Here is a 57,671-nt window from a genome sequence, read left to right as displayed (position 1 = left end):
GGCAAGCTGGCCATTTCAGCCGACGAGACCACCAATGCGCTGGTCATCACCGCCCAGCCGGACGTGATGTCCGAACTGGAGCAGGTGGTGGCCAAGCTCGATATCCGCCGCGCCCAGGTGCTGGTGGAGGCGATCATCGTCGAGATGCAGGATGGCGACGGCCTCAGCCTTGGCGTCCAGTGGGGCAATGCCAACGGCGGTGGCACCCAGTTCACCAACTCAGGTCTGCCGCTCGGCAGCGCCATTGCGGCGGGCAAGGATTACCAGAATGGCAAGACCGACACCGCTGCCGGTCTGCTGAAAGAGTTCAACGGCATGGCCGCCGGTTTCTATCACGGCGACTGGGCCATGCTGGCCACGGCGCTGGCCTCCAATACCAAGAACGATATTCTCTCCACCCCGAGTATCGTCACCATGGATAACAAGGAGGCCTCCTTCAACGTCGGTCAGGAGGTCCCGGTCCAGAGCGGTTCGCAAAGCTCTACCACCAGCGATCAGGTGTTCAACACCATCGAGCGCAAGACGGTGGGTACCAAGCTGGTGGTGACCCCGCAGATCAACGAAGGGGATTCGGTGCTGCTCAATATCGAGCAGGAGGTCTCCAGCGTCGCCCAGACCCAGGCGACCGGTACCGCCAACCTTGGCCCCACCTTCGATACCCGTACCGTCAAGAACGCGGTGCTGGTCAAAAGCGGCGAAACCGTGGTGCTGGGCGGTTTGATGGACGAACAGACCAAGGAGCAGGTCTCCAAGGTGCCGCTGCTTGGCGATATTCCGGTGCTGGGCTATCTGTTCCGCTCCACCTCCAACACCACCTCCAAGCGCAACCTGATGGTCTTTATCCGGCCCACCATCTTGCGTGATGCGGACGTCTATACCGGTGTCTCCAGCAACAAATACAGCCTGTTCCGCGCCGAGCAGCTCAATGCCGCCTCGCAGGAGGGGTATCTCACCTCCCCCGCCCGTCAGGTATTGCCTGCCTATGGCCAGGATGTGATGGTGTCGCCCGAGCTGCAAAAAGAGATCCAGAAGCAGATCAACGAGATGCGGAGCAGACAGCAAAGCACTGCCGAGACCACCACCCCGTTTGTGCAGAGTAAGCCCTGATGAGTGCCTACCATCTGGATGGAAGCGTCGGGCCTGCGCCACTGCCCGAGCTCCCCTTTGTCTTTGCCCGCAATTTCGGGGTGATCCTGATTGAGCGGGACGGCGCCCCCGTGCTGCAGTGCCGCCCTGGCGTCACCCCGCAGGCCCTGCTGGAAGTGCGGCGGGTCGCGGGTTGCAGCTTCGCGGTGGAGCAACTCGACAACGAGGCCTTCGAAGAGCTGCTGATGGCTCACTACCAGCGCGACTCCTCCGAGGCGCGCCAGCTGATGGAAGATCTCGGCAACGAGATGGACTTCTTCGCGCTGGCCGAAGAGCTGCCGCAAAGCGAAGATCTGCTGGATGCCGATGACGACGCCCCCATCATTCGCCTCATCAACGCCATGTTGAGCGAGGCGATCAAGGAAGAGGCCTCCGATATCCATATCGAGACCTTCGAGCGAGCACTGGTGATCCGCTTTCGCATCGACGGGGTGCTGCGGGAGATCCTGCGCCCCCATCGCAAGCTGGCCTCACTGCTGGTGTCGCGCATCAAGGTGATGTCGCGAATGGATATCGCCGAGAAGCGGGTACCGCAGGATGGCCGTATCTCGTTGCGTATCGGCGGTCGCGCCGTCGACGTGCGGGTCTCCACCATGCCGTCCAGCTACGGCGAGCGGGTGGTACTGCGTCTGCTCGACAAGAACAACGTGCGCCTCGAACTCAAGCAGCTGGGGATGACCGCGGCCAACCGCACCATCATCAGCGAGCTCATTCGCAAGCCCCACGGCATTATTCTGGTCACCGGCCCGACCGGTTCCGGTAAATCCACCACCCTCTATGCGGCGCTGTCAGAAATCAACTCGCGGGATCGCAACATTCTGACGGTGGAAGACCCCATCGAATATGACCTCGAAGGGGTGGGCCAGACCCAGGTCAACACCAAGGTGGACATGACCTTCGCCCGCGGCCTGCGCGCCATCCTGCGTCAGGATCCGGATGTGGTGATGGTGGGGGAAATCCGAGATCTGGAAACCGCCCAGATTGCGGTACAGGCGTCGCTGACCGGTCACCTGGTGATGTCGACCCTGCACACCAACACCGCCATCGGCGCCATCACCCGGATGCGGGACATGGGGATCGAGCCCTTCCTGCTCTCCTCGTCCTTGCTGGCGGTGCTGGCCCAGCGGCTGGTGCGCACCCTCTGCCCCGATTGCCGTGCCCCGCGCCCCATCACCGAGCAGGAGCGCCTCGCCATGGGCATCGAGCTGGCCCCCGATCAGCAGGTGTGGCGTCCGGTCGGGTGCGAGCTGTGCAACCACACCGGCTACCGTGGCCGGACCGGCATCCACGAGCTGGTGGTGATCGACGAAACGGTGCGTGAAGCCATTCACAGTGCCAGCGGCGAGCTCGCCATCGAGCGACTGATCCGCGGCCACACCCCAAGCATCCGCCGTGATGGCATCGACAAGGTGCTCAAGGGGCAGACCAGCCTCGAAGAGGTGCTGCGAGTGACCCGGGAAGATTGAGATGGCGGCATTCGAATACAAGGCCCTCGACAACAAGGGGCGCAGCAAGAGCGGCGTAATGGAGGGCGACTCGGCCCGTCAGGTACGCCAGCTGCTGCGCGAACAGGGACTCACCCCCCTCGAGGTGAACGAGACCACCGAGAAGGCGAAACGGGAAGCGACCCGCTTCGCCCTGTTTCGGCGCGGTGCCAGCACTGCCGAGCTGGCCCTGATCACTCGCCAGCTGGCGACCCTGGTGGGGGCCGGTCTCACCATCGAAGAGGCGCTCAAAGCGGTGGCCGAGCAGTGCGAAAAGGCCCACTTGCGCTCTCTGGTGGCGACGGTGCGCAGCAAGGTGGTGGAAGGCTATTCGCTGGCCGACTCGCTGGGGGCTTTTCCCCATGTGTTCGACCAGCTGTTTCGCTCCATGGTGGCGGCCGGTGAAAAATCGGGCCATCTGGAGAAGGTGCTCAACCGCCTCGCCGACTACACCGAACAGCGCCAGCATATGCGCACCAAGCTGCTGCAGGCGATGATCTACCCCATCGTGCTTACCTGCGTGGCTATCGGGGTTATCTCGATCCTGCTTACCGCCGTGGTGCCCAAGGTGGTGGCCCAGTTTGAACACATGGGCCAGCAGTTGCCGGGCACCACCCGCTTTCTCATCGGCACCAGCGAGTTGATGCAGGCCTACGGCCTCTGGTTCCTGCTGCTGATCTTCCTTGGCAGCTTTGTCTGGCGCTGGTGGCTCACCGATGAAAAGCGCCGCCGACGCTGGCATCAGGTGCTGCTCGGCCTGCCGGTGATTGGCAGGGTCAGTCGCGGTCTCAACACCGCCCGCTTCGCCCGCACGTTAAGCATCCTCAACGCCAGTGCGGTACCGCTGCTGGAAGGGATGAAGATCTCCGGCGAAGTGCTCTCCAACGACTTTGCCAGAATGCGCATTCTTGAGGCCGCCGAACGGGTGCGCGAGGGGACCAGTCTGCGCAAGTCGCTGACCGAGACCAAGATTTTCCCGCCCATGATGTTGCACATGATCGCCTCCGGCGAGCAGAGCGGCGAACTCGACAGCATGCTGGAGCGGGCGGCAGACAACCAGGATCGGGAGTTTGAATCCCAGGTCAATATCGCCCTCGGGGTGTTCGAACCCATGCTGGTGGTCTCCATGGCCGGGGTGGTGCTGTTTATCGTGATGTCGATCCTGCAGCCGATCCTCGAGCTCAACAACATGGTGAATATGTAAGTTTCCGGTGTTCGGTGGCGCCGCTGGCGGCCCGTCGAACCCACCCAGTGATCACTCTCTGATGGGCTATCCCATCTCATTCGTTACGGAGCAACTCATGAACAAACGTCGTCAATCCGGTTTTACCCTGCTGGAAGTCATGGTGGTCATCGTGATCCTCGGCATTCTGGCCAGTCTGGTGGTGCCCAACCTGATGGGCAACAAGGAGAAGGCTGACCAGCAGAAAGCGGTCTCCGATATCGTGGCGCTGGAAAACGCCCTCGACATGTACAAGCTGGACAACAACCGCTACCCGACCACCGAACAGGGTCTGGACGCGCTGGTGACCAAGCCTTCTATCGATCCGGCGCCGCGCAGCTACCGCGATGGCGGCTACATCAAGCGCCTGCCGCAAGATCCCTGGGGCAACCCGTACCAGCTGCTGAGCCCGGGCCAGTTCGGCAAGATCGACATCTTCTCCATGGGTCTGGATGGCGAAGCCGGTACCGATGACGACATCGGCAACTGGAACCTTAAGGATTTCCAATAAGTGATGTGCCGCCACCGCACTCCTTGTGAGCTGACTGCATGAAGCGGTCTCTCTCCTTTCATCGCCAATCCGGCTTTACTCTGCTGGAAGTGTTGCTGGTCGCCATGCTGATGGGGCTGGTGGCCACCGCCGTCACTCTCAGCATGGGAGGCGCCAGAGGAGATCGGGAGCTGGATAAGCAGGCGCGTCGCCTGATGGCGACGCTGCAGCTGGCGCAGGAGTATGCGGTGATGGATGGTCGGCTGGTAGGCATTCGCATCGAGGATAACGGCTGGCAGTTTATGCAGCGTCAGGCCAAAGATCGCAAGTGGCTGGCCCTGACTGGCGACAAGCAGCTGGGGCCGGTGCAACTGGCCGAGAACATGACGCTGGCGCTGGAGCTGGAAGGCTTTGGCTGGCAGCCGGACTCCGACGAGAAAACCGAACAGAAGCGCGACGAGAAGGAGCGCACGCCGCAGTTGCTCATCTTCCCAGGCGGCGAGCTGAGCCCGTTCGTGCTCACCTTCACCCAGCAGGATGACGATGCCCGCTACACCCGCATCGTCAAGGGGGACGAGTTCGGCCGCCTCACCCTGCTCACCGGCGATGAAGATGAAGAGGTGAGCGAATGAACGCCCGGGGCATGACACTACTCGAAGTCATGGTCGCACTGGCCGTCTTTGCCATCGCGGGTCTCGCGGTAATGAAAACCGCCAGCGAACACCTCTCGGTCCTCAACTATCTGGAGCAGAAGACACTCGCCACCTGGGTGGTGGAGAACCAGCTGGTGCAACAGAAGCTCGAGAACAAGTGGCCTGGTGACAGCTGGGTGGAAGGGGATGAGCAGATGGCGGGCAGCACCTGGTACTGGCGCTATCGCGGCGTCGCCACCGCCGACAACAACTTCCGGGCGCTCGATATGGAAGTGCGCACCGAGGCCAAGGCCGAGAACCCGGTCGCCATGATGCGGACCTATATCAGCCGATGACCCAGCACGTTGCCCGCACGCCTCGCCCCGTCCGTCACGCCGGTTTCACCCTGCTCGAAATGCTGGTGGCGATCGCCATCTTCGCCACTCTCAGCATGGGCGCCTATCAGGTGCTGCAGGGGGTGCTCACCAGCGACGAGGTGGCCAAGCGCAAGGAGACCCGCCTCAACGAACTGCAGCTCGCCTTCACCCTGCTGGAGCGAGACATCACCCAGATGGTGCCGCGCAGCGGTCGCATCGAGGGGGAGAACAACAAGGTGCTGCTGGCGGCCTCCCGCTTCGGCCAGCAGAGCGATGACTGGGGCATGGCCTTTATGCGCAGCGGCTGGCTCAACCCGGACGGCATGCTGCCCCGCTCCCATCTGCAACGGGTCGGCTGGCGACTCAAGGATCAGAAGCTGGAGCGCCTGAGCTACCTCTATCCGGATCCGGTGATCGGCACCGAGCCGCGCATCCAACCGGTGCTGACAGGGGTCACGGCGTTTCGCCTCTACTTCTTCGACAAGGGCAACTGGAAAGAGGAGTGGAGCCAGCGCAGCGTGCTGCCCCACGGGCTGGCAGTGGAGCTGGATCTGGAAGATTACGGTACCATTCGCCGTCAGTTCCTGATTGGCGCCGGTGGCCAGCGCGCCGAAGAGAACAGCCAGAGCAGCAACCCCGACCAAGGTGGCAACAACAACAACGGGAACAACGGCAATACCAATGGCGGTAATGGTGACAGCCAGAACGGAGGGGGCACCAATGCGGGCTAATCTCGCCGGGCCCGGTCGCCAGCGCGGCATGGCGCTGCTGGTGGTGCTGCTGATCCTCTCGGTGATGGTGATCATCGCCAGCAATATGAGCGGCCGCCTGCAGCTTGAGCTGCGCCGCACCGCCAACATCACCACCGGCAAACAGGCGTGGTGGTATGCCCTCTCGGCGGAAGCGCTGGTGAGCAAGGTGCTGACGCAGGATTTCAAGGACAACCCCGAGGTGGTCAACCTCAGCCAGAACTGGGCCCGCAAGAACACTGTGTTTCCGGTGGACGATGGCCAGCTCAAGGGCGAGGTGACCGACCTGCAATCCTGCTTCAACCTCAACAGCCTGAGCATGGCCTCCAAGGCGGGGAGCGGCGAGGAGCTGGCGCAGCAGCCCTATCCGGTGCAGGTGTTTCGCGAACTGCGCAAACAGCTGGCGATGGATGATTACGAAGCTGCCCAGCTCACCGATGCCATCCGTGACTGGACCGACAAGGATACGGTGCTGGTCTCCAGCCTTGGCGCAGAGGACGCCTATTACGAGGGGCTCAAGCCCCCCTACCTGACCGCCAACCAGTGGATGCTGGGCAAGGACGAGCTGAGGGCGGTGCGCGGGGTGACGGCCAGGGTCTATGCCAAACTGGCCCCCTATGTCTGCACCCTGCCCAGCGACAAGTTGAAGATCAATATCAATACCCTTGCCCCCGAACGCCCCGAGCTGCTGGTTGCCCTCTATCTGGGTACTATCGGGCTGGATGACGCCAAGCGAGTGCTGAACGAGCGGCCACAGAAGGGGTGGAAAGAGAGCAAGCTGATGACGGACATGCTCGCTCCGGTCGATTCGGTGAAAGGACTGAAAGAGGCGCTGGTGGTGAAAAGCGACTTCTTCGAAGCCCGAGTCGTGGCCGAGGTCGGCGACAACCGGGCCTGGCTCGAAACCCTGTTCCAGCGGGGCAAGGACAATAAACTGGTGATGCTGCGCCGCCTCAGCAGTGGCGCCGAATAAACAGCGCACCTGCAGGCCATCGCCCGCGGGTACGAGAGATGTTGGATGCAGCCTGCGGGCTGCGCACCGGTTGCCAAGGCGCACAACGCCCTTTGCAAACCGGTATCGCAGGAGAGAGATGCGTGAGCGAAAGTCTGGTCATCCGACTGGGGACCAATAAACAACAACCCGTGGCCTGGCTGGTCTGGTCCGGTCAGGAGCAGGAGATCATCGCCTCCGGCACCCTGCCTTCGGCCGATGCCCTGGGCGAGCTGCAGGAGCGGGCCGGTGGCCGCCCCGTGGTCACGCTAGTGCCGGGCAGCGATCTGATCTTCCGGCGCGTCACCCTGCCGGGTCGCTACAACCGCCAGTCGGCGGCGGCCCTACCCTACCTGCTGGAGGAGCAGATCGCCTCCGATGTGGACGAGCTCCATCTGGTGGTGCTGGCCCACGAAGGGCAACAGGTCGACCTGATGGCGGTGGATCGGCAGAAGATGGCCGAGTGGCTCGGCTGGCTCGATGCCGCTGGCCTCAAAAGCCTGCAACTGCTGCCCGATGTGCTGGCGCTGCCACAGGCCGCGGATGGCTGGTCAGCCCTGCAACTCGGCAGCGAGTGGCTGGTACGCCAGGGCCCTAGTCAGGGGATCGTAGCCGACGAGCCGCTGCTGGCCATCTTGCTGGCGACTGAAGCGGAGCCGGTCACCATCCACAGCCACACACCGGTGCCCGCCATTGCCGCCGCTAACTGGCAGGCGGCGGAGCCCGAGCTGCCCATGCTGCTACTGGCCAAAGGGGCCCTCACCTGCCGCGCCAACCTGCTGACCGGCCCCTACCGGCCGCAGACCGAATATGCCCGCTACTGGTTGCAGTGGCGCAAGGTAGCCATCACCGCGGGTCTGTTGCTGCTGGTGGCCCTCGGCCAGCGCGGGGTGCAGCTCTATCAGCTCACCGAGCAGGACAAGGCCCTCAAGGCGGAGATCCGTGCCGTCTATACCCGCATCTTCCCGGGTGAGAGCCGCATCGTGAACGTGCGCAGCCAGATGAACCAGCATCTGCAACAGATGGGACAAGCCCCGCAAAACGGCGTGCTGCTGATGCTCACCGAGCTGGCCCCCACCTTTGCCGAAGTACCCGGCCTGAAACCACAGGTGATGCGCTTTGATGCCAGTCGCCGCGAGCTGCGGCTGCAGGTGACCGCCCCCGGCTTTGCCGAGATCGAGCGGTTCCGCGAGCTGGCGGGCAAGCAATTCGAGGTACAGCAAGGCGAGGTGCGCAGCACCGAGGGCAAGGTAGAGGGCGCACTGGTGCTCAAGGGTAAATCATCATGATGGAAAAATTGCAGAGCTGGTGGCACGGCATCACAGCACGGGAACAGCGGCTGGTGGTCACGGGTAGTGCCTTGTTGCTGGTCGGTCTCTTCTACTGGAGCGTCTGGCAGCCCATCGCCAACCGCATCGCAGAGCGGGAGCGGCAGGTGCAGAACCAGCAGCAGACCCTCGCCTGGCTCAAGGAGAAGGGTGAAGATGTGCTGGCCATGCAGGGTGGCTCGGGTCGCCAGATCGACACCAGCGGCACCCTGGAAGGGGTGGTCAACCGCACCGCCTTCAACCACAAGATCAAGATTGCCCGGCTGCAACCCCAGGCGCAGGAGCTGCAAGTGTGGATCGACACGGTCCAGTTCGATGACTTGCTGCTCTGGCTCTCCACTCTGGTGGAGCAGCACGGCATTCAGGTTCAAATCATAGAGATCGCCCGCGAGGATCTGGCCCCGGGTCTGGTCAAGGTCAGACGTTTGCAGTTGAGTCGTCCACAATGACACATCCCATTGTCACACCCCGCCCGCTGCTGATCTCTCACCGCCATGTAGCCGGTGCGCCGGGCCGGGTTTCTCTCTTGCAGTTGAGTCGTTTCCTATGAAAAAACGCATCCTGATTGCCAGCCTGTTTCTGGCCGCCTATCTGGTATTCCTGCTGGCCACCCTGCCCGCGGCACTGGTGGCTCGCCATCTGCCGCTGCCTGCCAACATTACCAACCTGCTGAAACTGGAAGGGGTGAGCGGCACCCTCTGGAGTGGCCAGATTGCCCGACTGCAATATGCCAGCGAATCGGTGAACCAGCTGCGCTGGGATCTCAACGGCTGGTCGCTGCTGCGCTTCGCCCCCGAAGTAGCCATACGCTTTGGCGATCGCAACGGACTCAATGGTCAGGGCGTTGTCGGCTGGAATGGCGCCGCCTTCGGCCGGGATCTGACCCTCAACGCCCCCGCCCCCTGGTTGCTGAGCCGGGTGCCGATGCGCCTGCCAATCCCGCTCACCGTCAGCGGCCAGCTGCAGCTCAAAGTGGAGCAATTTGCCCAGGGCAACCCCTGGTGTGACAACCTCTACGGCAACCTCGACTGGTACAACGCCAGCGCCGATACCCCTGCGGGCAAGCTGGATCTGGCTGACCCCGAGCTGAAACTCACCTGCCTCGACTCCAAACTGGTGGCCGAACTCAAGCAGGGCTCCGATGCGGTGCAGACCATGGGTCGCCTCGAGCTGCAACCCAATGGCCAATACTTGTTCCAGGGCACCCTGAAACCGGGCCCAGAACTGCCACCGCAGATGCAGCAAGGACTCCCCTTCCTCGGCCAGCCCGACAGTCAGGGCCGCTTCCCCCTTCGCTATCAGGGGCGGATCTAAGCCATCATTCAAGGTGAAAATGGCTCAGGGACAACCCGAGCCATTTATATCGTCCATGTGACGTGTCCGTTGAAATACCAGATACGGCAGATACAAAAAAGCCCAAGCGATTGAATCGCTTGGGCTTTCTCTTTGAATATGGCGGAGGAGGTGGGATTTGAACCCACGGATGGTCGCCCATCGCCGGTTTTCAAGACCGGTGCATTCAGCCGCTCTGCCACCCCTCCGAACGGCGTGCATACTACGCTAAGCCCTTGTTCATATGCAATACATATTTCCTGTGGGATAGTGTGCGGGAGCAAAATGGCAGGTGGCTTGAAATTGTTCCTCGTCATCCCTATTTGTTCTACATACAATGCGTAAACATGCAGTAACAAACAGCGATCACGAGGCGGCTGCTCGCCGTCTCACCCGGACATCAAGAGGACACCCAAGATGGATACCCGTTCTATCTACACTGGCACCCAAAGTGCCGTACGCGATACCAACAAGGTGCTGCGTAACACCTATATGCTGCTCTCCCTCACTCTGGGCTTCTCTGCCGTGGTGGCGGGGGTCGCTACCGTGATGAACATGCCGCCGCTGCACTGGGCCGTGTTCCTGATCGGTGTCTACGGTCTGATGTTCCTGACCGAGAAGAATCGCAACAACGGCATGGGGCTGGTCTTCACCTTCGCCCTGACCGGTCTGCTGGGCTATAGCCTGGGCCCCATCATCAACATGTACATGAACAATGGTGGTGGCGAGATCGTGATGACCGCCCTTGGCGGCACCGCGCTCACCTTCTTCGGTCTGTCGGCCTATGCCCTGACCACCAAGCGTGACCTCTCTTTCATCGGCGGCATGCTGTTCGTCGGTTTCTGGGTACTGCTGGTGGCCATGATTGCCAACATTTTCCTGCAGATGAGCGCCCTGAGCCTGGCCCTGTCCGCCATGTTCATGCTCTTCTCCTCCGGTGCCATCCTGCTGACTACCCAGCAGATCGTGCGCGGCGGCGAGACCAACTACATCTCCGCCACCGTCACCCTGTATGTCTCCATCTACAACATCTTCCTGAGCTTGCTGAGCCTGCTTGGCGGCAACCGCAACTAATCAGAAACCCCGCTTCGGCGGGGTTTTTATTGGCTCCTCTTTCTGTCAGGATAAGTTGTAAATCAAGGATATGAAGCGAAGTGGCCCTGATTTGGATCAGGGCCACTTCGCGCTTGGCGAGTTACTATCTCGCTCTCGTTTCGATCAAGGGTTTCACCTGTCTCATGCCGATGGATCTCTCTGGCCTGCTGCGCCGACTGCTGATTGATAGTCACATCGATTTTGCTTCGCTCAAGGGTGGTGCCTAGCATGCCCATGGAATTCTCCGGTTTGTTACGCCGACTGCTGACCGATAGTCACATCTACTTCGCCCTCAAGGTGCTGCTGGCCATTCTCGGTCTGCTCGCCTTCACCCTGGCCACCGGCAATATCCAGCTCACCGTGCTGCTCTCTCTCGGGGTAGTGGCGGGCGCCATCGCCGAAACCGACGACAGCCTGTGGGGACGCCTTAAAAACCTCGCCATGACGCTCATCTGCTTCATGTTTGCGTCCCTCTGTGTGCAGTATCTCTACCCCACCCCCTGGCTGTTTGCCATCGGGCTGGCCAGCTCCACCTTTATCTTCGTGATGGTGGGGGCGCTCGGTGCCCGCTATGCCACCATCAGCTTCGGCTCGCTGCTGATCGCCATCTACACCATGCTGGGCGCCGCCAAGGCGCCGGATCTCTTCTACCAGCCGCTGGCCCTCGGCGCCGGCGCCCTCTGGTACGGGCTGGTCTCGTTTATCTGGCTCTGGCTGCTGCCCTACAAGACCCTGCACGAGCAGCTGGCCCAGAGCTACTTCGCCCTTGGTCGCTACCTGCTGGAAAAGTCCCGCTTCTTCCCGGCGGACGAGCACGGCGCCCAGGCCATTCGCCACAATCTGGCCCAGCTCAACATCAATCTGGTGAGCGCGCTGACCCTCACCAAATCGGCCCTCAACGCCCGCCTGAGCCGCCGCCATCCGGCGAGCCCGGAGCTTGCCAGCCTGCTGCGCCTCTATCTGCTGGCGCTGGAAATTCACGAGCGTGCCACCTCCAGCCACTACCCCTACAGCCGGCTGGAAGCAGAGCTCAAGCAGGGCATCGTACTGGAAGGATTTCAGGAGGTGTTTCTGCAACTCTCCGAGGCGTGCCAGCGGCTCGGTTACGCCATTCTGGTGCACAAGCCCTACGCCCATAACAAGCGCATTCACTGGACGCTGGAGGCCCTTGGCGATCAGCTGGAGTTCACCAATCTCAAGCAGCACTACCCGAAAACCCTGCTGACGCCGATGAAGTTCCTGCGCCGCAATCTGGCCAGCATCAACCAGTTGCTCGGTAGCGCCGAAGTGCTGCAAAACCCCGAACAGCCAGAGCAGGAGCTGCCCGCGCTGGCGCGCCCGCCCCGCCTGCCGCTGCTGGCCCAACTCAAGCAGCACCTCACCTTGCACTCCATGGTGTTTCGCCATGCGCTGCGTTTGTCACTCGGGCTGGTGATCGGCTACGGCATACTGCAAGCCTTTGATCTGGAAAAGGGCTACTGGATTTTGCTGACCGTGCTGTTTGTCTGCCAGCCCAGCTACAGCGCCACCCGCCGCCGACTGGTGCAACGGATGCTCGGCACCTTCGCCGGCATACTGGTGGGTATTCCGGTGCTCTGGCTCTTCCCCGAGCTGCACGTTCAGTTGGTGGTGATGGGACTGGCCGCCTTCCTCTTCTTCACCCAAGTGCGCAACAACTACAGCGCCGCGGTCTGCTTTATCACCCTCTACGTGCTGATGGCGTTCAACCTGCTTGATGGCATCGGCTTTGCCATTCTGGGGCCACGGCTGCTCGATACCCTGCTCGGCTGCCTGATCTCCTACGGGCTGGTGGCCTGGCTCTGGCCGGACTGGCAGTACAAGCGGCTGCCAACGCTGATCGCCAATTCGCTCTCAGCCAACGCCCGCTACCTATCGGCGGTGCTGGCAAGCCTCAAGCAGCAGCGGGACGAGTCCATCGACTATCGGGTGGCGCGCAAGAGCGCCCATCTGGCGGACAGCGAGCTGGCTACCGCCTGGCAAAGCATGCTGGTGGAGCCGCAAAAGCGCCGCCGCTTCCTCGATCTCTGCTTTACCCTCACCTGGCGCAACCACGCCCTGCTCTCCTACATCTCGGCGCTGGGGGCTCATCGCGACAAACTGGAGGCCATCAGCGGGCTGGATGAGGTGCGCCACCATATCTGCCACACCCTGGAGCAGGCCGCTGGCCATCTGGCAGGCAACCCCTCCAGCTCCATCGGCGGTCAGTGCCCCCTTCTTTGCACGGACAGCAGCCCGGACAGCAGCGAGGAGCAGCTGATGCTGACCCAGCAGCTCAACCTGATCAGCGAGCTGGCGGATCAGCTGCTGCATCTGGCCAACGAGAGCCGGTTGCTCACCGGGGATCAAGGCGCTACCATGCCCGCCCAATCCTGATAGCCCCATTAGCGAGGAGCCCCCATGTCTGCGTCCGAAAAACATCAGCTGGAATTCAACGGCCAACTCATCGAGACCGATGCCAAGGGCTACCTGCTCAACAGCAACGACTGGAGCGAGGAGCTGGCGCTGGTGCTGGCTGCGCAGGAGGGGATCACGCTTGAGGAGCCGCACTGGGAAGTGGTGCGCTTTGTGCGCGCCTTCTATCTGGAGTTCAACACCTCCCCCGCCATCCGCGCGCTGGTCAAGGCAATGGAGAAGCAGTACGGCCCCGAGAAAGGCAACAGCCGCTATCTCTACAAGCTGTTCCCGGAAGGGCCAGCCAAGCAGGCGACCAAGATTGGCGGCCTGCCCAAACCGGTGAAGTGCATCTGATCCCATGCATCTCATCCCATAACAACGGGGGGCCGCAACTGCGGCCCCCCGTTGTTTTTGATGCGCTACCTTCGCGCACCTCCCATTCATATATCTCAGGCTGCCAGCCAGCCTTATTCCCGCTTGTCAGCCAGCGCCACCAGCTGCTCCGCCAGCCGATGACCGTGCAGGTAGGAGGCGATCAGCTCGCTATCTGCCTTGCCGATCTCAATCTGCTGATACCAGTGCTCCAGCATGGCGGCAAAGCCGCGCTGGGCCAGCACCGGCTGCCAGTCGCTGGGGCTAAGCATCTGCGCCTGCTTGTCGCGGGCGATGCTGCCGCGGGTGCAGTTCTCAAGGTGCAGGGAGAGGTTGTCGCCGTAGGCATCGATGCGCTCCTCGGTGATCCCGGCGCTGCGGTTCATGCTGCCGCTGATGGCGCGATCGCCGCTCTGCCAGCTGACGCTTACCCCGGCCAACAGGCTGTGGTCCTTCGCATCCGGTCGCAAGACCGCATGAAAGTCGCCGCCCGGCACGCTGCCATAGAAACAGAGGCTGTCGAGCACATGGATAAAGTCGTCGAACATAAAATCCCGCGCCTTGCCCGGCAGGGCGAAGCGGTGTTTCTGCCAGTTGAGCTCGGTAAGCGGCTGGGCCCGCGCCTCGGCCATGGCGGGCAGATAGCGGCGGTTGAAGCCGGTAAAGAGGGGGCAATCTTGCGCGATAGCGAGGTTGGCCAGCGCTTCTGCCTCGGCCAGATTGCCGCACAGGGGCTTGTCGACAAAGGTGGGGAGCCCTGAGCGCAGGCACTGCTCGGCCAACTCGCGGTGAACGGCGGTGGCGGCGTGGATCATCACGGCATCGGGGCGGCTGGCCAGCATGGCCGCCACATCGGTAAAACACTCGGCGATCCGATACTGGCGGGCCAGCTTTTCCAGCACTGCCGGATTGCGGGTGCAGAGCAGCGGGGTGACCCGCTCATCGCTCGCCAGCAGCGGCAGATAGGCTTTTTGGGCGATATCCCCCAGACCAATCATGGCAATGCGCATCTCAACTCCTTTTCACTCGATAACGGGACAAGCGGATAACTGCCCGCACCATCGCAGGATTTGTCCCGCAGATCCAGCCTGCCGTTAGCAAACTGGCTGGCGTGTGCAGTTCTGTGCAAACGGCGACGTTATTTGGGCATGGCAAGATCGCAGACCGACTTGATCACCTCGGCCAGCCACTCGATGGCGAGATTGCCCTGACTTTTGCGGTGTCTGCCAACCACCACCTCGAACTGCTGCGGCGCCCCGGCCAGCTCCAGCATGCGAAAATCGCCGAGGGTGGCGACGGCCGATGGAATGCAGGCCGCCACGTCATTGACCGACATAAAGGCTTGCAGCGAGGTGTAACAGGGGAGCGTCGCCACCGCCGCGCTGGCAACCTGCTGCGGGCTCATCTGCCCTTCGAAATTGCCGACGCTGTTGGCAAACTGCACAAAGGGGATGGCCGCCAGATCCTGCGGAGCGTTGTCCGGCAGATATCGGGAGTCGCGGCGCAGCACGCAGCAGTAGTGATCCCGGCGCAGGGTGGTGCGCAGCAACCCCGGGTCGAGATAGGCATCAAAGCCAATCACCAGATCGACCTCGCCGCTGGCCAGCGCCTCCAGATGCAGCTCGGCCTGAAAGTCCACCACATCGAGCCGGATGGAAGGTGCCTGAGTGCGCAGGGCGCTTGCCAGCCTTGGGATAATGGCGAGCTGGGCATATTCGTTGGCCATCACCCTGAAGGTGCGCTGGCTGCTGGCGGGATCGAAGGGGGCAGCCACAAAGACCCCGTCGATATCGGTCAGGATCTGCTCGAACTTGTCGGCCAGCTGGCAAGCGTAGTCGGTCGGCTGCAACCCGGCGCTCTGGCGGATAAAGAGCTCGGCGGGAAAGAGATCGCGCAGCTTTTTCAGATGGCTGCTCACCCCCTGTTGGGAGATCTCCAGCAGCTCGGCCACCCGCGACACGCTCTTGTATCTGACCAGCAGCACCAGCACCCTCATCTGCCTGATATCGATCTTCTCCACCCTCACCTCACCAATTTCAGTTGTATCACATACAAATCACTCATGATTTACATTGTATCAGTAGCTCTCTAACCTTGCAGCTATTCCAGCAAAGCGAGGTTAACGATGAAAACAGTCATTCTGATTGGTGCTCAGGGGAAAATGGGGCAAGCCGCCCTCAGTGGTCTGGGCAAGCACAAGGTCATTACCGCCAGCCGCTCCGGCGAGGGGTGTGATTTTCAGGTGGATATCACCAGCCGAGAGTCTATCGAACGGCTCTACCAAAACGTGGGTTCCTTCGATGCAGTGGTCAATACCGCCGGCTATTGCGAATACGCCCCCTTTGGCGAGCTGAGCGACGAGCAGTGGCAAACCACCATCCAGAGCAAGCTGATGGGGCAGATCAATCTGGTCAATATCGGCCTCAACTACATCAATCAGGGGGGATCCTTCACTCTGATCTCCGGCATCCTCAATATCAAGCCGATCCCGCTGGCCATTGCCGATGCCACCACCAGCGGCGCCATCGATACCTTTGTCCAGTGCGTGGCCCACGAGCTGCCCCGTGGCATTCGCATCAATGTGGTCAACCCGACCGTACTGGAAGAGGCGTGGGACGTATATGGCGAGATGATGCCGGGCTTCCAGCCGGTGCCGGGCGCCCTGGTCGGCAAGGCGTTTGAGCGCTCCGTCGATGGCTTTATTAGCGGCCAGGTGCTCTATGTCGATGCCTGATCCGGTTCAGGTGTGATCCCAATGCCTTTGTAATTCCTTTTCGATGTTTTTCCTCTTCCCCGAAAGCTCTGCTCTCGGGGCTTTTTCTATAACGGGGGGCAGAACAGCAGCAGAACGGGTTTCGTATTGAGCCCATTTTGGCTACCATGCCGCACTTCACGAAGCGACAAAGGCAAGGACGCGATGAGCAACAAGACACTGCAATCCCTCTTTCACTACAAACGCTGGGCCGATAGCGAGCTGCTGGATGCCATCGCCATGCTCGATGCGCAGCAATATGGCGAGGCCCACCACACCTGCCTCAGGATCTTCAACCATATCCATGTGGTCGATGCCATCTTCAAGGCCAGTCTGCTGGGGGAAAACCATGGTTTTACCGCCACCAATACGCCGGAGACACCGACCCTCACCGCCCTGCGCAGCGCAGTCACCAAGCTGGATAACTGGCTGGTGGATTACGTCGCAGCGCTGAGCCCGCAAGAGGGGGCAACCCCGCTCTCGTTTCACTTTGTCGATGGTGACAAGGGGCAGATGAGCCGCGATGAAATGCTGCTCCATCTGGTAACTCATGGCGGCTATCACAGGGGAGCCATCGGGCGGATTCTGGTGCAGTGTGGCATCACGCCGCCGCGCGATACCCTGACCACCTTTTTGCATCGCAGCGAACCCGGGCGGAGGGGTGATGCGCCTCTGGCAGAGGGCGGGACCCGCCCATGATACGCGCCTGCCTGCGGCTCACACCGCTGCTGCTGATTTGGCTACTAAGCGGCTGTGCCGCCGCCATCGATCACTACGCGGGGCGCTTTCGCAACACCCTTGTATCGGAGGAAACCCGCGCGACCATTCGCGCCGAGCTGGGCGAGCCCCAGCATTGCCAGCAGGCCGCCTTTCTGACCGAGGATAAGGTGCAGGGCTGCGATCGCTTTACCGTGCTCGGCAAGATCCACAAGCGCGCTGACGGCAATGGCCAGGCCACGGCGAGCGCCGTGACATTGGGGCTGGGGGAGCTGATCCTGGTGCCGATGACAGTAGCCGGGGTCGCGGCGGACTACACCCAGCGCCACACCATTACCGTCTATTACGATCGGGACGAACACTACCTGTTTCACACCCTGCAGAACGCCAAGGGGCAAGAAGTCAGGCAGTAGGTTGCCATCGCCCATGATCCGTCTTGACTGTATCTCAAACCAATATGGCCCGAAGAGAGCTGACATTTCACAAACCACATGAGAGCCCCTCCCGTCACTAATAAAAAACAACTTGATAACAGATTTTAAAAGGCGAAGCTTTTCTGATGGTTACATCACTTTTGCTCTCGCTTGCACAGCTTCATTTGGCTTATCATAGCCACTCGATACCTATAAGAACGCATAGATATTGCCTCTTCTGATAATCAGGTCATATAAGACACAGCAATTGAAGTGAATTAATGCATTGAGCGCTGATAATCAAAAGCTGCCAGCGCTAATGCGTCCAAAGTCAATAGCTGTCGATATTTTACCGCCCCCGAAGAAGCTTCGATGCCGACTTTATTGGTATGTCTAAATCTCGCTATTAAATAAAAATGGCAAGGAATAGCTATGGATAAATCGTTTCGTCTTGCGCCTATCAGCTGTGTGCTGATCGTGGCTGTTGGTTGCAGTTCTCAGCAGATGCAGAATTTCAAATCTACTGTCAATGACATTGGCAAAGATTACGGTATGCCGGTTCTTTGTGGGGCTGGCATTATAGCCGGGGGCGCTGCAGGCTACGCGCTCAACGGAAAGAAAGGTGCTGTTGCAGGGGGTGCCATCGGGGGGGCGCTAGGCTGTGCTGCAGGTTATATGTGGCAGTCACGGCTACAAGAGCTTGACCGGATAGCCAAGGAAGAAAATCTCAACATTGCCACCGAGAAACTGACCGTTGCCGAGCCATCTGCAGTTACGGGAGTGCCACAGGATGCAGGACTGGTAGCTCAGATACCCGATTCCGGCATGTTTGCAATTGGCTCTGCTCAATTGACAGAGAGCGGTCTGCGAGTGGTCACAAAACTGGCCCAGCTCTATTCCAAACCCGCCGCCGCTGACGCCTCGAATGCGCGCCGCATTCTCCTCGTTGGCCACAGTGACGCCACCGGCCCTGCAGAACTGAATCTGCGACTGTCCGAGCAACGGGCAAGAGCCGTCGGCAAGATCTTGGTCGCATCGGGTATCCCGGCCTCTTCCATTTATTATCAAGGTGCTGGTTCTTCTCGCCCTATAGCAGACAACAGTGATCCCTTGCTTCGCGGTCAGAATCGCCGGGTCGAAATTGTAGAACTGGCAAACGAGCAGGCCTTGGTCATGCGAGCCCAATCCGAAGAGAGCAATACCCGATATCTGCGTTATGGGACTTCCGAGACCGCCAAACCTCGTGTGGCTGCGACCAGACCTGCGGCTCAGTCCGCAAGCGGTTCAGGCAAGGTGACGACCACGTCGCAAACAGCACCTCGTCACACAACAGCCAAGCAGAGCGCTCCAGACACCAGCATGACCAAGGCCGCCCCCAACGCCAAGGCAGCGGTGGACTTCGGCGGCAAGCCTGCTGAAACCTATCAGTGGAACATGGCTCAGAACATCAAGCCCAAAGCGAGCGGTTTTGCACTCATTAGCAGCGCATACGCAAGCGACATGCCGATGTCGAGCTGTGAGGCAGATAAGCCGCGCAGTGCTGGCCAGGTACTGAGCATGGCGGACGACAAACCTCTCCCACGTCATGCCACCAAGGAGTACATGCCCGGCTATAACAATCGTGTCTGGGCCAATACCGTCAACGGCCACCTGGTGACTGTTTCTCCGGTTTCCATCTTGCGTGACAACGCCAAGGTCGATCGTCAACCGATCCTGCAGGTGGTTCAGGGTTACAAATCTTCGAATCAGAAGAAGCCTCAAACCCTCAAGGCAGTGGCCAACACCTATGAGGGAGAAAGTGAAGTGCTTTACCGCCTCTTCACCAGCGATCCCAAGGCATCTGTGTCCTGCATGGATCTCGTGTTCAGCAAAGGCAACGCCCAGGTAAGCCAGGGAGCCCTGTTCTATCCAGCAGGTTCCGAGGCTTATGTTGCCTCCTACAAGCCCATTCCCGCCACCCATTCCAAATAAGAATACGGAGAAACTTAGTGGAAGACTTTTCTTTGGCAGCGCTCAAAGCGCTGATCCTCGCCAACCAGATGCTGACCGTTGGCCTTGTTTCATTCCTCATCAGTGCCGTTGTGGTATGGCGGCATTGGGAGAATGTCTCCTACTTCCTGATCCGGGTATGGCATAGCCTCCCTCTCATCGGCACCGTTGCTCGCCTAGCGCGCAAACCCGCATCGGTCGATGGAAATGGCTGGATCAACCATGAAGTGACCCTGTCCAATGTGTATTACCGCGAATACAAGAAGCATTTAAAAGGAACAGATGCCTACAACGCCTCCCTCGACTACCTGGCCAAGGCAGGAGAGGCTGGTCGTTCCCCGCGCCCTGCGTGGGTTCTGGCCTTGGTGCTAGTACTGGTACTGGTCGAGGCAATGGGGTTTGCCTACGTGCTCGCAGGTTGGATGAACATGGATGCATCAACCAATGACCGTCACCTGCTGGCGGCCGCGACTGCGCTATTGCTTGCCGTCGCATCCGCATTTCTAGCGGAAGTTGCCGGGCACTCCCTGCATCACAACAGTCTGATAGCCCGTGCGCGCCACTGGTGGCAAGGGGAAGAGCCATCCAAACGCTCTCGTACCCTCAAGGCAAACAAGGCCATCAATCTGGAAGACTCCTTCTCGGATTCTGACAAACCTGACTATGAACAGCTGCTGGCACGCCTGAAGGATGTGAATTCCAATGTTAGCCGCAAGTTTGTCTGGCTGATTGTCTGTGCTTCATTTGTTGCCTGCATGGCTGTTGGCGCCTTCGTGGTACGCTCCGCGACCCTCGATAGCATCGAAACCGAGATGGTCAACAACATGCGTGCAGAAACAACGGCCCAGCATGACAGCAGCATGAGTTCGCCATTTGACCTGCCGGAAGAGTCTCAGGCAATCAACAACGAGGCGGAAGAAGCCACCATCGAAGACAAGATGCAGGCAATCCGTGAGGCCAGCCTGACCACCTACGTCATGCTGTCGCTCATCTACATCGCCATCCAGGGGATCAGCATCTGGCTTGCCAGCAAATACCATTTTGCGGGCACCCATTCCAAAACAGCCTGGCGTCTGACTCACGAGTATGCGACTGCCGAGGAGATGCTGGACGCGATGGACCAGCAACGCACTGCCATTGCCAGCCATGCCGATGACAAACTCCGCCGTTTGCAGACCCTGTTGTCGAGCCGTGACCATACCAACTCTGCTGTGCTAGGTGCGCTGGAAGGGGAGAAATCTGCCCGTCGTAACTTCCTGGCCTTTATTGAAAGGCCGAGCACTGTACCATCCAAGGTTGCCCCTCAGGCAACTCCGGCAGCGCAAGCCGAGGTTGCACCGGCCGTACAACCTGCGGTTGCTCAAGCAGAAACGGAGGTCCTATCAACCACTGATGCCCCCAGCCAAGCCGGACCTAGCGTCAAGGCCGCCGATTTCCATGATGTCACTGGCCTGCCCGAAGAGAGCCTGGCCGCGGCCAGCCGCGCACTGGGTGTTGATGAAGCTCAGTTGCGTGATATCCGTGAGCAGCAGATGGCCCTCAAGACCCTGGGCCTCTTTCCCGCCAAGCAGAGTGCCTAATCGTGAAGATCACCCATATATTGCTACTGGCGTTGACGCTGCCTTGTGCAGCGTTGGCGGCCGAGCGTAACGACATACAGAGCTGCTATGAGCGTAATGGCCTGGCCGACATGAAACCTGCGGGCACCGGCCGCGAGCTGGTAGTCATCATCGACCAGACCATTCCGATGCCTGAAGACCTGCAACGAAGCAGTTGGGGGCAGATCGAACGGTTCGTCCAAGCCGGTGATCGCGTCAAGCTCTATACCTTCTCCGCCTTCTTGCCTGGTGAATACCTTCGCCTGACTTATGCGGGGCAACTGGATATGCCGCTGGAAGGGGAAGTCCGGGACGATGTCAGCATGCGTAAATTGCGCGGTCTGGACACCTGCCTGACGACGCAGACCAAGGTCTTTCGTAACGGCTTTGGCAAACAGTTCGTGAAAGCACTGCGTGATGCCCGCCAAGACATCCCCAAGAGCGAAATCATGAACTCGCTGCGAAAAGTGGGTGAGGATATGAAGGCCGAGCAAGGCGTCAGTGACCGCGTCGTGTTCCTCATTTCGGACATGCTGGAGCACTCCGATTACACCAGTTTCTATGCCACCAACAAGATCAAGCAGCTCAATGTCGGCAACGAGCTCAAGCAGGCCAAGAGCAAGGGGCTGTTTGCCGATCTGCAAGGCGCTCGAGTCTACGTCACGGGCGCCGGTCTGGTGACAGACGCGGTGAAGCATGCCTATCGTTCCGGCAAGACCATGGATGCACTTGGTGACTTCTGGTCACAGTACTTCGAGCACTCCGATGCCACTCTGGTGAACTTCGGAGCCCCCAGCCTGAGCACGGATTTGCAGTAACCGTCACATCCACAGGCAGAGCTCCACGCTTCAACCCCATCACACAAGGGCGACCAACCGGTTGCCCTTGTTATTTTCATTGCTGCCCACCTTCTCCCTGCGGGATCGCGTTTTTATTGCCATCTGATTGCTCCTGCCAAACACGTCATGAACGGGCCCCAAGCCCATCTATCGGGCAGGCCAAGATAACAGAAGCGCTCCCTGATGGGCATGCTCGCCACGCCTGTCATCCTGCTAATGGCATTCACAACAGTCATCAGCCTGTCATCTGGCTGACATCCCGCGGTCATTTTCAAGCCATAGAGTTTTTCACTTATTTTTCATATGGATAGATAAGGAACATCATGACTTTCCCGCGCTCTTCTTATGTGGCTTTGGCCGTCTCGCTGGTCTTGCTTGGCGGCTGCCAGTCAGAGAACGAATCGTCTGCCGACAGCCAGGGCAAAACCGCCTATCAATACAGCACCAAAGCGGTCTACAGCCCGCAGCAGCAGGCGGAGAGCTACGAGCCAGCGCCCCAGGGGTTCAGCCCGGTCTTTACCGAGATGGTAGCGCGCCACGGCTCGCGCTCCCTCTCCAGCCCGAAATATGACGTGCTGACCAAGCTGGTCTGGGAAGAGGCGCAGCGTCAGGGGGCGCTCACCACCCTCGGGCAGGGGCTGGGAGGCAAGGTCGATCTGGTGACGGCCGCCAACCAGAAACTGGGCTATGGCCTGCTCTCGGCGCTGGGCAAGGAGGAGCACGCCAATCTCGCCACCCGGCTGGCGGCGCGGCTGCCGACCCTGCTCAACAGCAGCGAACCCCACTGCATCAAGGTGGTCACCTCGGGCAAGGACAGGGCCAACGAAAGCGCCTTCTACTTTATGGAGAGCCTCAAGCGCAACGTGAGCTATGTCAGCGACTCGGCGCAGTGCTACCTCACGCAGGATGACCCCTCGAAGATCGACAAAAAGCTGGTCAACAAGTTCGAGCTCTACTTCCACAAGACCACGCCCGAGGGGGATTACGCCCGCTACCTGCCCGCCTATGAGAGTTATCAGCGCTTTATCGGCGACGAGGATGCAGGAATCGCCCCGGCCCCCGAACTGGCCAGAGCGCTGGATCAGCTTAAAAACCTGAGCAAGACCAGAGAGATGGCCCGCAGCATGCTGGAACGTATCTACAGCAAGGGGTTTGTCGACTATCTGGCGGGCGGCGTCGAGTTTGTCGCCGTCAATCCGGAAGATGGCGGCATGACCTATGTACGCGACGAAGTGGATGCCGCCCTGATGCTCTACAACCTCTTTATCATCGGCCCCGGCATGATCCGCGAAGCGCAGGCACAGGGCAGCGCCCCCTGGGCGCTGGAGCAGTTCCTCACCCCGGAGGAGTCTGCCTGGTTCTCCTACCTCTCCGATGCGGAAGATTTCTACGAGAAGGGGCCGAGCTTTGCCAACCAGAGCGCCCCCTACGCCATTGCCCAGCCGCTGCTCGACGGCCTGTTTGGCGAGGTGCAACGTCAGGTAGTGGAAGGCGAGCAGAGCCGACGGGCCACCCTGCGCTTTGCCCACGCCGAAGCCATTATCCCCCTCGCCGCCCTGATGAAGCTGGAAGGGAGCCGTCAGGGGGCCAGCCCGGATCAGCTATTCAGCCAGCAGAACAACGAGTGGCGCGGCGGCTGGGTCTCCCCCTATACCGCCAATATTCAGTGGGATATCTACCAGAACGGGCAGCGGCAGGTGCTGGTCAAGATGCTCTACAACGAAAAGGAGATCGCCTTTAAAACCGGCTGCCAGCCCTACCAAAGCGGCAGCCACTACTACGACTTCGAGGAGCTCAAGCGCTGCTACGGCTATAACGGCTAACCGCGCCGGATATGGCAATCACCAGGGGCGACCAGCAGGTCGCCCCAATCCACTCCCCTTCCCTGCTTGCCAAAGCGGGATATGGCTATAAAGCCGCCTTCCGGCTCCATTTGCTGATCAAGCGCAAAAAATGATTAATTTCTGATGGTTATATCACTTAAAGGCTCACCTCGGCAGTTTCGTTTGGCTTACCATAGCCATCCAGAACCTGTTGAACTGAGGTGGGTTGCTGCCAGCGTTGATTAAGGGAGCATATTGGAAGCTATCATCCACTACCGGTCGCGTGGAATTTAGTGGTGATACGCCTCATACAAAACTGTGGTGCCAAAAAAGTTGGGTATCCCAGATTTCTCTACCAGATTTATCTTTTTCCAAGACGACAACTTGCCGTTACAGAATCACGGTCATTAACAAACCTCAAGATAATAAACAAGAAAGACTGAAATAATGCACAAAAACACTTCCGAAATAACCGAATGGTCCGTCGACGGACTGCTGGATGAGATCCGCCACTTAAATAGCAACATGAAAGATCGTTCACTGGCCTTCATTCTTGGTGCTGGAGCATCCATCAGCTCAGGCATCCCTGCTGGTGGTGCTTTAGCAACGAAATGGCTAGAAGATCTATACCTACGGGAAAACTTTAAGACAGATGAAAAAATTGAATCATGGGCCTCTAAAAAACTAGGTATTGATGAATTTCAGCTACATGATGCAGCCACACATTATGCAAAAATATTCGAATTACGCTTTGGTTGTGACCCACAATCTGGTTATGCAGCTTTAGAAGCCGTAATGGAGGAAGCCGAACCCAGTATTGGCTATGCTATCCTCGCCAAAATTCTTGATAAAACACGTAACAAGGTGGTTGTAACCACCAATTTTGATAATCTAGTTGCTGATGCACTGGCTCTGCAAGCTCTACGCGCACCACTGATAGTTGGCCATGAATCACTTACTAGCTTTATAAATCCTCGCCTTTCACGCCCTCTGGTAGCCAAGATACATCGCGACTTACATCTTCATCCAAAAAATGATCAAAATGGAGTTCAATGCCTTGAACAAGGATGGAAAGATGCATTGTTGAAGTTATTCCAACATTACACACCAGTAATTATTGGTTATGGTGGTAATGATGAAAGCCTAATGGGTTTCCTCTCAACCCTCCCCCATAAACATATTCCAGGCCGCCTATTCTGGTGCTATCGCGAAAGTGATTATCCTCAGCAACGAATTCTAGATGTTGTTTCATATCATCAGGGCGTATTAGTTGCAATTGCTGGATTTGATGAATTTATGGTTCAACTTGCTCAAGCACTTTTCCCTGGCTTTATGCTTGATAGCATCGCTAATGAAATTGCAACCATAGGTGATGAGCGCGCCAAAAAATATGAGACACTAGCAAATAAATTAATGGAAAGTGTGGCCAAACATGATTTACGCACAAATTCAGTAATCTCTAAACAAGCAAGACAGTCAATATCTGAAGCTAGCCATACCGAAGATGAGAGTAGATGGTGGTTTTGGGAACTTCGAGCTAACGCCGAACCAGACCTTACGAAGAGAAAAGCCATTTACGAAAAAGCTATCACGCGTTTACCGGATAGTATTGAGTTACACGGTAACTACGCAATATTTCTGACTGAGCAGCTAAGAGACTATGATACCGCAAAAAAAATATATGAACGAGCTCTGGCGATTGCACCAGATAATGCCAATAGCATTGGCAATTATGCCCTTTTCCTATCAAACAATTCTGATGATAATAACAAAACTAAAGCCATGTTTAAACGTGCCATTGAACTTGACCCCAACCACGTGAATAACATTGGAAACTACGCCATATTTTTAACTAATAGATGTGAAGACTATGATGCCGCCGAATCAATGTTTAAGCGTGCTCTTTCACTTGACCCTCATGATGCCCGTCTAACTTGTTTATATGCTGAATTTATAGCATGCCAACGTAAGGATTACGATGCTGCCGAGGTAATATATAAACGAGCTATTGAATTAGCACCCAATGATGCAGATAATGTTGGTCTTTACGCAAGTTTCCTTGCAAATCTGCGCAGGGATTATGACTACTCAGAGGAATCATATAGACATGCTATAGACCTCGATCCTCAGAACGTTAATAACCTTGCAAATTATTCAGCTCTATTGTTAACTCGTGGAAACTCTGCAGATCTAATACAGGCTGATACGCTCATCCGAAAAGTTATCAATATATCCAAACAAAAACCCTCCCCTGCATTGGCAGAGGTTTTACTATATAAATGCCTGCTTGACGAACTCCATTACAAAGAGCCAAGCCGAAGCATTGGTCGTTTAAAAAAGCTGTTCGAGATAGGATACGAACGAGGACAGTGGGACTTTTCACAATTACTTGATTCTTGTTTACCTAAAGTTACATCGGAGCGCCACAATTTTTATCGTGCTATTGCAGCTGCAATTCTGGACGAAAATAAAGTGGTTACGCTAGATGAGTTCCCACTGTGGCATAATGCGGAAAGAGATGATCCATATACACTTACAGAGTAATTTTTTAGTTTTTAACTCATCAACATTGAATAAAAAGGCGACCATCTGGTCGCCTTTTTATTTTTATCGTTTTCCAATCAGGAAAACTTACCTTGCCGGTCGCTTGGCACCATTTCCTTTTGCCGCAGGCTTGCCGCCTTGAGCGGCGGGTTTGGCCCCTGGCTTGGCAGAGCCTACGCGGGTCGGGGTTTTACCCTTATGGGCGGGTTTTCCGGCAGGTTTGCTTTTACCAGCATTCTTGCCTTCGCCCTGTGCGGCCGGTTTGCCATTAGCCGCCCCTTTCTGCAGCTGGGAGCCCACCGGTTTGCCGCCCGTCGGTTTGTTGCCTGTGCCGTTGCCGCGCTGATGGGCAATGTTACTGTGGCGAGTCAGGGCCGGTTTCATCCCCTTGCCAGTGGCGGCACGCTCGTTGCGACCTTCCGCTGGCACCAGACAACCGGGGCCACTGCCAATCAGGTGGCCCTTGCCCATGGCGAGCAGGGCTTCGCGGATCATCGGCCAGCCAGCGGGGTCGTGGTAGCGCAGCAGCGCCTTGTGCAGGCGGCGACGGCGCTCGCCCTTGGCAACAAACACATCGCCACCGGTACGGCTCACCTTGTTTAACGGGTTTTTCTCCGTGTAATACATGGTGGTGGCGTTGGCGAGCGGCGACGGGTAGAAGTTCTGCACCTGATCGAGCTTGAAGCGGTTCTCTTTGACCCAGAGCGCCAGATTGATCATGTCTTCATCCGTGGTGCCCGGGTGGGCGGAGATGAAGTAGGGGATCAGGTACTGCTGCTTGCCCGCCTCTTTCGAGTATTTGTCGAACAGCTCCTTGAACTGGTAGTAGCTGCCCATGCCCGGCTTCATCATCTTGGAGAGCGGTCCCTCCTCGGTGTGTTCCGGCGCGATCTTCAAGTAGCCGCCGACGTGGTACTTGGCCAGCTCCTTGATATAGCGGGGATCTTCCACCGCGATGTCGTAACGCACGCCGGAGGCGATGAGGATCTTCTTGATGCCCTTGAGGTCGCGCGCCTTGCGATAGAGGTTGATGGTCGGGCTGTGGTCGGTGTCCATGTGCGGGCAGATGGTGGGCCAGACACAGGAGGCGCGACGGCAGGTCTGCTCGGCCTTGGGGCTCTTGCAGCGCAGCTTGTACATGTTGGCGGTGGGGCCGCCGAGATCCGAGATGACCCCGGTAAAGCCCGGCACCTTGTCGCGGATATCTTCGATTTCTTTGAGGATCGACTCTTCCGAGCGGCTCTGGATGATGCGCCCTTCGTGCTCGGTGATGGAGCAGAAGGAGCAGCCGCCAAAGCAGCCGCGCATGATGTTGACCGAGGTCTTGATCATCTCGAACGCCGGGATCTTCTCGTTGCCATAGGCCGGGTGCGGCACCCGCTGGTAGGGCAGGCCGAAGACGCCGTCCATCTCCTCGGTTTCGAGCGGGAAGGCGGGCGGGTTGACCCAGACGATGCGATCGCCGTGAGCCTGCGACAGGGCGCGGGCACAGCCGGGGTTGGTCTCGTGGTGCAGAATGCGCGAGGCGTGGGCGTAGAGCACCTTGTCCTCTTTGACCCGCTCGAACGCCGGCAGCTTCACATAGGTTTTTTCCCACGGCTTGGGCTTGGGCGGCTGCACCAGCACGGGTTGGGCTTCCTGCGCGGCAGGGGCCGCGTCGGTGGCATCATCCGAGCATGGGGCCCCTTCCATATAGGGGTTCATGATGGGATCGATGCGGCCAATCTGGTCGAGCTTGCTCGAATCCACCCCTTTCCAACCCGGCAGCGGCTCCTTGCGGATGACGGCAGTGCCGCGAATATCCTGCATGGTGTCGATGGTCTCCCCCGCCGCGATGCGGTGAGCCACTTCCACCAGCGGCCGCTCGGCGTTGCCGTAGATGAGGATATCGGCCTTGGCATCGAGCAGGATGGAGCGGCGGATGGTCTCGGACCAGTAGTCGTAGTGGGCGATACGGCGTAAGGACGCCTCGATGCCGCCGATAACGACGGGCACCTCCTTGAAGGCCTCTTTGCAGCGCTGGGTATAGACCAGGGTGGCGCGATCCGGCCGCTTGCCGCCCACATCCCCTGGGGTGTAGGCGTCGTCGTGGCGCAGCTTTTTGTCGGAGGTGTAGCGGTTGATCATGGAGTCCATGTTGCCCGCGGTCACCCCGAAGAAGAGGTTCGGTTTGCCCAGACGCATAAAGTCATCCTTCGATGACCAGTCCGGCTGGGCGATGATGCCGACCCGAAAGCCCTGCGCCTCCAGCATGCGGCCGATGACCGCCATGCCGAAGCTCGGGTGATCCACGTAGGCATCCCCCGTCACCAGAATGACGTCGCAGCTGTCCCAACCCAGCTTGTCCATCTCTTTGCGGGACATGGGCAGGAAGGGCGCCGTGCCGTAGCACTCGGCCCAATAGCGGGGATAGGAGAAAAGGTTGGGTACCGGCTGCATTTTGAACACCTGGAAAAATTCGGGTCGCGCATTATACCGGTTGCGGCCAAGGGGGGCGATGGCTTTTTGTCCCTATAGATCCCGCGGAATAGGCCGCCGCCCGCAATAGCAAGGGCGCCCGCAGGCGCCCTTGTGATGATGAGGCTGATAACTGGCCCCCGCTTGAGCGCGCAGGTCAGGGTTCAGACCAGGATTCAGGTCAAGGCGCTGATCAGGGCGCCGGAGGCTGCGACTCCCCAGCCCCCTTGGCGGCCAGCGCTTCGTCTACCTGCTGATCCCGCGCCCCTGTCATGCCGGCGTGGCGGGCGATCAGATGGTAGATGGCGGGCACCACCAGCAGGGTAACCAGGGTCGCCAGCGACAATCCGAAGAAGACCACGGTTCCCACCGCCATCCGGCTCTCGTAGCCTGCCCCCATGGAGAGCATCAGCGGCACAGCGCCGATAATGGCGGTGAGCGAAGTCATCAGGATAGGGCGCAAGCGGCGCACCGAGCCTGCGATGATCGCCTCCTCGAACCCTTCGCCGCGCTGGCGCAACTGGTTGATGAACTCGACGATGAGGATGCCGTTCTTGGTCACCATACCGATCAGCATGATCATCCCGATCTGGCTGTAGATGCTCATCTCCTGCCCCGTCAGCCAGAGGCCGAGCAGGCCACCGAAGATGCCGAGCGGCACCGTCACCATCACCACCGCCGGGGTCAGGGTGCTCTCGAACTGGGCCACCAGCACCAGATAGACCACCAGCAGGGCGAGGCCAAAGACCAGCACCATCTCCCCCTGATTGTCGCGGTAATCCTTGGAATCACCGGCGTAATCCACCGTCATGCCGGTGGGCAGGTTGTCGTTGGCCCAGCCATCGAGGAAATCGAGGGCCTCACCCAGAGTGTGGTCAGGGTGCACATCGGCGGTCAGGGTGATCGCTTTTTGCCGCTGGTAGTGGTTGAGGCGGTTGGCAGTCGCCACCTGCTTGACGGTCGCCAGGGTCGAGAGACTGACCATCTCGCCGTTGGCGGCCTTTAGATAGATTCGACCGAGATCCGAGATGCCGTTGAACTCGGTCTGGTTGCCGCGCAGGTAGACGTCATACTCCTCGCCCCTGTCCACATAGGTGGTCTTGCTCGCCCCGCCCAACAAGGTCTGCAAGCTGTTGGCCACGGTGGAGACCGGAATGCCAAGCTGGCTGGCGCTGTCGCGATTGATGGTCACCTGCAGTTCGGGAGTCTTCTCGGCATAGTCGAGATCCGGGCTCAGCATCAGGCCGCTGCCCTGCGCCGCCTGTTGCAGCGCCAACCCTTGCTGGTAGAGCTCGGCATAGTCGTTACCCTGCAGCACGAACTGCACCGGTGCGGTGGAGCCACCGCGGAATCCGGGCTGGAAGGTGCGGATCATCACATCGGGAATGCCGGAGAGCTTGGCACCCAGCGAGCGGGAGAACTCGGTGGCGGTGACGTCGCGCTCCGCCCAGTCGGTGAGCTGGATGATCACCATACCGGTCTGATCGCCGCCACGGCCAAAGGCGGGGGTACTGAAGCTCAGCGCCTGCACCACCCCTTTGCCCAGCATCGGCATGATGGCGGACTCCACCTGCTGCATGTTACGCTTCATCCGCTCGATGCTGGTCCCCTCTGCCCCCTTGACGAAGACATAGATGACGCCGCGATCCTCGGTCGGGGTAAGGCTGGTCGGCAGCTGGGTAAAGAGGGCACCGATACCGCCCAGACAGAGCAGCAGCACCAGCGGCGTCCAGCGGGAGCGACGCAGCACCCACGCCAGCAGGTGGCGATAGTGCCCCTCCAGCCAGCCGAGCCCGCGATCGAGCCCGGCGGTGAGTCGGTTCGGTTTATCCAGCGGGCGCATCAGCCAGGAGCCCATGGCCGGGGTGAGGGTCAGCGCCACCAGCGAGGAGCAGAGCACCGCGAGCGATAGCAATATCGCAAACTCGGTAAAGAGCCGCCCCACCATGCCATCCATAAAGGCGATGGGGACAAACACCATCACCAGCACGGCGGTGGTGGCGATGACCGCAAAGCCCACCTCGCGGGTGCCGTGCCAGGCGGCCAGCAGCGGCGGTTCCCCCCGCTGCAGATGGTGGTGGATGTTCTCCACCACCACGATGGCATCATCCACCACCAGGCCGATGGCGAGAATAAGGGCCAGCAAGGTGATGAGGTTGATGGAAAAGCCGAAATACCAGGCGCCGATAAAGGCTGATATCAGCGATACCGGCACCGTAATGGCAGGAATGAGCGTGGTGCGCCCCTGCCCGAGGAACAGATAGAGCACCGCCACCACCAGCACGGCGCAGATGGCCAGGGTCTCGTACACCTCGTCGATGGCCTGCTTGATAAAGATGGTGGAGTCGTAATCCACCTCGAGCTTGGCCCCCTCCGGCAGGAAGCGCTGCATCTCGCCGAGTTTCTTCTCGATCCCCTGCGCCACTGCCAGCGGGTTGGCGGTGGACTGGGCGACGATGCCGATACCCAGACTCTCTTTGCCGTTGCGCTGATAGGCGCTGTCTTCGTTCTTGGCTCCCACCTCCACGTCGGCGATATCGGCCAGATAGACGCTCTGGCCGTTGGCGGCAGTGGTGACTTGCAGTTGCTGGAAATCTTCCGCTGTGTGGTAGAGACGAGCGATCTGCACCGCCATGGTCATGGAGTTGTTGCGGATCTCCCCCCCCGGCAGCTCGATATTCTCGCGCTTGAGGGCCTCTTCCACATCGCTCACCGTGATGCCACGGGCGGCCATGTCGGCAGGGCGCAGCCGCACATACATCACCTGGGTGAGATCGCCGGAGAGCGCCACTTCGCTCACCCCGTCCATCAGACTCAGGGGGTCGACCAGCACGCGGTTGGCGTAGTCGGTCATGGCGGTGCGATCCATCTGGCTGCTGCTGAAGTTGAGCCAGATCGCCACATCGCCGTTGCCGCTGTCCTTGGTCACCAGCGGTTCGTCCACATCATCGGGCAACCGTGGCCGGGCTCGGGAGAGGGCATCGCGCACATCGGAGATCCCCTCCACCATGTTCCAGCCGAGCTTGAACTCGACGGTGATCATCGAGCGCCCCTTGCGGGTCATGGAGTTGATGTTCTTGATGCCGCTGATGCCGGAGAGCTGATCCTCGATGGGCTTGGTGACCTGACTCTCCATCACCGAGGGGGCCGCCCCCTCATAGGTGGTGGTGATGGATACCGAGGGGATCTGCACATCGGGCATCTCCCGCACCGTCAACTTGCTGAACGCGACCAGACCAAACACGGTGAGCAGGGCGCTGAGCACCACCGCCACCAGCGGGCGGCGAACTGAGATATCGGAGAGCCACATCAGCCGTTCACCTCGGCCAGGTCACGCACCTGCACCCCATCACGCAGATTGACCAGCCCCTCGACCACGATGCGATCGCCGACCTTCAGCCCCTCGGTGACCCAGACGGTCTCCCCTTCGGTCTCGCCGAGCACCACAGGCACCCGCTTGACCCGGCCATCGGCCTCAAGACGGTAAACAAAGCGCTGCTCACCGGCGTACTCCACCGACTGGGCGGGGATCAGGGTAAGCTGCTGGGCAGGCAGTGCCAGCTCCACATTGAGCAGCATGCCCGGGCGCAACTGGCCGTTGCCATTGGGGATCATCACCCGCGCCTTGATGTTCTGGGTATCGTTGGAGACGCGGCTGTCGAGGGTGGTGAGGGTGCCTTTGAATTGCTGATCCGGCCAAGCAGTACTGGTGGCGGTGACCGCCATGCCCGGGCGCAGCAGGGAGAGGTAACGCTCCGGCACCGCCAGATCGAGGCGCAATTTGTCGAGTTCATCCAGATGCAGCAGGGTGTCGCCGCTGTTGACCAGCGCCCCTTCGCTCAGATCAATCAGGCTCACGGTGCCGGCAAAGGGCGCCTGCAGGGTACGCAGGGAGAGCTCGTAGCGGGCGGCATCGAGGCGTGCCTGCACCTGGGCCACGGTGGCCTCCTGCCCCTCCAGCTCGGATTGGGTCACGGCGCCACGGGCCACCAGCTTGCGCATATCACTCAGCTTGCGGTTCTCGTCGCGCAGGCTGGCGCTCTGCTCGGCCAGCTCCGCCTGCTGCTTGCCCGCATCCAGCGCGATCAGGGTCTCCCCCTTCGCCACGCTCTGACCAGATTGCACCGCAATCTTGACGATGCGACCGGTCACTTCGGGGCTGATGATGACGGAGCGATTGGCCGCCAGCTTGCCCACCAGCTTGAGGGTCGGCTCGGCCAGACTCTGCTTGACGGTTTGAGTGCGGATATTGACCTGTCTGGTCGGTGCTTTGGCGGCGGGTTCGCTGTGACGCAGCGCCCAGACGCCGGCAACCACGATTAGAAGAAGGCCCAAGCCGAGCCAGATACGCATTTTCATCGAACAGTCCATGAAGAGTGAGAGGGTAAATCCAGATTGGGGCCATTTTAGCCCCAGACTATGCCGTGACTATGTATAAATGTGACAAAACGTAACAAGAGCGGGATAAGCTCACTCTGTTTCAGGTCGCGCCGTTTGTTTTCACGCCACATCGCATACACTAACGACAATTTCCTTCGCAACCCGACTGACTGCCTATGCCCAAAATGTCTGACCACCGCTTTCTCACACGCCTGACCTGGCTCCTGTTTGCCGTGGTCATCCTGCTGATTGGTCTGACCTTGCGGCAAAGCCTGAAACAGATAGAACGCCTCTACCAGAGCGATACCCTCAACAGCGCCATCTACCTGCGGGATCGGTTCAAGCAGACCGAAGTGTTTCTGGAGGCGATGCGCGGTCAGGCCGAAGAGCGACTGCGCAGCGACCCCCAGTCGGTGCTCACCCGCCAGCTCTATCGCCATATCGAGGCGCTGCCAGAGGGCCTGGCCCTCGACAAGCTCCCCGGCGATTTACCGGCCGGACTGGCGGGCAACCTCACCGGTGACGGCCCGCTGCCGCCCCCCGGCAGTGCGCGGGAGGCGCAACTTCATTTGGCCCTGAGCCTCTCGCCCTTGCTGGCCACTGCCAGCCAGCGCCTGGGCAGCGAGATCGCCTGGGCCTACTTCACAGGCGTGGACAACTTTATCTACCTCTATCCCTGGATCCCCTCCAGCCAGTTTCGTTTTGCCCGCAGCATCTATGACAAGCACTACTGGCAGGATGCGCTGATGTCACCCAACCCAAGCCGGGACACCATTCTCTCCCGCCCCTACGAAGATTTTGCCGGACTGGGCACCATGGTCACCATGTCCCAGCCTCTCTACAAGGACGGCTCGCTGGTAGGGATGATCAGCATGGACATCCTGCTCTCACGCTTGCAATCGCAGCTCAATCAGCTTACGCCGGCGCTGGGTGAGTATCTGCTGCTCAATCAGTACCATCAGGTGCTGGCCAGCAGCGCACACCAGCCCGTGGTGCCGCAAGACCCCGAGCCGACCGATGAATACCAGTGGCAACAAGGGGCATTGCAGCTGACCATGGCAATCCCCGATACCCCGCTGCGACTGGTGCACAACGTCACCCTGCTGCCGCTGGTGTGGGCCATGCTCTGCCAGTCCACGCCGACCCTGCTCGCTATTCTCTTTATGCTGCTGGCCGCCCTCTCCAACCTGAGATCCCACCGCCTCAACCAGCGGCTCAATTACCTCTCCTGCCACGATGCCCTCACCGGTGCCTTCAACCGCCACTATCTGGTGCTGCTGGAACAGGCGGGCGATCTGGCCCGGCTGCAAGCAGGGATCCTGATGTTCGATGCGGATCACTTCAAACGGGTCAATGACAACTTCGGCCATGCCGTCGGCGATATCGTACTGATCCGGCTGGTGCAGATCTGCCAGCAGCAGCTTAGACCCACAGATCACCTGATCCGCTGGGGTGGCGAGGAGTTTCTGCTGCTAATTGGCCGCAGTAACGCCGCACAGATCGGCGAACTGGCGGAGCGGCTGAGAAAGGCGGTGGCAGATCACGACTGGGCCGCCATCGAGCCCGGGCTGGAGGTCACCATCAGCCTCGGCTATCTGCCCCACCAGGAGAACCTTCCCCTGCACGAAGCGGTGCGCCGCGCCGATGTGGCGCTCTATCAGGCCAAGGCCAACGGTCGCAACCGCAGCGAAAGATGGCAGGGTGACGCCTCCTGACTCTCGGAGTAAGCTGAGCCCTCAACCCCTTTTTTGGAGGACTGTCGTGCCACGTAAACCCCGCGTAGGGCTCGCTCTCGGGAGCGGCGCCGCCAGAGGATGGGCCCATATCGGCGTCATCCGCGCCCTTGAACGTCTCGGCATCAAACCGGATTTGATCGCAGGCTGCTCCATCGGCAGCTTTGTCGGTGCCGCCTATGCCGCCGGTGAACTGGATCGGCTGGAAACCTGGGTGCGCGGCTTTACCCGCCTGCAGGTGGTCAGCCTGCTCGACCCGGCCCTCTCCGGCGGTCTGTTTCGCGGCGAAAAGGTGTTTGGCCTTGCCGCCAGCCATCTGGGGGACCCCGATCTCGAGAATCTGCCCATCCCCTTCGCCTGCATCGCCACCGAACTCGATACCGGCCGCGAAATCTGGCTGCAACAGGGCCCGCTGCGCCAGTCGGTGCGCGCCTCCTGCGGCATGCCGGGGATCCTCACCCCGACCCGGATCAACGACCGCTGGCTGGTCGATGGTGCCGTGGTCAATCCGGTGCCCATCTCGCTGGCCCGCGCCATGGGGGCCGAGGTGGTGATTGCGGTCAACCTCAACACCGATATGCACCAACCCTGGACCGACGAGCCGGATCAACCCGGCAGCGGCGGCCTGCTCAGCCAGTGGCTCAATCGCGGTGAATCCGCGCCAGCCACCCCGGGTCTGTGGAGCGTGATGAGTGGCTCCATCAACATCATGCAGGAGCGGATCACCCGCGCCCGGATGGCCGGTGACCCGCCGGAGATCCAGCTCTGCCCGCGCCTTGGCAGCTTCTCCATCATGGATTTTCATCGTGCCAGCGATGCCATCAACGAGGGGGAAGCTTGCGTCGAGCGCAATCTCGATCAGCTCAAGGATGAACTGGGCCGCCTCGGGTTGCTGGGCAGTTAGTTGTCGACATGCTACGGTTTACACATGAAAAAAGCGCCATTCGGCGCTTTTTTTTCAACTTACTTACCCGGTTACTCCTTACGGTAGAAGAGCAACCCGAGCAGAATCACCCCCACAGAGACCAGCAGATAGAGCCCCAGACTGGGATTGGTGATACCGCCATACAGAATGATGAGCGCGCCCAGAGTGGCGCAGGTCGGGATCACAAACCGCTTTATCCAGCCCAACTCGGTAAAGGTGCGCATGTACCAGACATAGAGGAACAGATAGAGGCCATAAATCAGCACGATCGGCATCTCGTCCAGGGCGATGTAACGACCGAATGTCTCGTTGATGCTGCAGTACCACAACACTGAGTAGATCACCGACAACAACGCTGCCGCGAGGGCCGAGTTGATTGGCATGTGGTGATGCGGTTCGATACGGCTCATCCACTTGGGGGCAGGCCCCTGATTGCGGATCGCCAGCGAGTAGGGAATGCGCATGGTCGCCAACACCAGACCATTGAGGGTGCCGAGGCAGGAGATAATCACAAACACGGTCAAAATGGTCGAGGCAGTCCCGCCAAACAGGCTGGTTGTCGCGAGATTTACCGCGTTATCCCCTTGCGCCACTATCTCGTCCGTCGGCAAGACGCTGGCGATCCCCAGAAAATAGGTGACATAGACCACAAAGACTATCAGGGTGCCAATCACCAGCGCTCTCGGCAGATTCTTCTTGGAATCGCGAATTTCGCTGTTGATGGTCACGGCGGCGATCCACCCCTCATAAGCGAAGGCGGTGGCAACCACGGCCGTGGCCAGAGTGCCTCCGGTGCTTCCTATCCCATCCATTGCCTGCACAAAGTTGGTCACGGTGACACCATTGAGCAAGCCTGAAATGGTGCCCACAATGGCAACCAGGATCAGCGGGATCAACTTGATCAGGGTAGAGCCCACTTGCAGCTTACCCGCCAGGACCGGGGTATAGAAGTTGATCAGATAGGTGACCGTCATATAGACAGCCGCCAGTATCCAGGTCGCACCAGAGTTGGTCGGATTATCACTGCCGAGCAAGATCATGGTGTACAGAGCGGCGACCCAGGCAAGGATGGCGGAAAGAGGGGCGTAATAGAGTACGCCTTTGAACCACCCCACCAGATAACCAAACATTTTGCCGTATGCCGCTTCGGCATAATCGACGATACCGTTGGACTTTTCGATCCGCTGGGCAAACTCGGCAAACACCAGCGCGCCGAAGATCATCGAAAATGCCCCCAGCGCCCATGCCAGCAGCGCAATGGCCAGATTACCGCCAGTCAGACGCAGTACATCATCGGCCTTGAAGAAGACACCGGAGCCGATCACCACGCCGACCACCATCGCAATGGCAGTCATCAGGCCATAGCGTTTATCCAACTCATTACTGCTCATACCCATACTCCATACGATTGCTCATATCATCCTGAATGTAATAGTGTTCAGGTGGCCAGATACCACCAGGGGCCCACTTTTCGGGGCCGCTTATTCTCGTTGGCCTGCATGGATAATTCAAAGCGTGTTAGATCAAAATATCGATCGGCAACCCAAAAAAATACCGCCCGAAGGCGGCATTTCTATTCACATCGATGATCACGCCTTGGCGAGGTCATCCGGGCCAATCTGGCCGATTTCGGCGACTTTCTTGTCTGCCAGCAGCCAGAGGGTGAACTTGTGCAAATCCGGGTGGTGCGCCAGGGCAACCAGGAAGGCGCCCCCAACTTCACGGTAACCCAGCTCGTAGTTTTTCAGCGTGGTGGGAGGAACACCCAGCAAATCTGCAAACTTCGGACGGCTCAAACCGACCGCTTCACGGATCTGACGGATCTTCTTGCCAACAGTGACGATATTTGAATTCATAATGTTCCATACTCCGTTTGGCGGATTTACTCCGCCTTTTATTTTTCGCGACGACTCGTAGTCAAGTGTATCAGTTTTGTTCGGACTCGTTATGGTCGAGCCTCTATCTTATGAGCGCCTTTCGGCGACAACCCTTGCCTTCAAGGGGGGATGGTAATCGCTCAGCCGCCTCAGGTAAACAGTCTCGAAAAGAAACCTTTATTGTGGCCCCCCCAATAACTCGTATAATCCGCCGGATACCCATTAAGAGGAATAAGTATGGCGTTTCCCGGCATTATCTCTCGCCTGCACCCCGTATCCAGCACAGAAGAACTGGCACAACAGCGCCTGCAAGGTGAACAATATCGCGCCGAAGCATTCTGGCTTCCGGCCTTGATGTCCAGCCACGCCAGCGAGCTGCTGGCCGCCCTGCCGGAGAGCTGCAGCCTGTTTCTTGAACAGGCATGCCCGGACCTGGCCCTGCGCAGACACGACGGCACCCTGCATAACAATGAGCAGCTCATCACGGTAAATGGTCAGGCGATTGCTCTGGCAACCACCCCGGGTGATGGTGGTCTGGTGCCCGAATCGGGCATGTGCGAGATGGCCGACTGGCTGGAGGCGGGACACCGCCACTTCATCTGTTCAGCTGCGGTTCAGCCTGTGGCTCGCGCCATCCTCAACATCTGGCCCCTTGACCCCTATCTGGCCCGACATTTCTTGATGACATTTACCCCCCTGCTGCAGAGCGCAACCCAGGCTGATTACCTTGCGGTCTTTGCCGCCAGAGCGAATCCTGCCAGCCCGCATAGCGACTGGGTTCAGGCCTATATGAAGCTGGAGAAGAAACTTCACAGGGCCTATCTGGATCACTAATTAATCAAAATAAACAGCCAGTTAAGGGCACGACACAATTTGCCACAAGGCTCATTTGTGAGCTTGATCATGTTTTAAAATCGGCATAGAGTGCGCCTCGTCATCGGAATGACATCAGTTGCCTGGCAGTGGTTTCTCACGCATTGCGTGCCATGCCAGCGCACTCGACACACCAGGAGAGTGTGCAACCCGGTTATACCGGGTCATCTGCCAGACTCGACGCCAGCCGTACGGCGGAGCCTGCAGCTTACATAAATTACAAAGTGTGAAGCACGTGAATAACGTGCGATCTCAACGAGGATTTTTTTATGATGAAAATGGCTCCTTCCATGATCGCCATCGCCATGGCTGCTCTGGGTGCTACCGCTGCTCACGCCGCTGACGACATCTACTTCGGTGCAGGTGTCGGTGCTGCTCACTTCAATGGTCTGAACAAGATCGATGGCGGCGGTTACGCTGGTACTGAAGATGCAGCTGCAGCCAACGCCTTCGTTGGTTACAACTTCACCGAAAACTTCGGTACCGAATTCGGTTACCAGTATGCCGGTCGTGGCAACACCGAAGGTCTGCGTTACGAAAACCAGGGTGCCACCCTGTCCGGTATCGCTCGTATGCCGGTTGGCAACGACTTCTCCCTGTTCGCTGAAGGCGGCGCCTACTGGGCTCACACCGACGGTCTGGGCATCAGCGACACTAAAGTTTCCCCGCTGGCCGGTGCTGGTGTGACTTACAAAGTAAGTGACGCGCTGGATCTGCAAGCTCGCTACCGCTACATGTGGGACGTGGCTGACCTGAACGTTGACGGCACCCATTACAAGTCCAACCAGAGCGTTGCTACTCTGGAAGCGGTATACCACCCGTTCCGTACTTCCTACGTAGCTCCGGTAGCTGCTCCGGTTGTTGAAGAAGCTCCGGCTCCTGCTCCGCAAGTGGTAGAGAAGAACTTCGCCCTGAACTCAGACGTGCTGTTTGCCTTCGGCAAAGACACCCTGAAGCCGGAAGGCGTTGCAGCCCTGAACGGTCTGTATCAGCAAATCGTTGAATTCCAGCCGAAAGATGGCAACGCTGTTGTTGTTGGTTACACCGACCGTATCGGTTCCGACGCTTACAACCAGAAGCTGTCTGAAGCCCGCGCCCGTACCGTTGCCAACTTCCTGGTGAGCAAAGGTATGGCTGCCAGCAAAGTTGCCATCGAAGGTCGTGGCGAAGCCAACCCGGTTACCGGCACCAAGTGCAACGGCGTAACTGCTAAAGCTCAACTGATCTCCTGCCTGGCTCCGGATCGTCGCGTAGAAGTTCGCGTATCTGGCGTACAAGAAGTTCAGCAATAATCTGACCTCGTTCAGATAGTGCGAAAAAAAAGGGATGCTGCGGCATCCCTTTCTGTTTGTCTCGTTCTCGCTTGCATCCCTCACTCCCGCCTCCCTGCCCTTGCCTGCCCCGTCTCGAAAGCATAAAGTAGTTGCGCCTGTAAGGTATTGGATAAGCACTAAAAAGCGCTTCTTGTCCGGTCTGTTGTCCATGACGCCAATGCATCATGAGAGTCCAAAGCCTTCGCTATCCACTTTGCTGGCGATTTTTCGCAGCAATAAAAACAAGTGCATTGCCCGACATGGGCTAACACAACGAGGATAAACCGATGAAACTCAAAATGGCTCCTACCCTGATTGCACTGGCGCTCGCCGCCGCAGGCACCACAGCTCAGGCTGCCGATGACTGGTACACCGGTGTTGGTGCAGGTTGGGCTTATGCCCACGGTCTGGATGATTTTGGCAAAGACACTGACAAAGATGCCACTGCGCTGAGCCTGTTCGGCGGTTACAACTTCAACGACTACTACGCAGCTGAACTGGGCTACCTCTACGCCGGTAAAGCGGGCGTTGACGGTGCAGATTTCAAAACCCAGGGTGCAACCCTCTCCGGTATCGCCCGCCTGCCGCTGGGCGACATCTTCTCGGTGTTTGCTGAAGGTGGTGCCTACTTCAATCACGTCAACGGCAATGGCAACAGCGACAACGGCACTGCACCGCTGGCGGGTCTGGGTCTGACTGCCAAGCTCTCCGACCTTATCGATGTGCAGGCACGCTACCGCTATCTGTGGAATCTGGGTGACGAGCAGAAAACCTGGGAGAGCGACATGAGCGTCGCGACCCTGGAGCTGGTGATGCACCCGAACCGCACCTCTTATGTTGCCCCGGTTGCCGCCCCTGCGCCTGAGCCGGTTCCCGAGCCGGTACTGGTCGACAAGAACTTCGCCCTGAGCTCTGACGTGCTGTTTGCCTTTGGCAAATCCACCCTCAAGCCAGAAGGTGTCGCAGCGCTGAACACCCTGTATCAGCAGATCGTTGATGTTCAGCCGAAAGATGGCAGCGCCGTGGTCGTCGGTTACACCGACCGTATCGGTTCTGATGCCTACAACCTGAAACTCTCCGAAGCGCGTGCCCGTACCGTAGCCGACTTCCTGGTTGGCAAAGGTCTGCCGGCTGGCAAAGTTGCCATCGAAGGTCGCGGTGAAGCCAATCCGGTCACCGGCACCCAGTGCAACAGCGTCAAGGGCAAGGCTCAGCTGATCTCCTGCCTGGCGCCGGATCGCCGTGTAGAAGTACGCGTCACCGGCGTGCAGCAAGTACAACAATAATCCTGCAGTCCGACATAACAAGGAGGCCACCTGGCCTCCTTTTTCTTGCCGCTTATTTCACCCACCTTGTACCCTCTTTTGCCCCCTTCCTCTTCCCGTCTCGCGCTCTAGTTCACGGCGTGTCGCCCCCCATACCTCTTTGGTGGTTAAAAACAGCCCGTCACCTATACATAAGTGTGGGGTTTGACCAGCAGGCAACCCCACTACACCAAACATCGACGAGGATACGCGATGAACATAAGAGTAAAACCTGTGTGGATTGCACTGGCATTGGCGAGCACAGGCGCACAAGCGGAACCGGTTCACGACTGGTATGCCGGGATTGGCGGTGGCTGGGCCATTGCCCACAATCTGAATGATTTCAGTCAGGATGTCGGCAAGGATGCGACTGCGCTCTCCCTGTTTGGCGGCTACAACTTCACGGAAAATCTGGGGGCAGAGATTGGCTATCTCTCCACCGGTGACTGGGATATCAGCGACCATGACTTCAACAGCAAGGGAGCCACGCTGTCAGTCATTGGCCGCCTGCCGCTCAGCGAGATGTTTTCGATCTTTGCCGAAGGCGGTGGCTATATCTATCACGTCGAATCGGTCAATGGCGGGGACGACAACCTGGCGCCGCTGGCAGGCCTGGGAGTGACGGCCCGGCTCCATGACTGGGTCGATCTGCAGGCACGCTACCGTTACATAGTGCGCGTTGGCGATGATCCGGATAACGGCAAAGCCAACAGCGGTACCCAGCGCTGGGTCAGCGACATCAGCACCGCCACGCTGGAACTGGTGATACACCCGAACCGCAGCCAACCCAAAGAAGCAGCCCCCACGCCCGCCCCGGTCGTGGTCCCCCCGCCACCGGCCGAACCGGAGGTGGTAGATCAGACCTTCAACCTCAGTTCCGATGTGTTGTTCGCCTTTGGCAAAGCGGACTTAAAACCGGAGGGGATGAGCGCGCTGGACGCTCTCTACCAGCAGATCGTCGATGTACAACCCAAGGATGGCAGTGCGGTGGTGATGGGATATACCGACCGTATCGGCTCGGATGCCAGCAATCAGAGGTTGTCAGAAGCTCGGGCCCAAACCGTTGCCGACTTTCTGATCAACAAAGGGCTGCCTGCCGACAAGGTAAGCATTCAGGGCAATGGCGAGAGCAATCCGGTCACCGGCAACCAGTGTGACGACATCAAGGCCAGAGCCGCCCTCATAGACTGCCTTGGGCCGGATCGCCGGGTCGAGGTGCGCGTCACCGGCGTACAGGGCGCCAGCGAGTAGTTAATCTTGAGGCGATAACCATGTCAGACGTGCAGTAAAAAGGGATGCTTTCGCATCCCTTTTGCTTTGCCGTGGCATTCCCTTCTCCCCAATCAGAAGGAGGTGCGGCGGTAGCGGCGATACTCCGGATGCCAGAAGTTGGCTTCGATGGCCTGATCGATCACCTCGTCCGGGGTCTGCACCGCCTTGCCCTGCAGCATGGCGGTCTTGGCCACCATCTTGGCGATGTAGCGGGAGACCTGATGGATATCCGCCAGGTCCGGCAGCAGGGAGCCCTCCTCCCCTTTCACCAGCGGCGAGCACTCCGCCAGCGCGCGGCTGGCCGACATCAACATGGCGTCAGTCACCCGGGTGGCGCCGGAGGCGATGACGCCAAGGCCGATCCCCGGGAAGATGAAGGAGTTGTTACACTGGGCGATGACGTAGCGCTTGCCCTTGTACTCCACCGGTGCAAACGGACTGCCGGTTGCCACCAGCGCCTGACCGTCGGTCCAGCGGATGAGGTCTGCCGGCGTCGCCTCGACCCGGGAGGTGGGGTTGGAGAGCGGGAAGATGATGGGACGGGCACAGTGCTTGTGCATGGTCTTGACCACCTCTTCGGTAAACAGCCCCGGCTGACCGGATACCCCGATCAGGATGTCCGGGCGACCGTGTTCCATCACCTCCAGCAGGGATATGTTGTCCCCCACCGGCCAGTCTTTGATCCGCTCCACCGGCTGGGAGAGACGGCGCTGGAAGTCGAGCTGGTTGGGGATCTTGTCGGTGATAAGACCAAAGCGGTCCACCATAAAGACCCGGCTGCGGGCCTGCGCATCGGTCAGCCCTTCGGCCTTCATCTGCGCCACGATCTGCTCGGCGATGCCGCAACCAGCGCTGCCCGCACCGAGGAAGGCAACCCGCTTCTCGGAGAGCTTGGCACCGGAGGCCTTGCAGGCGGCGATCAGGCTGCCCAGCGTCACAGCCGCGGTACCCTGAATATCGTCGTTGAAGCAGCAGAGCTCGTTCTTGTAGCGGTTGAGCAGCGGCATGGCGTTGTTCTGGGCGAAATCCTCGAACTGCAGCAGAATATCGGGCCAGCGGCGCTTGACCGCCTGAATGAAGGCATCGACAAACTCGGCGTACTCATCCCCCGAGATACGCGGATTGCGCCACCCCATATAGAAGGGGTCATTGAGCAGTTGCTGGTTGTTGGTGCCCACATCCAGCACCACCGGCAGGCAGTAGGCAGGCGAGATGCCGCCACAGGCGGTGTAAAGCGACAGCTTGCCGATGGGAATGCCCATGCCGCCGATCCCCTGATCACCCAGACCCAGGATCCGCTCGCCATCGGTCACCACGATCACCTTGACGTTCTGCTTGGTGGCGTTTTGCAGCATGTCATCGATCCTGTCCTTGTCCGGATAGGAGATAAACAGGCCACGGGCGCGGCGATAGATGTTGGAAAACTCCTCGCACGCCTTGCCCACCGTCGGGGTGTAGATGATGGGCAACATCTCGGTCAGGTGGTTGTGCAGCAGACGGTAGAAAAGCGTCTCGTTGGTATCCTGGATGTTGCGCAGATAGATGTGCTTGTCCATGTCGTTGCCAAACGCCATGAACTGGCGATAGGCGCGCTCGGCCTGCTCTTCGATGGTCTCGATATTCTGGGGCAACAGACCTTCGAGGTTGAAGTTGCTGCGCTCTTCGCTGGTGAAGGCGCTGCCCTTGTTGAGCAAAGGGGTCTCCAGCAGGGCGGGACCGGCGTAGGGAATGTAGAGAGGACGTTTCTGGTTATTATCTTCAAACATGGATCTTGGTACCTAAACGGTTAGCTAGACGCAGGGACCCGCCGATCCTAGGGGCTTGTCTCATTAATTTCAAAGAGTTTGCACATCCGTTGCAAAAGGTTTGCGACCCAGTCGACGAAAGGCGCCGGGGGTCTGACCAGTCAGACGACGAAAGCGGTTGGCAAAGTTGGCCCCATCGCTGTAACCGACCCGAGCCGCCAGCTCGCCAAGTGGCCAGTTGGTATAGAGCAGCAGCTGGCGCGCCTTGTTCATTCTGAGCTCGGTCACCCTCGCCATCGGCCCCATACCGAACGCTTGCTGACAGAGGCGATGCAGATGAGGCACGGAGCAAGCCATCTGTTCGGCCAGCAGGGCGACACTCCAGGGTTCGTCCAGGCGCGCCTCCACCCGGCGAAACAGCGCCTGCAATCTGAGTTCAGGGGTGCCGCGCACCTCCCCTTGCAGGGTACGCTCCAGCAGCGCCAGCAACAGGCTAAGCAGTTGGGGTTGCAGCGAAGAGCGAACCCCCTCCCCCTGCATCAGGCTGAGCAGATGATAGAGCTGATCGCCGCCATCCCCTTGCCAGATACGGTGACCAAGGCGGTGCAGGTGCTGCCAGCGCGGCACGTCATCGAGCAAAATCCAGCTGATCTGCCAGCTTTCGCCAATCAGCTTGAGACCGCCAGGCACGGCGGCGGGCAGGAAAATCAGCGACCCGGCCGGAATGGCTTGCTCCCCCTCGTCGGTGAGCAGCGCGCCACCCTCATCGTGACTCACCATCAGAATATGAAACTCGGGGCGATTGCGACGGATCAGGTAGTGACCCCGCACCCGGGAGAGGCCGGTCAGGAAGATCCCCGCCTCGCCGAGCAGGGGCAGCCCTTCACGTCCCAGCATCTGCTCTTCACAGGCTGGCGCTATCTCCAGACACTCGCTGGCAAATGGCATAACACCTCAACAGGATAGTTTTACACAAGAAAATCGAGAGCTACTCACAGTGAGAAGAGCCTCGTCAGCCCCTATCATACCCCTGACAAACCTTGCTTTTCTCATACCCGGTTAACAACTATGCATTATTGGCAAGCGATTTTAAAACAAACCACCGATCGCGAGTTCATGACCCGATTGTGGCGGCTGGCCCTGCCTGTCTCGCTGCAATCCATGATGTTCTCCCTGCTCGGCCTCATCGATATCATGATGGTGAGCCAGCTTGGCACCACGGCTGTGGCGGCGGTCGGCTTGGGTAACCGGGTCTTCTTTTTCAATCTGCTGGTGATAGCGGGCCTCGCGGGCGGGGTCTCGGTATTGGCAGCACAATACTTCGGGCGCGGGGAGATGGCCGGGGTACGCCGCTCCCTGGCGCTGGCCATAGTGGGCGCCCTGCTGGTCACCCTGCCCTTTGCCTTCATCTATGTGTTATCACCGGGCAGCGTGCTGGGTTTTGCCAGTCAGGAGCCGGCACTGCGGGCACTGTCGGATCAATTCTTGATGATCACCGGCGCCACCATCCTCTGTACCGCCATCGTAGTGCCGCTGGAATCAGCCCTGCGCTCGGTCGGCAATGCCGCCGCGCCGACCCGCATCGGCATTATCGCCATCATCGCCAACGTCATCCTCAACTACGCCCTCATCTTCGGTCACTTCGGCTTCGAGGCGATGGGGGTCGCCGGTTCGGCCTGGGGCACCACCATTTCACGGCTGCTGCAGACAGCCCTGCTGCTGCTCTACGTAAAGCGTTATGAGGCGCGCCTGATCCCGCGCGCACCAGACTGGCTGGCCGCCTTCAAGCGCAAGGAGGTGGTGCGCTTTACCCTGATCGCCCTGCCGCTGCTGTTTCATGACGGCCTCTGGGCCTTCGGCATGCTGATTTACGGCTTTCTCTATGCCCATCTTGGCACCGATTCGCTGGCCATCATGACCACCCTCGGCACCCTGGAGAGCATCCTTATCTCCCTCTTCTTCGGACTGGCGGTAGCCTGCTCCACCCTGCTCGGCCACCGGCTCGGGGCCGAGGAGTACGAGGTCGCCTGGCAGCACTCCCAGCTGTTCCTGCTGCTGGCACCGATTGGCGCGCTGCTGGTGGGGATCATCGTCTGGCTGCTGCAAGCCAACCTGCTGCAGTGGGTCGGCAACCTGCCCCCCGAGCTGATGACGGAGGCGGGACAGGTGCTCGGCATCATGTGCCTCGGGATGCTGCTCAAGGTGTTCAACATGGTGGGGATCATCGGGGTGCTGCGCTCTGGCGGTGATGTGAACTACAGCATCTTCATCGACATCGTCGGCATGTGGTGCATCGGCATCCCGCTCGCCTGGGTGGCGGTCACGCTGCTCGGCTGGCCCCTCTCCTGGGTGGTGGCGGTGGTGCTGCTGGAGGAGCTCAGCAAGGTGTTGCTGGTGCAGCGCCGTATTCGCCAACGCTGCTGGTTGAAGAATCTGGTGATCGGATAAACAGCCACAAATCGGGGTCATATCAATGACAGAAAAACCCTGTTTGCAGTATGCTGGGCGCCTCTTCAATCAGAGACAGGGATCCACGGTTTCCCTGTCCAGTAGTCGTTTAAGGAGACGAGCATGCAACCACAGAAAGAGCTGATCACCGAGACGGCCCTGCTTGAGATGGCCAACAAGATCATCAAAGAGCATGAAGACTTCATCCACGGTATGCGCGCCGATTCGGTGGAGCAGAAGGGGGATATTCTGGTGTTCAAGGGGGAGTATTTCCTGGCCGAAGATGGCACCCCGACCGGCAAGACCATGGCGGTCTTCAACATGTTCAAGCTGCTGGCCCAGCAGCTCTCCGGCAAGTACAAGCTGGCCTGATCGCACCAGCACATTGCCAACAGGATGCCGCCCTCAGGCGGCATCTGTTTTTGCGCGGTTCTGCCCCTCGACCACCACGCAGTTGCGTCCCGCCATCTTGGCCTGATAGAGACACTCGTCGGCACGGTTGATCAGAATATCGATGGTGTCATCGGAACGAGCCATGGCAATCCCGATACTCACCGTCACCTCCAGCAATTCGTCCGAGGTGGGGCTCTTCACCAGCCGCGCCTCGACGGCAATGCGCAGCCGCTCAGCCATTTTGCTCGCCAGCGCCGGATCGGCGCAGTTGTGCATCAGGATGGCAAACTCTTCGCCGCCATAACGCCCCAGCACCATGTCAGGCTCCAGCTGCTCCCCCAGGGTGGTCGCCACCTCCTTGAGCACCGCATCCCCCGCCAGATGGCCGTAGATATCGTTGATCCGCTTGAAGCGATCGAGATCCAGCAGCATCACCGCAAAGGGCTTCTTCTTGAGTTGCAGCCGGATTCTGGCCTGCTCCAGCTGCTTCATCAGCAGGCGGCGGTTCATCATGCCGGTCAGCTCATCAGTGGTCGATTCCCGATAGAGCCGCAGCAGCATGTTGAGTTGACCGCACTGCACCCAGCAACTGGCCATGGTAAACATGCCGAGCACCCACACCTGATTCAGGGTGGCCTGACTCCAGATGCTCTGGCCCACCAGCAGCCAGTGACCCAGCAGCATGGTCACCAGCACCACACCTGCCAGTTGCAAGCCGAGGGAGAGGGGGATGGGGAAGATGGCAAACAGGGTGATCAGCAGATAGGGAAAGGCCGCATAGCCCGCCTGCAACTCCTGTCCGGCGCCAAAGCTGTTCAGGCAGAAGAGGGAGAAGAGCATCATCACGGCCATCAGGTAGCCAAGGGCCAGCTTCATCCGCTCCCGCTTGAAGTGGATGAGATACGAGAGCGGAATAAGTGGCGAGAGCGCCAGGGTGCAGAAGATCCTGGCCTGAAACAGCTGCTCGAAATGAACGGCGGGCAAGGTCAGCCAATCCACCACGGCCCAGGCGGGCAATCCGAGCATCAGCAAGCAGGTCAGCAGGCGCAAACGCACCGTCATAAAGCCCATGCGAGTACGAGTAAAGTCTTCGGAGTGAACCCTCGCACTCCAGAACTCTGACAACTTGAGCATCCAGAGTCTCCACGATGAATACTGAGGGCTCATTCTACACCTACAAAGTGGTAAAAATGTCATTAGCGGGGAGAATAAAAATGAGAGGTCGGTCACACAAACCGACAGATGATAATCGCAGCGCGCAAACGTTTCAACCCATCAAAAAATAAACCTTTTTTTGCATAATTAGCGCTGGTCAGCCTCATTTCAATCACTACAATAGCGCCCAATTTTCTTCCCTTCCCCACACAATTCGAGGTACTTATGGAACAGGCTGCTGTCACACGCGCCAATCGAGAGGCACATCCACCCAGGCGAGCCCATAGCGAACTGGTCTATGGCATAGAGGATGTCCCGCCTCTGCCCCAGACGCTGTTCGCCGCCCTGCAGCATATGCTCGCCATGTTTGTCGCCATCATTACCCCGCCCCTGATTATCGCCAATGCCCTCGGCCTCCCTGCCGCCGACACCCGTTATATCGTCTCCATGTCGCTGGTCATGTCCGGCATCGCCTCCTTCATTCAAACCCGCCGCTTCGGCCCCATCGGTTCCGGCCTGCTCTCGGTACAGGGCACCAGCTTCAACTTCCTCGGCCCCATCATCGCCTCCGGTCTCGCCCTCAAACAGGCGGCCATGCCCACCGAGGATCTGTTGGGCACATTGTTTGGCACCATGATGGTTGCTGCACTGACCATAGTGGTGATGAGCCGCTTCCTCCATCTGGTGAAACGGATCATCACCCCGCTGGTGACCGGCATAGTGGTGCTGCTGATCGGTCTGACCCTGATCAAGGTAGGTCTCATCAGCATGGGCGGCGGCTATGCAGCCCTCTCTGATGGCAGCTTCGCCAGCCACACCAACCTCTTCCTCTCCCTGCTGGTGCTCGGCCTTATCGTGTTGCTGCAACGCAGTCGCAACCCCTGGTTACGCCTCTCCGCCATCATGATCGCCATGCTGGCGGGCTATGCCGTGGCCCTGCTGTTGGGCAAAGTGAGCGCCCCCACCTTCGACGGCCCGCTGGTGATGGTGCCCATTCCGCTCCACTACGGTCTCGGCTTTGACTGGCAGCTGTTCGTGCCGCTCGCCATCATCTTCGTGGTGACGGCGCTCGAAGCGATCGGCGACATGACCGCCACCTCGGATATCTCCGGCGAGCCACTGGAAGGGCCTGTCTATATGGAGCGGATCAAAGGCGGCGTGCTGGCCGATGGTGCCAACTCCATGCTGGCAGCGGTTTTCTCCACCTTCCCCATGTCCACCTTCGCCCAGAATAACGGCGTCATTCAGCTGACCGGCGTCGCCAGCCGTCACGTCGGGCTCTTTATCGCCGCCATGCTGGCGCTGCTCGGCCTGTTCCCGGCGGTCGCCAGTCTGGTGCAACAGATCCCCGAGCCCGTGCTGGGGGGAGCGACCATCGTCATGTTTGGCACCATCGCCGCCGCTGGCGTGCGCATCATTGCCCGCGAGGAGCTGGATCGCCGCGCCCTGATGATCCTGGCGGTGTCGCTGGCCATGGGGCTGGGGGTCGCACAGGTGCCGGAAGTGCTGCAACACCTGCCGGAGCTGGCCAAGAGCGTACTCTCCTACGGCGTCGCCACCGGTGGCATTACCGCCATCGTGCTCAACCTGCTGCTGCCCAAGCGCGAAGCGCGCCACTCCTGAGACGTCATCAACCGATAGCAGACTCAAGCCCCGCACTGCGGGGCTTTACCTTGTCAGCCGCCACGGGTAGTGTGCTGGGCAGCCTTTTTTGAGGATGCCGCCATGCCCTATCGCCTGCTCTCTCCCCTCCCCGATACCGCTTCACCCGCACAGATACTGGCGCAAGAGCAGCACTGGCTGCGCGACTGTGCCCATGACGGCCAGCCCCGCGCTCACCTCTGGCAGGCGCCCCAATGTCTGATTGTCACCCGCAAGGATACCCGCCTCCCCCATTACGAAGCCGCCTGCCAGCAACTTGCAGCTGAAGGCTGGCCGGTACATGTGCGCGACAGTGGCGGTACCGCCGTGCCCCACGGAGCGGGGATCCTCAACCTATCCCTGCTGCTGCCCCGCACGACCACAGACCTCGCCCACTACTACCGGCTGCTGGGGGCGCCGCTGCTGACCTTGCTGGCGGAGTACGGCCTGGAGGGGAGCTATGACTTCGTGCCCGGATCCTTTTGCGATGGTCAGTACAATCTGGTGATCGGGGGACGCAAGATCACCGGTACCGCCCAGCGCTGGCTGGCGCCGGGGCAGGATCACCAGGGCGCCGTGCTGGCACAAGCCATGCTGCTGGTGGCGGGTGATGTGGATGAGGGAACTAGGATGGCGAGCCGCTTCTACGAGCTGGCGGGCGGCGAACTGCGTTTTATGGCGGGAACCTCCATTACGCTGGCAAGCTGCATCGATTGGCGCGGTAGCGATCAGGCACTGGTGGATAAGGTGCGAGCACGTCTGGATAGCCTGCTGAGCGAGGGGCTATCCCCCTCATTCTGACCTTATCCCGAAGGGAGAGGGAAAGTCCCCATCCAGAGACACGGCGCACAAAAAAGCCACGACCGGAGTCGTGGCTTGTTCTTTTCAAGGGAAGCGTGAAACGAGCTGAGGCGTTCAGGCCGTCTGCGGCTCCGGTTCAGCTTCGCTATCCAGATCCCGGCTAAAGTAGGCGCGGGTCTCGGCGATCACCACATGGCGCAGACCAATCAGGCCGATGAGGTTGGGCACCGCCATCAGGCCGTTAACGATATCGGCCAGCAGCCAAATCATGTCCAGATGGAGGAAAGCTCCACTCGCCACCAGCGCCAGATAGACCAGACGATAGGGCTTGATCGCCTTCACCCCGAACAGGTATTCGGTGCAGCGCTCGCCGTAGTAGTTCCAGCCAAGGATGGTGGTAAAGGCGAAGAACAGGAGGCCAATGCTCACCAGATACTGGCCGACATGGGCATCAAGCCCCTGGGCAAAGGCCAGACTGGTCATGGCCGCGCCGCTTGCATCGCCGCTCCACACGCCTGTGACCACCAGGGTCAGGCCGGTCATGGTGCAGATGATGATGGTGTCGATGAAGGTACCTGTCATGGAGACCAGCCCCTGCTCCACACACGAATCGGTCTTGGCTGCCGCCGCCGCGATGGGCGCAGAGCCCAGTCCCGATTCGTTGGAGAAGACCCCGCGCGCCACCCCTGACTGAATGGCCAGCATGATGCTGGCACCGACGAAGCCGCCGGTCGCCGCATGGCCGGTGAAGGCACTCTCGATAACCAGCATGACGGCATCGGGCAGGGCGCTGGCGTTATTCACCAGCACGCCCAGACAGGCGACGATGTAGAAGATGGCCATGAAGGGCACCACCTTGCTCGACACGCTGGAGATGGATTTGATCCCCCCCAGGGTCACCAGCGCCACGATCAGGGTCAGCACCACGGCGGTCGCTTCACGGGGCACCGAGAAGGAGAGGCTCATGGCGTCGGAGATGGCATTGACCTGTGGGAAGGTACCGATGCCGAAGAAGGCCACGCCGATGCCAAACAGGGCAAACAGCTTGGCGAGCGGCTTGGAACCGAGCCCCTTCTCCAGATAGTACATGGGGCCGCCAGCCATCTGGCCGTTGGCATCCTGCTCGCGATACTTCACCGCCAGCAGACACTCGGCGTACTTGGTGGCCATGCCGAACAGCGCCGCCATCCACATCCAGAACAGGGCACCGGGGCCGCCGAGCTTGATGGCGGTAGCCACCCCGACGATGTTGCCGGTACCAATGGTGGCAGAGAGGGCGGTACAGAGGGCGCCGAAGCTGGAGACATCCCCCTGCTTGCCCAGCCCCTGATCGCGACCAAAAACCAGCCGCAGAGCGAGCGGCAAGCGCACCACCTGAAGCAGACCCAGACGCAGGGTGAGATAGATACCGGTCCCGACCAGCAGGATCAGCAGGGGTGGACCCCAGATAAAGCTATCGATGGCGGTTAACGCCGATTGAATTGATGACATGCATCCTCCTTAAGAAACAGAAATTAAGGAGGAGAAGGATGATCTTCCCATAGGTGTCGCGATCGGCCAGAGGCGATCGGATGCGGGCCAAGCCCAGGTACAACCATCCCATCCCCTCTGTCCTTTTGCCTGAGAGTTTCCGGCGCCAACCTGCCCTTGCGGGTAGTCATGGTGCCTTGCTCCTTCGGCGCCCGATTTAACGGGTCTCTCCAGAGTATCGTCCAGTAGCAGTCCACACCGGTTGCCCGGTACCTGAAAGATTCACTTCTTCGGTGGATGGTTGCCCATCGCTCTCCTGCTACCTTCATCCGAACTAGTTTGGATTAGGAAGTCGGCATGTTAATCCAAAAAATGTGAGCTGTCTCGCACTTGGCCGCCCCCATTTATATTTTTTTAGTGACAACCAGAATCGCAGCAAGAATGTTAAATGTTGGTTAACTATCAACAAGTTAGGCTCTCACGGATCAAATGTGGCCCAAACGGGAAAAATGGCGGATAGAGAACAGTGATCCCTCTCGTTTCGCCAAGAAAATCTTGCCGACATATCTAATCAAAATGCTTGCACACAGAATCAATAAGCCGATAATCCGCTGCATAACCAAGCACTTTGCCATCAATTTATGCACTGTGTTCGGTTGGTCCCACCGGACCGCTCGCCTGACCCGGCCGTCGCCGGTTCAATCGCATATGGCTTGGGCATATCACGCCCCCTAAGGATGACCAAAAGAGAATGAACGAGACCCTGGTTGCAAAAGATGTGGTCGCACAAGATTACCGTCAGCTGGTTGAACAATTCGGCTCCCCCCTGCTGCTGCTCGACAAGGCAGCCGTCCGCAAACAGTATCGGGCCCTGGCCGCCGCCCTGCCCGATGTACGATTGCACTATGCACTCAAACCCCTGCCCCATGAGGCGGTGGTCTCTGTCTTGAAGGAAGAGGGGGCCTGTTTCGATCTGGCCACCAATGGCGAAGTGGATCTGGTGCGCAGTCAGGGGGTTCGACCGGGACGTTGCATTCATACCCATCCCATCAAGCGCGACAGCGATATCCGTTATGCGCTGGAGTTTGGCTGCACCGTGTTTGTCTACGACAACCCGCTGGAGCTGGAAAAGTTCATTCCCTACAAGGACGAAGTGAAACTGCTGCTGCGGGTCAGCTTCCCGAACCCCGAGACCAAGGTCGATCTCTCCAAGAAGTTCGGCTGCACTCCGGAGCAGGCGCTGCCGCTGCTGCAACTGGCCCACGCCAAGGGGATCAAGGTGATGGGGCTGTCGTTTCACGTCGGCTCGCAAGTGCCCCATGCCCGTCGCCATGTGCAGGCCATCGACGCCTGCCGCGAGATCATGGAGCAGGCTTGGGCGCTCGGGCTCAAGCCCTGGGTGCTGGATATCGGCGGCGGTTTCCCGGTCGACTATGAAGGGGGCGAGTTCGATATCGACGGCTTCTGCGCGCCGATCCGCGAAGCGCTGGCCAAGTTGCCCGCTACCGTGCAGAAGATTGCCGAACCGGGCCGCTTTATCAGCGCGCCGGCCATGACTTCAGTATCAAGCGTGATGGGCAAGGCCCACCGCGGCGACAAGATCTGGTACTACCTGGATGACGGTCTCTACGGCAGCTACAACGGCCAGCTCTATGACCACGTCACCTATCCGGTGAGCACGCCTTATGCCAGTGGCGAGCAGCACAACTCGGTGCTCTCCGGCCCCACCTGCGACAGCGTGGATGTGATCCGCGATGGCATCATGCTGCCGGATCTGGCTATCGGCGAGTTGGTGGTTGGCAAGGTGATGGGCGCCTACACCTGGGCCTCGGCCTCCACCTTCAACTTCTTCCCCAAGGCCAGCATCCTCATTCTGGACAGCAGTCAGAAGGGGCAGAAGCTGGTGGCAGTAGCCTGAGCACACCGCTCGCTCGCCAACAGGTTCACTGGGCAAAAACAAGAGGGGGAAGCTTGAGCTTCCCCCTCTCTCATTTCACCAACTCCTATCAGATAAACTGACTGGTCAGCAGCCAGCCGGTGTAGGCGACGAAGCAAGTCAGCAGCACGCCCCCCTCCAACCGGTTGATACGGCCCTGCCCCTTGCGGCCCAGACACATCACCAGCAGCAGCAGGGTTAGCCCCATCATGATGCTCCAGTCACGGGTGAGCACCTCCGGCGCCACATCGAGCGGGTGGATGCCCGCCGCAATCCCCACCACCGCCAGGGTGTTGAACAGGTTGGAGCCGAGCACGTTGCCAAGGGCCAGATCATGCTCGTTCTTGCGAATGGCGATAAGCGAAGAGGCCAGCTCCGGCAGGGAGGTCCCTACCGCGACTATGGTGAGACCAATCACCAGATCGCTGATGCCAAGCGCCTGAGCGATGGTCACCGCCCCCCACACCAGCAGGCGGGAAGCGCCGATCAGCAGCACCAGCCCGACCACCAGCCAGAAGATGGCGCTCTTGAGGGACATCCCCTCGCTCTCGATATCCTCGGCGGTCTCGGTATCCAGCGCATCTCCCTTGCCATTCATGCCAGCCCAGATAGACCAGCCCATCAGGGCAACGAAGACGGCCCCCAGAATGACCGCATCCATCCGGCCCAGATGACCATCGATCAGCAGGGCGCCGGAGAGCAGGGTAATACCGAGCAGGATCGGGATCTCCTTGCGCACAACCTGAGAGGCCACCGCGATAGGGCTGATCAGTGCCGTCAGACCCAGGATCAGCGCGATATTGGTGATGTTGGAGCCATAGGCATTACCAAGCGCCAACCCGGGATTGCCCTGTGACGCCGCCAGCGCCGAGACCACCATCTCCGGGGCCGAGGTACCAAAACCGATGATCACCATGCCGATCAGCAGCGGCGGCATCCCCGCATAACGGGCAGTGGCGGCGGCACCGTCGACAAACTTGTCTGCACTCCAGACCAGCAGCGCCAGTCCGGCAATCAGGGCAACAAAAGCCAGGGTCATAGGATCTTCATCTCTTGTTATCAGCAACGAAGCGCCAGCCCAAACGGGCAGGCACCATGGGAAAGTGGCGCCAGTGTAGCTGTGCCACCTCCCATTTCAAGGGGAAATCAAACCGTGATTAACATTTCACAGTGCAGCCAGCAGGCTCGCGGCATCGGAGACCTCAAACTTGCCCGGCGCCTCCACAAACAGCTGCTCGACCACACCATCGTTGGCGATCAACGCAAAGCGCTGGGCACGGATGCCGCCAAAGGCGCCGGTATCCTTGGCCAGATCCAGCGCCCGGGTCCAGCTGCCATCGCCATCCGCCAGCATGGTGATCGCCTCGGCATTCTGGGCCGTCTGCCAGGCCCGCATCACGAAAGCATCGTTGACCGACAGACAACAGATGGCATCCACCCCTTTGGCCATAAACTGATCGGCCAGCACCACATAACCGGGCAGATGAGCATTGGAGCAGGTGGGAGTAAAGGCGCCGGGTACCGCAAACAGCACCACTTTTTTACCGGCGAACAGCGTCTGGCTATCCCGCAGCTGCTTGCCCTCGGCGGTGATAAAGGTAAATTCGCCCGCAGGCAGGGGGTGTCCTACAGCAATCATGATTTCTCGTCCTGAGTCGTGATGGGAAGTCGCCAGTTTATCCCAGAGTGACGATGCCGCCTAACAGCGGCTCTGAGCCTGACCATGGATAGCGGCAGGCATTTTCCCCTTGGGCAGACTACTCTTGAGCTGGTTTCACGGCGCCAGGAGGCCCCATGCAACACTATTACGATGGTCTGGAAATTCGTCCCCCCGCCATGCGCGAACAGCAGCAACTGGACCAGCTCAATCATCAGCTTACCCATGTCAGTCAATATTGCGCCGGTTACTCCAGCGCCTATCGCCAGTGCCGCCTCGAGGATCTGGCAGATCTGGCCACCCTGCCACTGCTCGACAGCAAAGAACTCTTTGCCGCCCAGCAGGCTCATCCCCCCTTTGCCGGTCTCACCGGCCGCCCCGCCAGTCAGGCGCTGCGGGTATTCTCCTGTCCGGGCCAGCTGGCCATCCCCGAGTATGCGGGAGCAGACTGGTGGGGCGCCGCCCGGGCGCTGTTTGCCGCCGGTTTCAAGGCGGGGGAAGTGATGCTCAACGGCCACGACTATCATGCTGGCCCCACCGCCTTTATCTTCGATAACGGCGCCCGCCAGCTGGGGGCTCCAGTGGTACCCTGCGGGCCCCACGATACCCAGCACCAGCTGGAGGCACTGCTGCGCTATCAACCCACCGGCTACGTCGGTCCGCTGGTGACCCTGCTCGACCTGCTGGAAGCGGCCGAAGCAGCGGAGATCCCGAGCGACTCGCTGCGCCGCGCCCTATTGTGCGAAGCCACCCATCCTGAAACCGCGCCACTGCGCGCCATTCACGGCATTGCGGCCCTCAACTGTCTGGTGTAGCAGGATGTGGGGGTGGTGGCCTACGAGAGTCAGCCCGGTCAGGGCTTTATCGTCAACGAGAGTTGCATCGTCGAAATCATCGATCCCGCCAGCGGCAATCCCGTGAGTGGAGATGAAACGGGCCAGCTGGTGGTGACCCGGCTCGATCTGGAGTATCCGCTGCTGCGGCTAGCCACCGACTGGCAAGGTCACTGGCTCGCCAAGCCGAGCGCTTGCGGGCGCACCAACCGACGCCTCAAGCTGGTGTAGCAGACCAACTAAATGCACAAAGGCAGACGGGCAGCCATCAGGCTGCCCGTCTTGTCTCTGAACTGGAAAAGAAAATATCTAAAGAGAGACGTTAGCGTCTCGCCTGCCAGGTGGCGATGGCGAGCAGGGAGTCAGGGGTAAATTCGCTGGCACGCTCGGCAATCTCGGCCAGGCTCATCCAGTGCACCGCGCTCACCTCTTCGGCCTGCAACTGCAGCGGCCCCTGATAACGGCAACTGAAGAGGCCACCCCAGACCCGGTAGCCCTCCCCTTCCGCATAAAAGCTGCCAAAGCCCTGCAGGGGAACATCCATAATCCCCAGCTCTTCGGCCAGCTCGCGGCGGGCGGAGCGCTCCATCTCCTCACCGGTGGTGACCACGCCACCGGCGCAGGCATCCAGCATGCCGGGGCAGAAATCCTTGCTGAGGGTGCGCCGCTGCACCAGGATCCGATCCGCGTCGTCGAGCACCAGAATATAGCTGGCACGATGGCAGAGATTCTCTCGCCGCACCTTGGCTCGCTCGGCCACGCCAATCACCCGGTTATTCCCGTCCACCACATCAACCCATTCCACGCACAGGCCCTTTCGTTTGTTCCATTCAAGCCCGCAGTATATCGGTGCGGTGGTTTGTCATGGCACAACTTTTTCGATGACGCCGTCAATTTGCCGAACTCACTGGCAAAATAAGGATTCATGCAAATCTTTATAAACCGTCATATCAGTGTCATCGACCGACACCATAGTGTGCCCTGTCCAGGCAATCAGGGAACCGTGTGATGAAGGTATTCAAGCAGTTATCCCCACGGCAGATCGCTCGCTACATCAAGAGCTTTCATCGAGGCTATTTTGCCATCGAGTCGCTGGGGACATTTGAATTCAACGCGGGCAGGATCAGCCTCCATGGCCTGACCTGCCGCC

Annotated in this window: 48 protein-coding genes, 1 tRNA gene, 1 pseudogene and 1 riboswitch (2 of these 51 cut by a window edge); of the genes and pseudogenes, 35 read left to right on the top strand and 15 right to left on the bottom strand. The window is 59.5% G+C overall.

What is annotated here, in order from left to right:
* The 11 genes from exeD to exeN all read left to right on the top strand — a co-directional run.
* A protein-coding gene (exeD, locus tag AB5Y90_RS16045) for a GspD family T2SS secretin variant ExeD (protein ID WP_236283392.1) crosses the window boundary here: on the top strand, positions 1-1,107 show its 3' portion. 933 nt of this gene lie to the left of the window's left edge; only the last 1,107 of its 2,040 coding nucleotides appear in the window; its start codon lies off the left edge, out of view; its stop codon occupies positions 1,105-1,107.
* Positions 1,107-2,612, top strand: coding sequence for a GspE family T2SS ATPase variant ExeE (exeE, locus tag AB5Y90_RS16040; RefSeq protein ID WP_368167229.1), 1,506 nt, complete (start codon positions 1,107-1,109; stop codon positions 2,610-2,612). The genes exeD and exeE overlap by 1 nt, the downstream gene beginning before the upstream one ends.
* A gap of 1 nt (position 2,613) precedes the next feature.
* The gene (exeF, locus tag AB5Y90_RS16035; protein ID WP_005338296.1) at positions 2,614-3,834 is read left to right on the top strand and encodes a GspF family T2SS innner membrane protein variant ExeF; all 1,221 of its coding nucleotides are present in this window, start codon (positions 2,614-2,616) and stop codon (positions 3,832-3,834) included.
* 97 nt (positions 3,835-3,931) lie between these two features.
* Positions 3,932-4,363, top strand: a complete 432-nt coding sequence (gene exeG / locus AB5Y90_RS16030) for a GspG family T2SS major pseudopilin variant ExeG (protein ID WP_005338297.1) — start codon at positions 3,932-3,934, stop codon at positions 4,361-4,363.
* A 38-nt stretch (positions 4,364-4,401) separates the two neighbouring features.
* Positions 4,402-4,974 carry a GspH family T2SS minor pseudopilin variant ExeH gene (gene exeH / locus AB5Y90_RS16025; RefSeq protein WP_005350046.1) on the top strand — a complete coding sequence of 191 codons (573 nt, stop codon included), beginning with the start codon at positions 4,402-4,404 and terminating at the stop codon, positions 4,972-4,974.
* Positions 4,971-5,330 carry a GspI family T2SS minor pseudopilin variant ExeI gene (exeI, locus tag AB5Y90_RS16020; RefSeq protein ID WP_100654246.1) on the top strand — a complete coding sequence of 120 codons (360 nt, stop codon included), beginning with the start codon at positions 4,971-4,973 and terminating at the stop codon, positions 5,328-5,330. Before exeH ends, exeI begins: the two co-directional genes overlap by 4 nt.
* On the top strand, positions 5,327-6,082 hold the full coding sequence (gspJ, locus tag AB5Y90_RS16015; RefSeq protein ID WP_368167227.1) for a type II secretion system minor pseudopilin GspJ: 756 nt from the start codon (positions 5,327-5,329) through the stop codon (positions 6,080-6,082). Before exeI ends, gspJ begins: the two co-directional genes overlap by 4 nt.
* The gene (gene exeK / locus AB5Y90_RS16010) at positions 6,072-7,073 is read left to right on the top strand and encodes a GspK family T2SS minor pseudopilin variant ExeK (RefSeq protein ID WP_368167225.1); all 1,002 of its coding nucleotides are present in this window, start codon (positions 6,072-6,074) and stop codon (positions 7,071-7,073) included. The genes gspJ and exeK overlap by 11 nt, the downstream gene beginning before the upstream one ends.
* A 122-nt stretch (positions 7,074-7,195) precedes the next feature.
* A complete protein-coding gene (exeL, locus tag AB5Y90_RS16005; RefSeq protein WP_179903417.1) occupies positions 7,196-8,380 on the top strand; it encodes a GspL family type II secretion system protein ExeL in 1,185 nt (394 codons plus the stop codon).
* Complete coding sequence (gene exeM, locus AB5Y90_RS16000) at positions 8,377-8,868, top strand: GspM family type II secretion system protein ExeM (protein ID WP_368167223.1); 492 nt, start codon at positions 8,377-8,379, stop codon at positions 8,866-8,868. Before exeL ends, exeM begins: the two co-directional genes overlap by 4 nt.
* A 97-nt stretch (positions 8,869-8,965) precedes the next feature.
* The gene (gene exeN, locus AB5Y90_RS15995; RefSeq protein ID WP_368167222.1) at positions 8,966-9,733 is read left to right on the top strand and encodes a GspN family type II secretion system protein ExeN; all 768 of its coding nucleotides are present in this window, start codon (positions 8,966-8,968) and stop codon (positions 9,731-9,733) included.
* Between the two features lie 139 nt (positions 9,734-9,872).
* Here exeN and AB5Y90_RS15990 read toward each other — a convergent pair.
* Positions 9,873-9,960 (bottom strand) — tRNA-Ser (locus AB5Y90_RS15990).
* Between the two features lie 208 nt (positions 9,961-10,168).
* Between AB5Y90_RS15990 and AB5Y90_RS15985 the strand changes: the two genes are divergently transcribed.
* The 3 genes from AB5Y90_RS15985 (at position 10,169) to AB5Y90_RS15975 (ending at position 13,615) form a co-directional block, all read left to right on the top strand.
* The gene (locus AB5Y90_RS15985) at positions 10,169-10,825 is read left to right on the top strand and encodes a Bax inhibitor-1/YccA family protein (protein WP_005338308.1); all 657 of its coding nucleotides are present in this window, start codon (positions 10,169-10,171) and stop codon (positions 10,823-10,825) included.
* A gap of 249 nt (positions 10,826-11,074) precedes the next feature.
* Positions 11,075-13,240, top strand: a complete 2,166-nt coding sequence (gene yccS, locus AB5Y90_RS15980) for a YccS family putative transporter (RefSeq protein WP_118854162.1) — start codon at positions 11,075-11,077, stop codon at positions 13,238-13,240.
* A 24-nt stretch (positions 13,241-13,264) separates the two neighbouring features.
* A complete protein-coding gene (locus tag AB5Y90_RS15975) occupies positions 13,265-13,615 on the top strand; it encodes a TusE/DsrC/DsvC family sulfur relay protein (RefSeq protein WP_019446869.1) in 351 nt (116 codons plus the stop codon).
* A 113-nt stretch (positions 13,616-13,728) separates the two neighbouring features.
* Here the strand turns inward: AB5Y90_RS15975 and AB5Y90_RS15970 are convergent, their stop codons facing one another.
* A complete protein-coding gene (locus AB5Y90_RS15970; protein ID WP_270819239.1) occupies positions 13,729-14,643 on the bottom strand; it encodes a Gfo/Idh/MocA family protein in 915 nt (304 codons plus the stop codon).
* Between the two features lie 128 nt (positions 14,644-14,771).
* Positions 14,772-15,653, bottom strand: a complete 882-nt coding sequence (locus AB5Y90_RS15965; protein ID WP_270819238.1) for a LysR family transcriptional regulator — start codon at positions 15,651-15,653, stop codon at positions 14,772-14,774.
* Between the two features lie 105 nt (positions 15,654-15,758).
* Here AB5Y90_RS15965 and AB5Y90_RS15960 point away from each other — a divergent pair, with 105 nt between their 5' ends.
* The 8 genes from AB5Y90_RS15960 (at position 15,759) to AB5Y90_RS15925 (ending at position 26,308) form a co-directional block, all read left to right on the top strand.
* Positions 15,759-16,367 carry a short chain dehydrogenase gene (locus tag AB5Y90_RS15960; protein WP_270819237.1) on the top strand — a complete coding sequence of 203 codons (609 nt, stop codon included), beginning with the start codon at positions 15,759-15,761 and terminating at the stop codon, positions 16,365-16,367.
* A 183-nt stretch (positions 16,368-16,550) separates the two neighbouring features.
* Entirely contained in the window at positions 16,551-17,084 is a 534-nt protein-coding gene (locus AB5Y90_RS15955; RefSeq protein WP_368167220.1) for a DinB family protein, read from the top strand.
* Complete coding sequence (locus tag AB5Y90_RS15950) at positions 17,081-17,515, top strand: hypothetical protein (protein ID WP_100646506.1); 435 nt, start codon at positions 17,081-17,083, stop codon at positions 17,513-17,515. Before AB5Y90_RS15955 ends, AB5Y90_RS15950 begins: the two co-directional genes overlap by 4 nt.
* Before the next feature lie 432 nt (positions 17,516-17,947).
* The gene (locus tag AB5Y90_RS15945) at positions 17,948-19,486 is read left to right on the top strand and encodes an OmpA family protein (protein WP_100646507.1); all 1,539 of its coding nucleotides are present in this window, start codon (positions 17,948-17,950) and stop codon (positions 19,484-19,486) included.
* Positions 19,487-19,503: 17 nt separating this feature from the next.
* A complete protein-coding gene (locus tag AB5Y90_RS15940; RefSeq protein ID WP_270819235.1) occupies positions 19,504-21,084 on the top strand; it encodes a hypothetical protein in 1,581 nt (526 codons plus the stop codon).
* A gap of 2 nt (positions 21,085-21,086) precedes the next feature.
* Positions 21,087-21,920: a hypothetical protein gene (locus AB5Y90_RS15935; protein WP_270819234.1), complete on the top strand. Its 834-nt coding sequence runs from the start codon at positions 21,087-21,089 to the stop codon at positions 21,918-21,920.
* A gap of 344 nt (positions 21,921-22,264) precedes the next feature.
* Complete coding sequence (locus AB5Y90_RS15930; protein WP_368167218.1) at positions 22,265-23,764, top strand: histidine-type phosphatase; 1,500 nt, start codon at positions 22,265-22,267, stop codon at positions 23,762-23,764.
* Positions 23,765-24,211: 447 nt separating this feature from the next.
* On the top strand, positions 24,212-26,308 hold the full coding sequence (locus AB5Y90_RS15925; protein WP_368167216.1) for a tetratricopeptide repeat protein: 2,097 nt from the start codon (positions 24,212-24,214) through the stop codon (positions 26,306-26,308).
* An 87-nt stretch (positions 26,309-26,395) separates the two neighbouring features.
* On the opposite strand, the gene AB5Y90_RS15920 is transcribed toward AB5Y90_RS15925, so the two are convergent.
* The 3 genes from AB5Y90_RS15920 to AB5Y90_RS15910 form a co-directional block, all read right to left on the bottom strand.
* Positions 26,396-28,747, bottom strand: a complete 2,352-nt coding sequence (locus tag AB5Y90_RS15920) for a YgiQ family radical SAM protein (protein WP_368167214.1) — start codon at positions 28,745-28,747, stop codon at positions 26,396-26,398.
* 211 nt (positions 28,748-28,958) lie between these two features.
* Positions 28,959-32,075 (bottom strand): efflux RND transporter permease subunit, encoded by a 3,117-nt coding sequence (locus AB5Y90_RS15915; protein WP_368167213.1) that lies wholly within the window; start codon positions 32,073-32,075, stop codon positions 28,959-28,961.
* Positions 32,075-33,124: an efflux RND transporter periplasmic adaptor subunit gene (locus AB5Y90_RS15910; protein WP_180343478.1), complete on the bottom strand. Its 1,050-nt coding sequence runs from the start codon at positions 33,122-33,124 to the stop codon at positions 32,075-32,077. Before AB5Y90_RS15910 ends, AB5Y90_RS15915 begins: the two co-directional genes overlap by 1 nt.
* 197 nt (positions 33,125-33,321) lie before the next feature.
* Here AB5Y90_RS15910 and AB5Y90_RS15905 point away from each other — a divergent pair, with 197 nt between their 5' ends.
* Both AB5Y90_RS15905 and AB5Y90_RS15900 read left to right on the top strand, forming a co-directional pair.
* The gene (locus tag AB5Y90_RS15905) at positions 33,322-34,860 is read left to right on the top strand and encodes a diguanylate cyclase (RefSeq protein WP_368167211.1); all 1,539 of its coding nucleotides are present in this window, start codon (positions 33,322-33,324) and stop codon (positions 34,858-34,860) included.
* 46 nt (positions 34,861-34,906) lie between these two features.
* Positions 34,907-35,782 (top strand): patatin-like phospholipase family protein, encoded by an 876-nt coding sequence (locus AB5Y90_RS15900; RefSeq protein WP_005338362.1) that lies wholly within the window; start codon positions 34,907-34,909, stop codon positions 35,780-35,782.
* A gap of 71 nt (positions 35,783-35,853) precedes the next feature.
* Here the strand turns inward: AB5Y90_RS15900 and AB5Y90_RS15895 are convergent, their stop codons facing one another.
* Positions 35,854-37,194: an APC family permease gene (locus AB5Y90_RS15895; RefSeq protein WP_005338365.1), complete on the bottom strand. Its 1,341-nt coding sequence runs from the start codon at positions 37,192-37,194 to the stop codon at positions 35,854-35,856.
* A 198-nt stretch (positions 37,195-37,392) separates the two neighbouring features.
* Positions 37,393-37,659 carry a DNA-binding transcriptional regulator gene (locus AB5Y90_RS15890; protein WP_005338367.1) on the bottom strand — a complete coding sequence of 89 codons (267 nt, stop codon included), beginning with the start codon at positions 37,657-37,659 and terminating at the stop codon, positions 37,393-37,395.
* Between the two features lie 258 nt (positions 37,660-37,917).
* On the opposite strand from AB5Y90_RS15890, the gene AB5Y90_RS15885 reads away from it, so the two are divergent.
* The 4 genes from AB5Y90_RS15885 to AB5Y90_RS15870 all read left to right on the top strand — a co-directional run bounded on the left by AB5Y90_RS15885 (position 37,918) and on the right by AB5Y90_RS15870 (position 42,421).
* The gene (locus AB5Y90_RS15885) at positions 37,918-38,514 is read left to right on the top strand and encodes a hypothetical protein (protein WP_270819227.1); all 597 of its coding nucleotides are present in this window, start codon (positions 37,918-37,920) and stop codon (positions 38,512-38,514) included.
* 308 nt (positions 38,515-38,822) lie between these two features.
* The gene (locus AB5Y90_RS15880; RefSeq protein ID WP_041202285.1) at positions 38,823-39,845 is read left to right on the top strand and encodes a porin OmpA; all 1,023 of its coding nucleotides are present in this window, start codon (positions 38,823-38,825) and stop codon (positions 39,843-39,845) included.
* Between the two features lie 308 nt (positions 39,846-40,153).
* Positions 40,154-41,152: a porin OmpA gene (gene ompA / locus AB5Y90_RS15875; protein ID WP_005358919.1), complete on the top strand. Its 999-nt coding sequence runs from the start codon at positions 40,154-40,156 to the stop codon at positions 41,150-41,152.
* A 231-nt stretch (positions 41,153-41,383) separates the two neighbouring features.
* On the top strand, positions 41,384-42,421 hold the full coding sequence (locus tag AB5Y90_RS15870) for an OmpA family protein (RefSeq protein ID WP_270819225.1): 1,038 nt from the start codon (positions 41,384-41,386) through the stop codon (positions 42,419-42,421).
* A 92-nt stretch (positions 42,422-42,513) separates the two neighbouring features.
* Here AB5Y90_RS15870 and AB5Y90_RS15865 read toward each other — a convergent pair whose 3' ends face one another.
* Complete coding sequence (locus tag AB5Y90_RS15865) at positions 42,514-44,208, bottom strand: NAD-dependent malic enzyme (protein ID WP_216951826.1); 1,695 nt, start codon at positions 44,206-44,208, stop codon at positions 42,514-42,516.
* A 69-nt stretch (positions 44,209-44,277) separates the two neighbouring features.
* On the bottom strand, positions 44,278-45,135 hold the full coding sequence (locus AB5Y90_RS15860) for an AraC family transcriptional regulator (RefSeq protein WP_270819223.1): 858 nt from the start codon (positions 45,133-45,135) through the stop codon (positions 44,278-44,280).
* A 120-nt stretch (positions 45,136-45,255) separates the two neighbouring features.
* Between AB5Y90_RS15860 and AB5Y90_RS15855 the strand changes: the two genes are divergently transcribed.
* Positions 45,256-46,635 carry an MATE family efflux transporter gene (locus AB5Y90_RS15855; protein ID WP_270819222.1) on the top strand — a complete coding sequence of 460 codons (1,380 nt, stop codon included), beginning with the start codon at positions 45,256-45,258 and terminating at the stop codon, positions 46,633-46,635.
* A gap of 123 nt (positions 46,636-46,758) precedes the next feature.
* Complete coding sequence (locus AB5Y90_RS15850) at positions 46,759-47,007, top strand: YciN family protein (RefSeq protein ID WP_005338382.1); 249 nt, start codon at positions 46,759-46,761, stop codon at positions 47,005-47,007.
* A 33-nt stretch (positions 47,008-47,040) separates the two neighbouring features.
* Here the strand turns inward: AB5Y90_RS15850 and AB5Y90_RS15845 are convergent, their stop codons facing one another.
* The gene (locus tag AB5Y90_RS15845) at positions 47,041-48,162 is read right to left on the bottom strand and encodes a GGDEF domain-containing protein (RefSeq protein WP_005349944.1); all 1,122 of its coding nucleotides are present in this window, start codon (positions 48,160-48,162) and stop codon (positions 47,041-47,043) included.
* Between the two features lie 246 nt (positions 48,163-48,408).
* Here AB5Y90_RS15845 and AB5Y90_RS15840 point away from each other — a divergent pair, with 246 nt between their 5' ends.
* On the top strand, positions 48,409-49,806 hold the full coding sequence (locus tag AB5Y90_RS15840; RefSeq protein ID WP_040066712.1) for a nucleobase:cation symporter-2 family protein: 1,398 nt from the start codon (positions 48,409-48,411) through the stop codon (positions 49,804-49,806).
* Between the two features lie 102 nt (positions 49,807-49,908).
* A complete protein-coding gene (locus AB5Y90_RS15835) occupies positions 49,909-50,625 on the top strand; it encodes a protein ligase (RefSeq protein ID WP_270819221.1) in 717 nt (238 codons plus the stop codon).
* Between the two features lie 114 nt (positions 50,626-50,739).
* On the opposite strand, the gene AB5Y90_RS15830 is transcribed toward AB5Y90_RS15835, so the two are convergent.
* Positions 50,740-52,116: a sodium:alanine symporter family protein gene (locus tag AB5Y90_RS15830; RefSeq protein ID WP_270819220.1), complete on the bottom strand. Its 1,377-nt coding sequence runs from the start codon at positions 52,114-52,116 to the stop codon at positions 50,740-50,742.
* 107 nt (positions 52,117-52,223) lie between these two features.
* Positions 52,224-52,339: riboswitch (glycine riboswitch) on the bottom strand.
* Positions 52,340-52,846: 507 nt separating this feature from the next.
* Here AB5Y90_RS15830 and AB5Y90_RS15825 point away from each other — a divergent pair.
* Positions 52,847-54,013, top strand: a complete 1,167-nt coding sequence (locus AB5Y90_RS15825; RefSeq protein ID WP_043818871.1) for a type III PLP-dependent enzyme — start codon at positions 52,847-52,849, stop codon at positions 54,011-54,013.
* Between the two features lie 88 nt (positions 54,014-54,101).
* On the opposite strand, the gene AB5Y90_RS15820 is transcribed toward AB5Y90_RS15825, so the two are convergent.
* A complete protein-coding gene (locus AB5Y90_RS15820) occupies positions 54,102-55,070 on the bottom strand; it encodes a calcium/sodium antiporter (RefSeq protein ID WP_005343920.1) in 969 nt (322 codons plus the stop codon).
* A 126-nt stretch (positions 55,071-55,196) separates the two neighbouring features.
* Complete coding sequence (locus tag AB5Y90_RS15815) at positions 55,197-55,670, bottom strand: peroxiredoxin (RefSeq protein ID WP_005358893.1); 474 nt, start codon at positions 55,668-55,670, stop codon at positions 55,197-55,199.
* A gap of 155 nt (positions 55,671-55,825) precedes the next feature.
* Here AB5Y90_RS15815 and AB5Y90_RS15810 point away from each other — a divergent pair.
* Positions 55,826-56,752, top strand: a pseudogene (locus tag AB5Y90_RS15810) (phenylacetate--CoA ligase family protein).
* A gap of 91 nt (positions 56,753-56,843) precedes the next feature.
* On the opposite strand, the gene yfcD reads toward AB5Y90_RS15810, so the two are convergent.
* Positions 56,844-57,326 (bottom strand): NUDIX hydrolase YfcD, encoded by a 483-nt coding sequence (yfcD, locus tag AB5Y90_RS15805; RefSeq protein ID WP_021229132.1) that lies wholly within the window; start codon positions 57,324-57,326, stop codon positions 56,844-56,846.
* A gap of 203 nt (positions 57,327-57,529) precedes the next feature.
* Here yfcD and AB5Y90_RS15800 point away from each other — a divergent pair, with 203 nt between their 5' ends.
* Positions 57,530-57,671, top strand: the 5' portion of a protein-coding gene (locus tag AB5Y90_RS15800) for a DUF1107 family protein (protein WP_005338403.1). It continues 77 nt past the right edge of the window; the window shows 142 of its 219 coding nt (coding positions 1-142); its start codon is at positions 57,530-57,532; its stop codon lies beyond the right edge, outside the window.

This window comes from Aeromonas sp. R4-1 (genome assembly GCF_040908325.1).
GTDB lineage: Bacteria > Pseudomonadota > Gammaproteobacteria > Enterobacterales > Aeromonadaceae > Aeromonas > Aeromonas veronii.
Note: the sequence above shows the minus strand (reverse complement) of the source record. Positions and strands in the feature narration are given on the sequence as shown.

What these genes read in the sequence shown, in the direction of transcription:
- exeE (WP_368167229.1), top strand. Translation starts at nt 1,107, where the DNA reads ATGAGTGCCTACCATCTGGATGGAAGCGTCGGGCCTGCGCCACTGCCC.
- exeF (WP_005338296.1), top strand. Translation starts at nt 2,614, where the DNA reads ATGGCGGCATTCGAATACAAGGCCCTCGACAACAAGGGGCGCAGCAAG.
- exeG (WP_005338297.1), top strand. Translation starts at nt 3,932, where the DNA reads ATGAACAAACGTCGTCAATCCGGTTTTACCCTGCTGGAAGTCATGGTG.
- exeH (WP_005350046.1), top strand. Translation starts at nt 4,402, where the DNA reads ATGAAGCGGTCTCTCTCCTTTCATCGCCAATCCGGCTTTACTCTGCTG.
- exeI (WP_100654246.1), top strand. Translation starts at nt 4,971, where the DNA reads ATGAACGCCCGGGGCATGACACTACTCGAAGTCATGGTCGCACTGGCC.
- gspJ (WP_368167227.1), top strand. Translation starts at nt 5,327, where the DNA reads ATGACCCAGCACGTTGCCCGCACGCCTCGCCCCGTCCGTCACGCCGGT.
- exeK (WP_368167225.1), top strand. Translation starts at nt 6,072, where the DNA reads ATGCGGGCTAATCTCGCCGGGCCCGGTCGCCAGCGCGGCATGGCGCTG.
- exeM (WP_368167223.1), top strand. Translation starts at nt 8,377, where the DNA reads ATGATGGAAAAATTGCAGAGCTGGTGGCACGGCATCACAGCACGGGAA.
- exeN (WP_368167222.1), top strand. Translation starts at nt 8,966, where the DNA reads ATGAAAAAACGCATCCTGATTGCCAGCCTGTTTCTGGCCGCCTATCTG.
- AB5Y90_RS15985 (WP_005338308.1), top strand. Translation starts at nt 10,169, where the DNA reads ATGGATACCCGTTCTATCTACACTGGCACCCAAAGTGCCGTACGCGAT.
- yccS (WP_118854162.1), top strand. Translation starts at nt 11,075, where the DNA reads ATGCCCATGGAATTCTCCGGTTTGTTACGCCGACTGCTGACCGATAGT.
- AB5Y90_RS15975 (WP_019446869.1), top strand. Translation starts at nt 13,265, where the DNA reads ATGTCTGCGTCCGAAAAACATCAGCTGGAATTCAACGGCCAACTCATC.
- AB5Y90_RS15970 (WP_270819239.1), bottom strand. Translation starts at nt 14,643, where the DNA reads ATGCGCATTGCCATGATTGGTCTGGGGGATATCGCCCAAAAAGCCTAT.
- AB5Y90_RS15960 (WP_270819237.1), top strand. Translation starts at nt 15,759, where the DNA reads ATGAAAACAGTCATTCTGATTGGTGCTCAGGGGAAAATGGGGCAAGCC.
- AB5Y90_RS15955 (WP_368167220.1), top strand. Translation starts at nt 16,551, where the DNA reads ATGAGCAACAAGACACTGCAATCCCTCTTTCACTACAAACGCTGGGCC.
- AB5Y90_RS15950 (WP_100646506.1), top strand. Translation starts at nt 17,081, where the DNA reads ATGATACGCGCCTGCCTGCGGCTCACACCGCTGCTGCTGATTTGGCTA.
- AB5Y90_RS15945 (WP_100646507.1), top strand. Translation starts at nt 17,948, where the DNA reads ATGGATAAATCGTTTCGTCTTGCGCCTATCAGCTGTGTGCTGATCGTG.
- AB5Y90_RS15930 (WP_368167218.1), top strand. Translation starts at nt 22,265, where the DNA reads ATGACTTTCCCGCGCTCTTCTTATGTGGCTTTGGCCGTCTCGCTGGTC.
- AB5Y90_RS15925 (WP_368167216.1), top strand. Translation starts at nt 24,212, where the DNA reads ATGCACAAAAACACTTCCGAAATAACCGAATGGTCCGTCGACGGACTG.
- AB5Y90_RS15920 (WP_368167214.1), bottom strand. Translation starts at nt 28,747, where the DNA reads ATGCAGCCGGTACCCAACCTTTTCTCCTATCCCCGCTATTGGGCCGAG.
- AB5Y90_RS15915 (WP_368167213.1), bottom strand. Translation starts at nt 32,075, where the DNA reads ATGTGGCTCTCCGATATCTCAGTTCGCCGCCCGCTGGTGGCGGTGGTG.
- AB5Y90_RS15910 (WP_180343478.1), bottom strand. Translation starts at nt 33,124, where the DNA reads ATGAAAATGCGTATCTGGCTCGGCTTGGGCCTTCTTCTAATCGTGGTT.
- AB5Y90_RS15905 (WP_368167211.1), top strand. Translation starts at nt 33,322, where the DNA reads ATGCCCAAAATGTCTGACCACCGCTTTCTCACACGCCTGACCTGGCTC.
- AB5Y90_RS15895 (WP_005338365.1), bottom strand. Translation starts at nt 37,194, where the DNA reads ATGAGCAGTAATGAGTTGGATAAACGCTATGGCCTGATGACTGCCATT.
- AB5Y90_RS15890 (WP_005338367.1), bottom strand. Translation starts at nt 37,659, where the DNA reads ATGAATTCAAATATCGTCACTGTTGGCAAGAAGATCCGTCAGATCCGT.
- AB5Y90_RS15885 (WP_270819227.1), top strand. Translation starts at nt 37,918, where the DNA reads ATGGCGTTTCCCGGCATTATCTCTCGCCTGCACCCCGTATCCAGCACA.
- AB5Y90_RS15880 (WP_041202285.1), top strand. Translation starts at nt 38,823, where the DNA reads ATGATGAAAATGGCTCCTTCCATGATCGCCATCGCCATGGCTGCTCTG.
- ompA (WP_005358919.1), top strand. Translation starts at nt 40,154, where the DNA reads ATGAAACTCAAAATGGCTCCTACCCTGATTGCACTGGCGCTCGCCGCC.
- AB5Y90_RS15870 (WP_270819225.1), top strand. Translation starts at nt 41,384, where the DNA reads ATGAACATAAGAGTAAAACCTGTGTGGATTGCACTGGCATTGGCGAGC.
- AB5Y90_RS15865 (WP_216951826.1), bottom strand. Translation starts at nt 44,208, where the DNA reads ATGTTTGAAGATAATAACCAGAAACGTCCTCTCTACATTCCCTACGCC.
- AB5Y90_RS15860 (WP_270819223.1), bottom strand. Translation starts at nt 45,135, where the DNA reads ATGCCATTTGCCAGCGAGTGTCTGGAGATAGCGCCAGCCTGTGAAGAG.
- AB5Y90_RS15855 (WP_270819222.1), top strand. Translation starts at nt 45,256, where the DNA reads ATGCATTATTGGCAAGCGATTTTAAAACAAACCACCGATCGCGAGTTC.
- AB5Y90_RS15850 (WP_005338382.1), top strand. Translation starts at nt 46,759, where the DNA reads ATGCAACCACAGAAAGAGCTGATCACCGAGACGGCCCTGCTTGAGATG.
- AB5Y90_RS15845 (WP_005349944.1), bottom strand. Translation starts at nt 48,162, where the DNA reads ATGCTCAAGTTGTCAGAGTTCTGGAGTGCGAGGGTTCACTCCGAAGAC.
- AB5Y90_RS15840 (WP_040066712.1), top strand. Translation starts at nt 48,409, where the DNA reads ATGGAACAGGCTGCTGTCACACGCGCCAATCGAGAGGCACATCCACCC.
- AB5Y90_RS15835 (WP_270819221.1), top strand. Translation starts at nt 49,909, where the DNA reads ATGCCCTATCGCCTGCTCTCTCCCCTCCCCGATACCGCTTCACCCGCA.
- AB5Y90_RS15830 (WP_270819220.1), bottom strand. Translation starts at nt 52,116, where the DNA reads ATGTCATCAATTCAATCGGCGTTAACCGCCATCGATAGCTTTATCTGG.
- AB5Y90_RS15825 (WP_043818871.1), top strand. Translation starts at nt 52,847, where the DNA reads ATGAACGAGACCCTGGTTGCAAAAGATGTGGTCGCACAAGATTACCGT.
- AB5Y90_RS15820 (WP_005343920.1), bottom strand. Translation starts at nt 55,070, where the DNA reads ATGACCCTGGCTTTTGTTGCCCTGATTGCCGGACTGGCGCTGCTGGTC.
- AB5Y90_RS15815 (WP_005358893.1), bottom strand. Translation starts at nt 55,670, where the DNA reads ATGATTGCTGTAGGACACCCCCTGCCTGCGGGCGAATTTACCTTTATC.